This is a genomic window from Micromonospora noduli (genome assembly GCF_003264365.1).
GTDB lineage: Bacteria > Actinomycetota > Actinomycetes > Mycobacteriales > Micromonosporaceae > Micromonospora > Micromonospora noduli.
In genome coordinates this window covers 1-53,362 of the sequence record NZ_PYAK01000039.1, presented here as the reverse complement: position 1 = coordinate 53,362, position 53,362 = coordinate 1, and the positions used below count along the sequence as shown (strand labels likewise).

The following is a 53,362-nucleotide window of genomic DNA, read 5'->3' as shown; positions in this document are numbered from 1 at the left end:
GCGGGCGCGGGCGCGGGCGCGGCGTCGGCGGGTGCCGGCAACGCGGAGATCGGCGGGCCCACCGGGGGAACCCCTCCGGGGCCGGTCGGCCCGGGACCGAACGACGGGCTGACCGGCGCAGGGCTCACCGGGACCGTGGCACTGCCGCGTGGCGGGCCGCTCACCGGTTGCTCACCGCCGGCTACCGGGAAGTGACCCGCGTTCGGAGCGGGCGACGTCGGCCCGGCCGGCGGGCGCCAGGGCAGCGGCGGGGGCCGCTCGGGCACCGTCTCCGGTGCCGGGGTCGGTGCTTCGGGAGCACGTGGGAGGTGCGCCTCCGGCACCGGGACCCGCCCCTTGGCACTGCCGGAGCCGGATCGTCCGGTACCGTGCGCGGAGCCCCCGTCCGGGCGGTAGTGTGAATCTTCCCTCCCCACGACCCCCTCCTCCCCCAGCGAAAATCGGCTTGGGTGACACTACTTCGGTCCGAAGACTATGCGGTGGCCGGAGTCGGCGGGTGGGCATTCACCTGTCCGGAGGGCCGCCATTGGTTCCGTTAGCCAGCGTGGGCAGACGAGGGAGCGTGCAGATGGATTTCGACGTGACGGTTGAGATCCCCAAAGGTCACCGGAACAAGTACGAGGTGGACCACAAGACCGGCCGGATCCGGTTGGACCGCACCCTCTTCACCTCCACCCAGTACCCGGCCGACTACGGGTTCATCGAGGGCACGCTGGGTGAGGACGGCGACCCGCTGGACGCCCTCGTGCTGGTCCCCGAGCCGACCTTCCCGGGTTGTCTGATCCGCTGCCGCACCATCGGCATGTTCCGGATGACCGACGAGAAGGGTGGGGACGACAAGGTCCTCTGCGTGCCCTACGAGGACCCCCGCCAGGAGCACCTGCGCGACATCCACCACCTGGGCGAGTTCGACCGCCTGGAGATCCAGCACTTCTTCGAGGTCTACAAGGACCTGGAGCCCGGCAAGTCGGTGGAGGGCGCGACCTGGGTCGGCCGCACCGAGGCCGAGGCCGAGATCCACGCCTCCTACCAGCGGGCCCGCGACGCCGAGGCGCGCGGCGAATCCATGCACTGATCGACCCTGACGCACCGGGCCCGGGGGCCGCTCAACCGAGCAGCCCTCGGGCCCGGTCGTACAGGTCGAGCACAGCGCAGGCGATCGGCACCACGGCGACCACCAGGGCCGTGTCGGTGAGGTCCGCGATCCTTCCGAGGTACGGCGAGACCGGCCGGCGGGCGTACCCGGTGCCGCTGGCGACCGCCACCAGGGCCAGCGCCGCCCCGCCCAGGACCAGCACCAACCGCCCGGTCTCGTCGGTCCGACCGACCAGCACGGCACCCAGCGCCGCGTAGCCGGCCAGCCCGGCGAGCACCGTCGGCACCCGGTGTCGCAGCGCCACGAACAGTCGCGACCGCAGCAGCAGCACGGCCGAGGTGACCGCCACCAGCACCCGACCGGGCGTGCCACCGGCGACCACGAGTACGACCGAGGTGGCCACCACCAGCAGCGCGTGGCCGATCAGCATCCCGGTGAGCATCTCCTCGGTGCGGATCACCGCGGCGTGCACCCGGCCCCGGTCCGGCAGGTCCCGCACCCGCTCCGGCTCCTCCGCGGGGGCGGCGGCCGGCAGGGTGATCGGCGGCAGGGGCAGCTTGCCCAGCCGGATGGCCAGCAGTGGTATCACGCCGACGGCGAAGACCAGTGCGCTGAGCAGCACCGCCGCCGTACCGGCCGTTGTCATCAGCAGCCCACCGAGCGCGGCCCCCGCGCCGATCAGGCCGACAGTGACACCGGCCACGAAGACCCGCAGCCGACTGGCCACCCCGAGGAGACCGATCAACGCCGCCAGCAGCAGCGCGACCGAGCCGGCCAGCAGTTCGGGAGCGCCCACCCAGCGGGCTGGCCCGAACGGCCCGACCGGGTCGCCGGAGCCGACGGACAGGGCACCGGCAGTGAACGCGTAGGGCAGCGCGTAGCCGCCGAGCGTCGCCCCGGCGACGCCGTCGCCGTTGGCGCGGGAGGCGACAGCGCCGGCCACGGTGAGCACCAGCGCCACCGCGACGGCCACCAGCCAGCCGGCCCGGTGCGTCGGGCCACCGGCGAGCAGCGCGAGCAGCCCGACCGCGAGTGGCACTGCGGCACCGGCCAGGCCGGCTGCCCGGGTGGCGGTGGGCGACCAGGCGCCGCCCCGGCGGCGAGCACCGTCGGCGATCGCCTCGATGACGTCGTCGTACTCCAACTCGGGCCAGTGCGCGCGGGCCGGCACGAGGTGCAGCACCTCACCGTCGCGCACCCCCTGCGGCAGCAGCGCCTGTGCGGTCACCAGCAGCGCCCCGTCGGTGCGGCGGAGCACCCAACCGCCGTGCTGCTCGCCGTCGTCGGCCAGCCCGACACCGGCGTGCCGGAGCACGTCGGGCAGCAGCTCAGCCAGGGGCACCTGCTCCGGCAGGGCGACGTCCACCCGTCGTTGCGGCGCGCTGATGGTGACGCGTGCCAGCCCGGTAGTCATCGACTGGTCTCCATATCGACTGGGATCGGAGGCTGCGCGGACGACAGGACTTTACCTACCATGAGCCAGGCTCGGGTTACCCAGCGCTGTCAGGAGGCCGAGTGTCCACCGTCGTCATCAAGCGCCCACCGCGCCGACCAGCGCCGGAGATTCCCGCCGGTGAGCTGTCGGTCGACGCACCGCCGGAGATCCCCGCGGTGACCGGCGGGCGGTGGCAGCAGTTGCTCATGCTGCTGCCCATGCTCGGCGGCACCGTCGCGATGGCGATGATGTTCGGCCGGGGCGGCGGGGCCTACTCGTACGTGGTGGGCGGCATGTTCGGGCTCTCCTCGTTGGCGATGCTTGTGACGTCCTGGGGCAGCGCCTCCGGCACTCCGAAGAAGTCCGAGATGATGGCCGCCCGCAGGGAGTACCTGCGCCACCTGGCCACGCTGCGGCGGCGGGTCCGGCGGACCGCGGGCCAGCAACGGGCCGGGCTCTACTACCGGCACCCGGATCCGGGCCGGCTCTGGTCGACGGTGGACAGCCACCGGGTCTGGGAGCGGCGCCCCGCCGACCCCGATTTCGCTGTGGTGCGGGTCGCCGTCGGGCCGCAGACACTGGCCACCCCACTGGTCCCACCGGTCACCCGGCCGCTGGAGGAGCTCGAGCCGATGACCGCCGGCGCGCTACGCCGCTTCCTGGACGCGTACTCAGTGGTGCCGGACCTGCCGGTGGCCCTGTCGCTGCGCAGCTTCGCCCGGGTGCACGTACGAGCCGCCGGCCGCGGCCGGACGACCACCCCGACCACCGGCGGGCCACCCACCGGCGACCCGGCGGCACAGGCGCTGGTCCGGGCCGTGCTGACCCAACTGGCGGTCTTCCACGCCCCCGACGAGCTGCTCGTCGCGGTGTGCGCTGGGCCGGAGCGCCGCGCCTGCTGGGAGTGGGTGAAGTGGCTCCCGCACGCCCACCATCCCGGCCGCACCGACGCGCTCGGCCCGGTACGCCTGGTCACCAGCTCGGCCGCCGAGCTGGAGTCGCTGCTGGCCGACGTGCTGGCCACCCGGTCCCGGTTCAGCCCGGCCGGCCCCGCCACCGACGGCCCACACGTGGTGGTGGTCCTCGACGGCGGCGACCTGACCGGTGCCAGTGACCTGACCGGCGACGGCGGCATCGACGCGCTCACCGTGCTGGACCTGGACACCCCGCCGCCCCGACTGCTGGACCGGTACGCGCTGCTGCTGGAGTTGCACGGCCGGCGGCTGCACTCGCTGTCGACCGACGGGCACGCCGAGGTGGGCACCGCCGACCAGTTGGACCTGGCCGACGCCGAGGCGGTCGCCAGACGGTTGGCGCCGCTGCGGCTCGCCGGCGCGGCCCGCGGGCCGGACGCCCCGCTCCAGGCCGACCTGGGCCTCCCCGAGCTGCTCGGCCTCGGTGATCCGGAGAGCTTCACGGCGGAACAGGGCTGGTTGCCGCGCTCGGCACGGGACCGGTTGCGGGTGCCGATCGGGGTGGGCGCGGACGGCGGCGCCATCGAGCTGGACCTCAAGGAGTCCGCCCAGGACGGCATGGGTCCGCACGGCCTGCTCATCGGGGCGACCGGCTCCGGCAAGTCCGAGCTGCTCCGCACGCTGGTGCTGGGGCTCGCCGCCACGCACAGCTCCGAACAGCTCAACTTCGTGCTCGTCGACTTCAAGGGTGGCGCCACCTTCACCTCGTTCGACCGGCTGCCGCACACCGCGGCCGTGATCACCAACCTGGCCGACGCGTTGCCCCTGGTCGATCGCATGGTGGACGCGATCAACGGGGAGTTGGTACGCCGCCAGGAGTTGCTGCGGCGGGCCGGCAACTTCGCCAGCGTGCGCGACTACGAGCGGGCCAGGGCGGCCGGCAGCCCCCTCGCCCCGCTGCCGTCGTTGCTGCTGATCTGCGACGAATTCTCGGAGCTGCTCTCCGCCAAGCCCGACTTCATCGACCTGTTCGTGCAGATCGGCCGGCTGGGCCGGTCGCTCGGCGTGCACCTGCTGCTCGCCAGCCAGCGCCTGGAGGAGGGCCGGCTCCGCGGGTTGGACACCCACCTCTCGTACCGGATCGGGTTGCGCACCTTCTCGGCGCTGGAGTCCCGGACGGTGCTCGGCGTGGCGGACGCGCACGAGCTGCCCCGCTCACCGGGCCACGGCTACCTGCGTGCCGGCACCGACCCGCTGGCCCGCTTCAAGGCCGCGTACGTATCCGGTGCCGTCCACCGTCGGGCCCCGCCGGGCGGTGTCGCCGCCGAGGGGGGCGCGCGGCTGCTCACCTTCACCACCCATGTCGTACCGGTGCCCGAGCCGTCGGCCCCGGTCGTGCCCGTCGTGGCGGAGGAGGAGGGCAGCAGGACGCTGCTCGACCTGCTGGTGGACCGGCTCGTCGGGCAGGGCCCGCCGGCGCACCAGGTCTGGCTCCCGCCGCTCGGCCAGCCGCCGGCCCTGGACGAGCTGCTCGGTCCGGTCGAGGTGCACCCGAAACGCGGGCTGACAGTGGGCAACCCGGAGCTGCACGGGGCACTCGGCGTGCCGATGGCGGTGGTGGACAAACCACTGGAGCAGCGCCGGGACCTGCTCTGGCTGGCGCTGGACGGCGCTGCCGGGCACGTCGCGGTGGTCGGTGCGCCGCAGAGCGGCAAGTCCACCGCCCTGCGCACGCTGATCTGCGCGCTGGCGCTCACCCACACACCGGCCGAGGTGCAGGTCTACTGCCTCGACTTCGGCGGCGGCGGGTTGGCCGCGCTGCGCGACCTTCCGCACGTCGGCGGGGTGACCGGCCGCGCCGACCCGACCGCCGTACGACGCACCGTCGGCGAGATGACCACCCTGCTGGTCGACCGGGAACGCCGCTTCGCCGAGCTGGGCGTGGAGTCGATGGCCGCGTACCGGCAGCGCCGAGCGGCAGCGGGGACGGCCGGGCAGCCGGGTACCGACCCGTACGGCGACGTGTTCCTGGTGATCGACGGGTGGACCACCATCCGCGGCGAGTACGACGACCTGGAGCCACTCGTCACCGACCTGGCCACCCGGGGTCTGTCGTACGGGCTGCACGTGGTCGCCACCGGGCTGCGCTGGCTGGATTTCCGCCCGGCGATCCGGGACCTGTTCGGCTCCCGGCTGGAGCTGCGCCTCGGTGACCCGGCCGACTCGTTGGTGGCCCGGCGTGCGGCCGCCAACGTGCCGGAGCGCTCCGGCCGAGGGGTGACAGCGGAGGGCCTGCACTTCCTCACCGCGCTTCCCCAGCTCGGTACCGCCGGCGGAGACACCGCCGACCTGGTCAAGAGGGCCGCCGACGGTTGGGTGGGTGCTCCGGCGCCCCGGGTGCGGCTGCTCCCGCCGGTGCTGCCGTACGCCGATCTGGACCTCACCTCGACGACCGGGCTGCGGCTGCCGATCGGGATCGCGGAGGCGGACCTGCGCCCGGTGTTGCTCGACTTCGCCACCGAGCCGCACTTCGTGGTCTTCGGGGACTCGGAGTGCGGCAAGTCGTCGTTCCTGCGCGCGCTGGCCACGTCGATCATCACCCGGTTTACTCCTGAGCAGGCCCGGGTGATCCTCGTCGACTACCGACGCAGCCTGCTCGGTGCCATCGAGACGCCACACCTGATCGGGTACGGCACCGCGGCGGCGCACACCGCCGACCTGGTCGAGTCGGCCGCCGGTTACCTGGAGCGGCGGGCTCCCGGACCGGAGGTCACCCCGCAGCAGTTGCGGGACCGGTCCTGGTGGTCCGGGCCGGAGCTGTTCGTGCTGGTGGACGACTACGACCTGGTGGCGGCGGGGCCGGCGAACCCGTTGCGCGCACTGGAGGAGCACCTGCCGCACGCCCGGGACATCGGGCTGCACCTGGTGCTGGCCCGCCGGTCCGGTGGGGCGAGCCGGGCCCAGTACGAGCCGATCGTGCAGCGCCTGCGGGAGCTGTCCACGGCCGGCCTGGTGATGGCGGGCAGCCCCGAGGAGGGCGCACTCGTCGGGCCGGTGCGACCCGGACCGCTGCCGCCGGGGCGTGGTCGGCTGGTCACCCGGCGGGAGGGCGTACGCCTCGTTCAGTTGGCACAACTGCCTCCGCAATGACCTGACTCGCCGGTTCTTCCCGTGACGGGTGGGGAAACCGGTAATCTCCGATCGTCGTGGTTCCGTCGGGATGGATGGCTGAGGATGTGACTGGGGTGCGGTACAGCGGTCCGTCAGCGGCCCGACGAGCGACCGGCCGGGCACTGCTCGGCGTGGCCGCGGCGCTTGCCGTCGTGGCCCCGACCGCGGCAGCCGTGCCGGTCGCCGCGCCCACGAACGGTGGACAGCTCGCCGGCGCGCCGATGGCGTTCGCCCCCGGTGACGCCGTCGCCCGCACCGATCAGGTCCGCGACGAGCAGTGGCAGCTCGACGAGTTGCAGGCCGAGACGGCGTGGCGCAGCTCGACCGGCCGGGGCGTGACAGTGGCGGTGGTCGACTCCGGAGTGGACGGCAACCACCCCGACCTGGTCGGCCAGGTGCTGCCGGGCAAGGACCTGGTTGGCCCGGGTGGTGCGCCGGGCCCGGATCCGGTGGGTCACGGCACCACGGTCGCCGGCCTGATCGCCGGGCGCAACGACGACAAGCGGGGTGTGGTCGGCCTGGCACCGGACGCCCGGATCCTGCCGGTCCGTGTGCTGGACGAGGAGAACCGTTACGACGACGCGCTGATCGTCGCCCAGGGGGTCCGTTGGGCGGTCGACAACGGCGCCCGCGTGATCAACCTGTCGCTGGGCGGCAGCGGCGACAGCCCGGCCCTGGCCGCCGCCCTGGACTACGCGTTCGTGCGGGACGTGGTCGTGGTCGCCTGCACCGGCAACCTGGCCACCTCCACCAGCACAAAGGTCTGGTACCCGGCTCGTGAGCCGGGTGTGATCGCCGTGTCCGGTCTGGAACGCAGCAGCGACAACCTGTGGTCCGGCTCGATCACCGGCCGGGCGACGGTGCTCACCGCTCCCGCCAGCGGGCTGGTCGGCGCCAAGCCGCCCGGCGGGTACTGGCGGGTGCAGGGCACCAGCTTCGCCGCGCCACTGGTGGCGGCGACCGCCGCGCTGGTCCGCTCCCGCTATCCGCAGATGCCCGCAGGTGAGGTGGTCAACCGGTTGTTGGCCACCGCCCGGGACGTGGGCCCGACCGGTCGGGACGACCGCTTCGGGTACGGGGTGGTCGACCCGGTGGCTGCGTTGACCGCTCAGGTGCCGCCGGTGACCGCCAACCCGCTGGACGACCAGACGTCGCCGGGCGTGACCGGTTTCGGTCCGGCGCCCGGCTCGGCCGACGACGATCCGGTGGCCGGTGCCGGTAGCGATCCACTCGGTCTCGCCGCATCCGGTCAGCAGAGCCGCTGGACGGCTCGGGCGGCGGGCGGTCAGGACACCTCCGCGCCGGAGCAGCTGTGGACCACTGTCGTGCTCCTCGTCGCTCTGGTCGGCGGTGCGGCACTGATGGTGCGCCGACTGCGTCAGCGGACCCGTTGATCGCGACCGACCGGCAGGCCTGACCGGCTGCCCGGCCGGGTAGAACGGACCCATGAGTACGCACCGGCCGCCCACCCTCGCCCCCACCGGCCAGCCGTCCTGGCGGCACCGCCGATTCGATCCCGACCATGCGTTGGGTCTGCGGCTCACTCTCGCCGCGACGGCGGCGTTCCTGGTGCTGGTGCCGTTCGCGCTGCTCACACTGCTGGTGCTCGGCGCCTGGGCACCGCTGCACCGGCTGGACACGGCGGTCACCGACGCGCTGCACGGCTACGCCCAGGATCACCCGGCCTGGGTCGTGCTGATGCGGGTCTGGACCGAGGTGTTCGCACCGATGCCACTGCGCGCCGTCGCCCTGCTCCTGGTGGTCTGGCTGCTGCGCCGGGGAGCCCGCCGGCTGGCCCTCTGGGCGGCCACCACCATGGTCGTCGGCGGGTTGATCGGCCCGCTGCTCAAGTTGCTGGTCGGCCGGGACCGGCCGGAGTTGCTGGCCCCGGTGGCCCGGGCCGCCGGCTACTCGTTCCCCTCCGGGCACGCGCTGAACGCCACCCTGGCCGCCGGGGTGCTGCTGCTGGTGCTCCTGCCGTACGCCCGACGGGGGGTGGCGCGGGCCGCGCTCTGGGTGGCGGCGGTCCTGCTCACAGTGGTGACCGGGCTGAGCAGGGTGGCGTTGGGCGTGCACTTCACCAGCGACGTGGTGGGTGGATGGTTGCTCGGTGTGGCTGTGGTCGCGGCTACCACCGCCGCGTTCACCAGTTGGCGGGCACACACCGGTCTTCGGCCGGTCCGGCCGACCCGCGACGGCGTCGCTCCCGAGGTCGAGCGGCAGCCGGGAGCGGCCTGAGGAGTGAGGACGAGGTCGGCCGGGTACTGGCCGACCCATGTCCGAGACCGTGGTCCAGATCGTCCGGCGGGTACTGCTGCCGGTGTCCCTCCTGCTCGGGCTCATGGTGCTGCTCGGGGTGCTGGTCACCCGGGTGTTCGCCAGGACCTGGCCGTTCACCGTGGAGGACGCGGTGAACCGGGAACTGGCCGCCGACCGCACCGGCGACTGGAACAACGTCTCGCTGGTGTTCAGCACGCTGGCCAGCACCCAGATGATCGTCGTGGTCACCGTGCTGGTGGCGTTGGCGCTGCGGCTCTGGCTGAAGCGCTGGCGCGAGCCGCTGTTCCTGTGCGCGGCGGTGACCGCCCAGGCACTGGTGTTCCTGCTGACCACGCTGGCGATCGACCGTCAGCGGCCGGCGGTGGAGCACATGGACGTCTCGCCACCCACGTCGAGCTTTCCGTCCGGGCACACCTCGGCGGCGGTGGCGCTCTACGTCGGCATCGCCGTGCTGCTGGCGCTGCGGGCACGGAGCACCGGCGCGAAGGTCGCCTGGTGGACGCTGCTGCTGATGGTGCCGCTGGGCGTGGCGATGACCCGGATGTACCGGGGAATGCACCACCCGAGCGACGTGGTGGCGTCCTTCCTCAACGGCGGCACATGCGTCGCGATCATGGCGCGTGCCGTGCTGGACCGGGGGCTGCGGTGGGGCCGGGCGAAGCTACCGACCGTCGGGCGCCCCGCCCTGACGGCTCGGAGCTGAGCTCGCCCCGCGGCCACGCTCAGGTGCACTCGCCGGTGGCGACCTGCCGGTTGCGTTCGGCACCGGCCAACGCCACCGGGCGGGCCTCGGCCGCCGTGACGGCGAAGCCGGTGTTCGGGTCGTCGGACGCCGCCGCGAAGATCACGCCGAGCACCAGGCCGTTGGCGGAGAGCAGCGGACCGCCCGAGTTGCCGCTGCGCACCAGCGCCCGGATCGTGTAGATCTCCCGGGTCACCTCGCTGGACGAGTAGATGTCCGGGCCCTTGATCCGGTCGACGTCCCGGACCCGCGCCGACTGCGCGTTGTACGGGCCGTCGAGCGGGAAGCCGAGCACGATGGCGTCGGAGCCGCTGCCCGCGTTGCCGGCGGCGAACCGCAGGGACGGCCCGGGCAGCCCGGGCACGAGCAGCACCGCCAGATCCCGGTTCGGGTCGTAGACCACCACCTTGCCGTCGTACCGCTCGCCGCCCAGCTCCACGGCCACCGAGCGGGTGCCGGCCACGACGTGCGCGTTGGTCATCACCCGGTCGTCCGCGTACACGAAGCCGGAACCCTCGATCCGGCGTGAGCAGCTGGGCGCGGAACCGAGCACCTTCACGACCGACTGCTGACCGCTGACCACCACCTGCGAGCCGGCCAGTGCCGGGTCCGGCGGGTCGACCTGCCGGGCCCGGGTGGGCGCGAGGTCACCGAAGACGTCCGGGAACCCGTCGGTGTCGACGGTGTCCTCCAACGCCGTGGACAGCTGCTGGGCCTGCTCCGGCAGGACCTGGTTGACCACCGTGATCAACGCGCTGTTGCGGACTGAGGCGGCGAGCCAGGGCACCGAGGACGAGCCGAGCGGCACCGCGACCAGCCAGGCGAGCAGGAGCACCGCGAACAGCGAGACGAGCGCCCCACCGACGTCGTCGGCCCGTTTACCCACGTCGCTGGTGATCGTCTTGCGCAGGTGCGAGCCGAGCCAACCGGCGAGGGCCTGCCCGACCACCGCCAGCCCGAAGATGGCCACCAGCGAGATCAGTACACGGGTGCCGGCGTCCACGAACTGTCTGGCGAACAGCGGCCCGAGCTGGAGACCCAGCAGCAGACCCAGGAAGAAGCCGGACAACGACGTGACGCCGATGACGAAACCCTGGCGGTATCCGCTGATCGCGAACACGAGCATGAGCAGCAGCAGGACGAGATCCACGACGGACACGGGTCAAGCGTACGGGCAGTGTGCCCACCGGATGACCATCGCTTGCGGATGGTGACCGTGCGGTCAGCGCAGGGCGTTCTCGTCGGCGTCGTCGGTGCCGGCGGACGGGGCCGGTGTCGCCCCGGTCGGCGGAAGCTCCACCACCCGCCCGCGCGACCAGGGACGGGCCCAGCCGCCCATCTCGAGCAGGGTTGCGAGCACCCCGGCGGTGAAGCCCCAGACGAGCATCCCGCGCGCCGAGAACGCCGGCCCGATCCAGCCGCTCGGGTGCCGGACCCGCAGTCGGTTGGCCGGATCGACCAGCTCGCTGACTGGCAGGCGGGCGACGTGTGCCACCTCGGCCGGCTCCCGTGGGTGCACCGGGTGCGGGTCGTGCCACCAGGCCAGCACCGGCGTGACCACGAAGTCGCTGACCGGGATCCACAGTTTCGGCAGCTCGGCCAGCACTGTCACGCTGGCCGGGTCGAGGCCCACCTCCTCGTTCGCCTCGCGCAGGGCGGTGGCGCGGACGTCGGCGTCCTCCGGGTCGGCCGCACCCCCGGGAAAGGCGGGCTGGCCGGCGTGGTTGCGCAGGGTGGCGGCGCGTTGCAGGACCAGCACGTCGGGACCCGCGCCGGGCTGCTCGCCGAGCAGCACCAGCACGGCGCTCTCCCGACCGCCCTCAGCCGGCGTGGTCAGCCGGGTGAAGTCCTCGGCGCGGGCGGTGCCCAGCCGGGTCAGCAACGGCTCGATCCACTCGGGGGGCCGACGGGTCACGCCGGCACCGCCAGGCCGAGGTGCTGGCGGACCAGCTTGGCGAGCTTGGTGTCGTCGAGAGCACCGCTGGCGTCGATGTGCCGGACCTGACCGTCGGCGTCGACGAAGAGGGTCAGCGGAATGGCGTTGCGCTTCAGCTCGCGCTGTAGCGCCTCGCCCTGGTCCACCAGGATCGGGAACCGGACGCCGAAGTCCTCACCGATGGACTGGGCGCCGCCCCGGCTGTCCCGACTGTTGACCCCGACCACCTGGAGCTGACCGGCGGCCCGCTCGCTGAGGCGTTGGAAGGCGGGGAGCTCCTTGCGGCACGGCGGGCACCAGGAAGCCCACACGTTGATCACCGCCGGCCCGGCCACCTCGCGCAGCACGACGGGGGCACCGCCGGTGAAGCAGGAGAGCGTCAACTCCGGCAGCGCCGACCCGCCAGCGACGGGGGCCGTCGGGCCATTGGGGGCCGTCGTGCCGGGCGACGCGGGGGTGTCCGTTGTGGGGGTCGTCGTGCCGGAGCCGGGCGGCGTGGTCCTGGGCGCCGTGCTCAGTGTGGCGCAGTCCCGGAACGGCGAAGGTCGTTCAGCGGCGGCCGGCCGGGGGGCTGGCTCGTCGTCGGCCGTGCCGCTGGTGCAGCCGGTGACGGCCAGCAGCAGCGGCAGGACGGCAAGGGCGAGGCGGCGGCGGTTCACGGCACCTCCGCCGTGATCGCCTGCTCCGGCACCAGCTCCGGGTCGACCCCGGCAGCTACCGCGAGGTCGCGCGCCCGAGGGCCCTTGAGCAGCTTGGCGGCGGCCGCCGGCTCGGTCGGGCCGGTGCCGTACGAAGGGCAGAGCTTCGCGAGCGTGCAGGCGCCGCAGGCCGGCTTGCGCGCGTGGCAGACCCGTCGCCCGTGGAAGATGATCCGGTGCGAGAGCATGGTCCAGTCGCGCTTGTCGTACAGCGCGCCGACCGCGTGCTCGATCTTGACCGGGTCGGTCTCGGTGGTCAGCCGCCACCGGTGGACCAGCCGCTGGAAGTGCGTGTCGACGGTGATGCCCGGGACGTCGAAGGCGTTGCCCAGGATCACGTTGGCGGTCTTGCGGCCGATGCCGGGGAGCGTCACCAGGTCGACGAGCCGGCCCGGGACCGTGCCGTCGTACCGGTCGAGGAGGGCCTGACCGAGCTTGAGCAGTGAGTCGGTCTTGTTGCGGTAGAAGCCGGTGGGCCGGATCAGCTCCTCCATCTCGCCCCGGTCGGCGCCGGCGTACGCGGCAGCGCTCGGGTAGCGGGCGAAGAGCTTCGGGGTGACCTCGTTGACCTTCTTGTCCGTGCACTGCGCGGACAGGATCGTGGCGACGGCCAACTCCAGAGCGTTGGAGTGGTCCAGCTCACAATGCGCGTCGGGATGCGTCTCGGCCAGCACCCGGCCGATCTTGCGGGCACGGCGTTTGCGCCCGAGATCGGTCTCGCTGGCACCGGGAGGGCTACTGGTCACGACGGTCAGCCTACGTCGCACCCCGGACGCTCCTCGTCGGGTCAGCCGCCGGTCGGCGCCGAGATCTTCCCCTGCCCGTCGAGGCGAGCGCCGCCCTTCGGGAAGTCGGCACGGCTCAACTCGGTGACCAGGCCCAGGCCCCGGTCGTCCGGGTCCATCGTCGGCTTGCCGGCGGAGTTCATGTACGTGGAGGTGAACGAGCCGCCGGCCCAACTGCCGTCCGGCTTGAGCGACACCTTCAGTACGCCGCCCCAGCCGAGGCGGCCGTCGTTGCTCAGCGAGTTGCCGCCGCCGGCAAAGTTGCCCAGGCTGTACGCGATCAGGCGCCCCTGGTAGAACTCCATCCCGCGCAGCACGTGCGGGCCGTGCCCGACGATCAGGTCGGCGCCAGCGTCGATCATGGCGTGCGAGAACTTCACCGGGTCGCCCCGGTTCTCGCCCAGAAACATCTCCGTGCCGGGCTTCACCCGGGTCTTGTCGACGCCCTCGCCACCCATGTGCACCTGCACCACGACCAGGTCGGCCATGGTGGCGGCCTTGGCGACCACCGCCTTCGCCTTGTCGATGTCGACGAGGCTGTTGGACCAGACGTACGACGAGAAGCCGGCGACGGCGACCTTGACGCCCTTGACGTCGACCACGGTGATCTCGTTCGGCGCGCCGGTGTGCTCCAGGTCGTACTTCTTCAGCGCCTTCTGGGTGTTCTCGTAGCCCTTGGGCCCGTAGTCGTAGCCATGGTTGTTGGCCTGGTTGAGCACGTCGAAGCCGGCGTCGCGCAGGTGCGCGGCGTACTCCGGCGGGGCGCGGAACTGGAAGCAGCGGGTGGAGTTCGCCCCGCACTTGCCGGTGCCGGTGTCGACAGTCAACGGCTCCTCAAGGTTGCCCATCACCAGGTCGGCCTTGAGCGCCTCGGTGACCGAGTTGAAGAAGCCCTTACCGCCGGCGGCGGGCAGCCGACTGGGCGCGTTGCCCATGATGATGTCGCCGGTGGCGGAGAGCGAGATCGCGCCACCCTGACCGGACGATGCGGGCCCGGTGGCCTTGGGGCCGGTCGTGGAGACCGGCGCGCCGGTGCCACCACCTCCCGCGCCTGGCTGCCAGACGGGTGCCTCACCACCGGGGTCGGCACAGCCGGCCACGAGGAGGGCGGCCAGCAGCGCGGCGAGGCCGAGGGCGACGCGGCGACGCGGGCGGGACGCGAGAGGGGCGGGAGCGTACATCGCCCGCGACCCTACCGGTCGTTAAACGCGCCGACGACAGCCGATCGGTTGGACTTTGCGCCCCTGAGCTGCTCGGACCACGGCACGACCGGCCGGGAACCCCCGGCGAGCACCGCCGCGTGCACGGCTCGGGCGAGCGGGGCACCCCAGGTGGAGCGCGGCCCGCCGTACGCGGCCTCCGGCCCGTCCACCGGGCAGAGCACTGTGACCGCGTCGGTGGGCGTACCGGTCCCCGGCATCCCCAGCTCGGTGATCGCCTGGGTCTTCGCCTCGGTCGCGGTGGCCACCGCATTCACCAGTGCCGAGTCGGCGAGCCGGGCCGGCACGTACACCACGATGTTGACAGTGCCGACGTGTGGGGCCAGCGCGGCTGGCGTCGGCGCGGCCGCGGGCACCGGCGTGCCGAGCCCGACCGTCGCCCAGGCCCGCACCCCGGCGTCGGTTCGCGCGACCACCTCGGTCACATCGACGCCGGTCAGCAGACCAACACCGGGCCCGTCGAGGGCCAGCTCGGCGGCGATTGAGGCCAGGTGCGCCGCGGGGTCATCCCGGTCGTACGACATCGGTACGGTCGCGTTCAACACCCACCGCCGGACCCCGATGCCACCGCCCAGCGGAGCACTGCTGACCGCCCGTAGGGGCACGTCCGCGCGCCAGACGAGCAGCGGGACGTGGCGCCCGTCCTCGGCGCGGCTGGTCAGAGTCGGCTCGGTCAGCACGTCGGGCAGGTTACGCCCACCGATCAAGATTCCAGGGGCGACCTCTGATTCATGCTCACGTGCGCCTAGACTTGGCGGCGCGCGAGGGGATCAGCGGACGGCGGCCCCGGCCGACGGACGGCACGCGCAACCGGAGGTGCGCAATGGACGAGGTACTGGCCCGCAGCGGGATCTTCCAGGGTGTTGACCCGGAAGCTGCCGAGGCGCTTGCCAAGGAGATGGAGACGATCGAGGTCCGCAAGGGCGAGATCGTCTTCAATGAGGGCGAGCCCGGTGACAGCCTCTACATCCTGCTGTCCGGGAAGATCAAGGTTGGTCGCCGCGCAGCGGACGGCCGGCAGAACCTCATCGCGGTGATGGGGCCGTCGGACATGGTCGGTGAGCTGTCGCTCTTCGACCCGGGTCCGCGTACGGCGACCGCCACCGCGGTGACCGACACCAGGCTGGTGCGGCTGCGTAAGCAGGCGCTGCGGCCGTGGCTCAACAACCGCCCGGAGATCGCCGAGCAGCTGCTCCGGGTGCTCGCCCGGCGGCTGCGCCGGACCAACGACTCGCTCGCCGACCTGATCTTCACGGACGTGCCGGGCCGGGTCGCCAAGAACCTGCTCCAGATGGCGGGCCGCTTCGGCACCCGCGACGGCGGCGTTCTGCGGGTGACCCACGACCTCACCCAGGAGGAGATCGCCCAGCTCGTCGGCGCCTCGCGGGAGACCGTCAACAAGGCGCTCGCCGACTTCGCCTCGCGCGGCTGGCTGCGGTTGGACGGCAAGAGCATCATCATCCTGGACCCGGAGCGCCTGGCCCGTCGCGCCCGCGTCTGAGCAGCACCCGACGTCCCCGCCTGCCGTCACCGACGGTAGGCGGGGACGTTTGCCGTCTGCCTGACGCAGAATCGCTGGCCTGGAGGCGATGCCCGCGGTGAGGGTGGGGCCATGGTGAACCGAGTTGCGGTGCTCTCCGACATCCATGGTGTCCTGCCGGCGCTGGAGGCCGTACTGGCCGAGCCGGACGTCGCCGCCGCCGATCTGATCGTGCTCACCGGCGACATCGCCGCCGGCCCGCAACCGGTCGAGGTGCTGGACGTGCTCGCCGGCCTGGGCGACCGGGTGTGCTGGGTCGGCGGCAATGCCGACCGCGAGCTGGTCGAGGCCCGGGCCGGCCGCCCGGCGTCGATCGAGGTGTCGAACTGGGCCGCCGGGCAGCTGCGCGCCGACCAGGTGGCCCGGCTCGGCGCGCTGCCGGCGACGGCGACGTTGGAGATCGACGGCCTCGGGCCGACGCTGTTCTGCCACGCCACGCCCCGCGATGACGAGGAGGTCGTGCTCGTCGACTCCCGGATGGCGCGCTGGGCGGAGGTGTTCGACGGTCTGTCCGCCGAGATCACCACGGTGGTCTGCGGCCACACGCACATGCCCTTCACCCGGCTGGTCGACCGGCGTCTGGTGGTCAACCCGGGCAGCATCGGCATGCCGTACGGGGGCGCAGGCGCGTGGTGGGCGCTGCTCGGGCCGGGCATCCAGCTGCGCCGCACCGCCTTCGACGTGGACCTGGCCTGCGCCCGCGTCTCGGCGGAGTCGACCTTCCCCGACGCCGCCGCCTGGGCGGACGAGTACCTGCGCTCCCAGCACAGCGACGCCGACGCGCTGACCGCCTTCGGCCCCCGCGACGGCCGCTGAGCCAGCACTGAGCCGGCAGCCGGACGGCAGGCGTCGGGCAGGCGGGCGGGCGCACGGGCGGGCGGCGGGCGCATGGCGGGCGGGCGCACGGGCGGGCGGCGGGCGCATGGCGGGCGGGCGCACGGGCGGGCGGGCGGCGGGATACCGGTCAGGGAGCCTTTGGAGCTGAATCGTTTGCGGCATCAGCCGTAGATGATCGGCAGGCCGATCCTCGAACGAGCTCGACGGGCGCGGTGACGGGCGCGGTTACGAGCGCGGTTACGAGCGGCGTTACGGGCGCGGTCGACCGGCTTGGTCGACGGCGATTCGTTTGTGACATCAGCTCCATAGCGAGACCAACCACCCAGGCTCACCTCCCGCGCCGCCCCACCGCAGAGCCCACCCGGGTGTCGCGCGCGAGCTCAGAAAAAGTCAGTCTTGACTGTTTGTTTCGTAGGCACCAGGCTGTCTCCGTGCCCACCGCATCGACGCGTGTACCTCAGCAGGAACGCAGCCGCGCCACCCAGGCCCGGCTGCTGGAGGCGACCGTCGACTGCCTGATCGAGCACGGCTGGTCCGGCACCACGACCACAGTGGTCGCGGCGCGGGCCGGTGTGTCGCGTGGGGCGCAGCTGCACCACTACCCGACGAAGGCGGCGCTGGTGACGGCCGCCGTGGCCCATCTGGCCGAGCGCCGGGCCGACGAGCTGCGCACCGAGGCCGAGGCGCTGCCGGCTGGCCCGCAGCGGTTGGACCGGGTCGTCGACCTGCTCGCCGTGGCGTTTACCGGGCCGCTGTTCGTGGCCGCGCTTGAGCTCTGGGTCGCCGCTCGCACCGATCGGGAGCTGCGCGACGCCCTGGTGCCGCTGGAGGCGACGGTCGGGCGGGAGATGCACAGGCTCACCGTCGCCCTGCTCGGTGTCGACGAGCGTCGACCCGGTGTCCGCGAAGCGGTGCAGGCCACGCTCGACCTGCTCCGTGGGCTCGGGGTGGCCAACCTCCTCAGCGACGACTCCGCCCGCCGGGCCGCCCTGTTGACCACCTGGAAGCGCCAGCTCGCCACCCTGCTCACGCCCTGACCGCCGGCCGCACCGGCCACCACCGACCGGAGGCACCATGGTCGACCTCAGCGACCTGCTCACGGACCTGGCCGACGAGTCCGCCCAACTGGACGCCCTGGTGGCTCCCCTGCCCGTGGCCGAGTGGGCGAGGCCGACCCCCGCGCCGGGCTGGAGCATCGGGCATCAGATCGCCCACCTCGCCTGGACCGACCACGTCGCGCTGTTGGCCGCGACCGATCCCGAGGCGTTCTACGCAACGGTCACCGCCGCGCCGGACGTGACCCGACTCGTCGACGTCGGTGCCGAGGAATTCCTCGCCCCGCCGGCCGAACTGCTCGCCCGCTGGCGGGCCGGGCGCACAGCGCTCGTCGACGCACTGGCCGCCGTTCCGGCCGGCGGCAAACTGCCCTGGTACGGCACCCGGATGTCGGCCACCTCGATGGCCACCGCCCGGATGATGGAGACCTGGGCGCACGGCGCGGACGTGGCCGACGCCCTCGACGTGGTCCGACCCGACAGCGACCGACTCCGGCACGTTGCGCACCTGGGCGTGCGTACCCTCGGGCACGGCTTCGCCGCGCACGGCCGGGAGGCACCGACGGCGCCGGTCCGGGTCGAGCTGGTCGGGCCCGGCGGGGAGACCTGGAGCTGGGGTCCGGCGGACGCCGCCGACCGCGTCACCGGCCCGGCTCGGGACTTCTGCCTGCTGGTCACCCAGCGCCGACACCGCGCGGACCTCGCTCTGGTCGCCACCGGGCCGGTCGCCGACGAGTGGCTCGACGTGGCGCAGGCCTTCGCCGGGCCGCCGGGTGACGGCCGGCAGCCGGCCGGCGGGATCGGGGTACGGGCATGATCCGCATCGGCAACGCCTCCGGCTTCTACGGCGACCGGTTCACCGCCTGGCGGGAGATGCTCGACGGCGGTGAGCTGGATGTGCTGACCGGCGACTACCTCGCTGAGTTGACCATGCTGATCCTTGCCCGGGATCGCCTGCGCGACCCCGACCTGGGCTACGCGAAGACGTTCCTGCGGCAACTGGAGACCTGCCTCGGCACCGCACTCGACCGAGGGGTGCGGATCGTGACCAACGCCGGCGGGTTGAACCCGGCCGGTCTGGCCGCCGCCATCGAGAAGCTCGCCGACCGACTCGGCCTGCCGACGCAGGTCGGGTACGTCGAGGACGACACGATCCAGCGACCGGACGCGTTGAGCGCGAACGCCTACCTCGGCGCGTTCGGGATCGCCGCCTGCCTCGACGCCGGCGCGCACGTGGTGGTCACCGGCCGGGTCACCGACGCGTCGCTCGTGGTCGGCCCGGCCATCGCCAGGTACGGGTGGGGCCGCGACGACCTCGACGAGCTGGCCGGGGCCACCGTGGCGGGGCACCTCGTCGAGTGCGGCGCGCAGGTCACCGGCGGCAACTTCAGCTTCTTCACCGAGCTGCCCGACGGCGGTCACCGGCCCGGGTTCCCGATCGTCGAGGTGCACCCCGACGGCTCCTCGGTGGTCACCAAGCATCCGGGTACCGGCGGCGCGGTCACCGTGGAGACGGTCACCGCCCAACTGCTCTACGAGATCGGCGGGCCCGCGTACCTCGGGCCGGACGTGGTCACCCGACTGGACACGGTGACGCTGCACCCCGACGGGCCGGACCGGGTCCGGGTCTCCGGTGTCCGGGGCACGCCACCACCGTCCACGCTCAAGGTGGGCGTCAACAACCTCGGCGGCTTCCGCAACTCGATGACGTTCGTCCTCTGCGGGCTGGACATCGAGGCGAAGGCGGCAGTGGTCCGGGGGCAGGTGGAGGAGGCGGTGGGCAAGGACGGGCTGGAGTTCACGCTGGCCCGGACCGACCACCCGGACGCCGCCGACACCGAGGCGGCCAGCGCCCTGCTGCACGTACACCTGCGCGACGGCGACAAGGCCCGGGCCGGGCGGGCGTTCTCGGCCGCCGCGGTGGAGTTGGCCCTGGCCTCGTACCCGGGATGCACGCTGACCACAGTGCCCGGTGACGCGACACCGTACGGCGTCTTCACCGCCGACGCGGTGCCGCAGGACGCGGTGGCGCACGTCGCGGTGCTACCCGGCGGCGAGCGGGTGCCGATCGCCCCGCCGATCCGCACCGTCCCCATCTCACAGGACGAGTCGGCCCCGGGTGGCGGCGCGGCGGTCGACGGCCCGACCCGGCGCGGGGCGCTCGGCGAGGTGGTCGGCGCACGCTCCGGGGACAAGGGCGGCGACGCCAACCTCGGTGTCTGGGCGCGGTCCGACGCCGGGTACGCGTGGCTGCGGACCTGGTTGACAGTCGAACGGCTGGCCGAGCTGGTGCCGGAAACCGCGCCGCTGTCGGTGCGGCGCTACGAGTTGTCGAACCTGCGTGCTGTCAACTTCGTGATCGAGGGCCTGCTCGGCGCCGGGGTGGCCGCGTCCACCCGGTTCGACCCGCAGGCCAAGGCACTCGGCGAGCTGCTGCGCGCCCGGATCGTCGACCTGCCTGCCGACCTACCGACGGGGGCATCCCGATGAGCATCGTGGGCACCCCGGAGCGCCGGCAACTACGCGAGCTGACCCGGGCGTTCGTGACCCGGGAGGTGTTGCCGCACCTGGACGACTGGGAGCGGGCCGGCGAGGTGCCCAGAGGGCTGCACGCGACCGCCGCGAAGCTCGGCCTGCTCGGCATCGGCTTCCCGGAGTCGGTCGGTGGCAGCGGCGGTGACCTGCTGGACTCGATCATCGTGACCGAGGAGCTGATCCGCTCCGGCGGCTCGTCCGGGCTGGTGGCGGCCCTGTTCACGCACGGGATCGCGTTGCCGCACATGGTCGCGGCGGCCGGTGCCCGCACCGGTGGCTCGCTGGGCGGTCGGCTCGGTGGCGTCTCGTCCGCGGGCGACGACAGCCTGATCGAGCGGTACGTGCGGCCAACGCTGTCCGGCACGATGATCGGCGCGCTGGCCATCACCGAGCCGGACGGCGGTTCGGACGTGGCCGGCATCCGCACGACCGCCCGCCGCGACGGCGACCACTACGTGGTGAACGGGTCGAAGACGTACATCACCAGCGGGCACCGGGCCGACTTCGTGACCACGGCGGTGTGTACCGACTTCCCCGGCAGCGGTGAACTCACCCTGCTGGTCATCGACAAGGGGTCGCCCGGGTTCACAGTGGGACGCCGGTTGGAGAAGCTGGGCTGGCACTGCTCGGACACCGCCGAGCTGTCCTTCGCGGACGTGCGGGTGCCGGTCGCCAACCGGATCGGCGCGGAGAACACCGGCTTCCTGGCGATCATGCAGCACTTCGCGGCGGAACGGCTGTCGCTGGCGACCCAGGCGTACGCGACAGCGCAGCGCTGCGTCGAGTTGGCGGTGCGCTGGTGTCGGGACCGGGAGACCTTCGGGCGCCCGCTGGCCAGCCGGCAGCTGATCCGGCACCGCTTGGCCGAGATGCACACCCGGGCCGAGGCGGCCCGGTCGTACGTGCACGCAGTGGCGGGTCGGGTCGCGGCCGGCGAGCCGGTGGTGACCGAGGTGGCGATGGCGAAGAACGTGGCGGTGGCCGCCTGCGACCACGTCGTCGACCAGGCGTTGCAGCTGCACGGCGGGTTCGGCTACCTGCGCGACGCCGAGGTGGAGCGGCACTACCGCGACGCGCGGATCCTCGGCATCGGCGGCGGCACCACCGAGATCATGAACGAGATCATCGCGAAAGGCATGGGCCTGTGACCACCCTGGACAGCGCGGTCGACCCGTCCGCGCCCTCGTACCTGGCGAACCGGGCGGCCTTGCTGGAGCGGTTGACCGAGTTGGACGCCGCGCTGGACCAGGCGCGGGCAGGTGGTGGCGAGAAGTACGTGACCCGGCACCACGCCCGCGGCAAGCTGCTCCCCCGGGAGCGGATCGAGCTGCTGGTGGACGCCGACAGCCCGTTCCTGGAGTTGTCGCCGGTCGCCGCGTACGGCTCGGACTTCCCGGTCGGGGCCAGCGTGGTCACCGGCATCGGGGTGGTCGAGGGCGTGGAGTGCCTGATCGTCGCCAACGACCCGACGGTGCGCGGCGGCGCGGTGAACCCGTGGTCGCTGGCGAAGACCCGGCGGGCCGGCGAGATCGCCCTGGCCAACCGGCTGCCCATGGTCAATCTGGTGGAGTCGGCCGGGGCGGACCTGCCCACGCAGGCGGAGATCTTCATTCCCGGTGGTCGGGTGTTCCGTGACCTCACCCGGCTCTCGGCGGCCGGCATCCCCACTGTCAGCGTGGTCTTCGGCAACGCCACGGCCGGTGGCGCGTACGTGCCGGGGATGTCCGACCACGTGATCATGATTCGGGACCGGTCACAGGTCTACCTGGCCGGTCCGCCGCTGGTGAAGATGGCGACCGGCGAGGTCACCGACGACGAGTCGCTGGGTGGCGCGGCGATGCACGCTGGCACGTCCGGGCTCGCCGACTACCTGGCCGCCGACGAGCGGGACGGCATCCGGCTGGCCCGGCAGTGCGTCCGCCGGTTGAACTGGCGCAAGCAGGGCCCGTCGCCGCGTACGGCGGTGCCGCAGCCGCCGAAGTACGACCCGGAGGAGTTGCTCGGCATCACCAGCGCCGACCTGAAGGTGCCGTTCGACCCCCGGGAGGTGCTGGCCCGGATCCTGGACGGCAGCGACTTCGACGAGTTCAAGCCGGCGTACGGGGACGCGCTGGTCACCGGTTGGGGCGAGTTGCACGGATACCCGGTGGGGGTGCTGGCGAACGCCCGAGGGGTGCTGTTCAGCGCGGAGGCGCAGAAGGCGGCCCAGTTCATCCAGCTCGCGAACACCTCGGACACCCCGTTGATCTTCTTGCAGAACACCACCGGCTACATGGTGGGCACCGAGTACGAGCAGCGCGGCATCATCAAGCACGGCGCCCTGATGATCAACGCGGTGTCGAACTCGACGGTGCCGCACCTGACGGTGAACCTGGGCGCCTCCTACGGCGCCGGCAACTACGGCATGTGCGGCCGGGCGTACGAGCCGAGATTCCTGTTCACCTGGCCGAACGCCAAGTCGGCGGTGATGGGCCCGGCTCAGCTCGCGGGGGTGCTGTCGATCGTGGCCCGGCAGGCGGCTGCCGCACGGGGGCGCGACTACGACGAGGACTCCGACGCGGCGATGCGTTTGATGGTCGAGCAGCAGATCGAGTCGCAGTCCGGCGCGCTCTTCCTCTCCGGCCGGCTCTACGACGACGGGGTGATCGACCCCCGGGACACTCGGACCGTCCTCGGGCTCTGCCTCTCGGCGATCCACAACGGACCGGTGAAGGGCGCCGACGGTTTCGGCGTCTTCCGGATGTAGAGGGGCCACTGATGATCAACAGACTGCTTGTGGCCAACCGGGGCGAGATTGCCCGCCGGGTCTTCGCCACCTGCCGCGCGATGGGCGTGGAGACGGTCGCCGTGCACTCGGACGCGGACGCCGACGCGCCGTTCGTGGCCGAGGCCGACCAAGCCGTACGCCTGCCGGGGAGTTCGCCGGCCGAGACGTACCTGCGGGTCGACCTGATCCTGGACGCGGCCCGGCGCAGCGGCGCGGACGCCGTCCACCCCGGCTACGGGTTCCTCGCCGAGAACGCCGAGTTCGCGGCGGCGGTGACCGACGCCGGTCTGACCTGGGTCGGCCCGCCGGCCAAGGTGATCGCCGCGATGGGCGACAAACTGGCGGCGAAGGCGCTGCTCGCCGAGGCGGGCGTACCGATGCTGCCGAGTTGGACCGACACCGACGAGATCGCGGACTTTCCGGTGCTGGTGAAGGCGTCCGCCGGCGGTGGTGGCCGGGGCATGCGGATCGTCCGGACCGCCGACGAACTGGCCGAGGCCGTCGCCTCCGCGCGCCGCGAGGCGGCCGCCGCGTTCGGCGACGGCACTGTCTTCATCGAGCGGTACGTCGAACGCGGCCGGCACGTCGAGGTGCAGATCTTCGGTGACGCCCACGGTCGAGTGGTGGCCCTCGGTGACCGGGAGTGCTCGATCCAGCGCAGGCACCAGAAGATCGTCGAGGAGGCGCCGGCGGTCGTTCCCGAGCGGGTGCGGACGGCGTTGCACGAGGCGGCGGTGGCCGCCGGACGCGCTGTCGACTACCTGGGCGCGGGCACCGTGGAGTTCCTGCTCGCCCCGGGCGGTGAGTTCTTCTTCCTGGAGATGAACACCCGCCTTCAGGTGGAGCATCCGGTCACCGAGTTGTGCACGGGACTGGACCTGGTGGGGTTGCAACTGCTCGTCGCCGAGGGTGAGCCGCTGCCGGCGGCCCTGCCGGCGAGCACCGGGCACGCGGTCGAGGTACGCCTCTGCGCCGAGGACGCGGCGGCGGGTTGGCGACCGGCCACCGGGACCCTGCACCGTTTCGCCGTCGGCGCGGTGGCGGCCGAGTTCGGTGGGCTGGCCGGGCCGGGTCTGCGGCTCGACTCCGGTGTGGTGGCCGGTTCGGTGGTCGGGGTGCACTACGACTCGATGCTCGCGAAGCTGATCGCCTGGGGTCGTACCCGCGCGGAGGCGACCCGACTGCTGGCCAGCGCGCTGGCCCGGGCCGAGTTGCACGGGGTGACCACCAACCGGGACCTGCTGGTCCGGGTGCTGCGCAGTCCCGCGTTCGCCGCCGTGGAGATCGACACGGGTTTCCTGGACCGGCACCCGGAGGTCTTCGCCCCGCTGCTCCCCGCCGACCGGCTGCCGATCACCGCCCTCGCCGCTGCACTGGCAGCGGCCGCCCAACGGCGGGCGACCGCACCGGTGCTCCCCGGGCTCCCCTCCGGTTGGCGCAACGTGCCCGCCGTTCCCCAGACCACCCGCTTCGTCGGGCCGGACGGCGACGAGATCGAGATCCGCTACCGGTTGGACCGGACCGGCCGGCTCGCCGACTGGTCCAGCACGTCGGCGGCCGAGGAGTCCGCCGAGCGGCCGACGGCACCCACAGTGGCGCTGGTAGAGGCCACCCCGGACCGGGTGGTGCTCGACGTCGACGGGGTTCGGCGCGCGTACCGCGTACACCGGGTGGGGTCGGCTGTCTTCGTGGACGGCCCGGACGGGGCGGCGAGCCTCGCCGAGCTGCCGCGTCTCCCGCCGCCCACCGCGGCGGTGGCGGCCGGGTCGCTGCTCGCGCCGCTGCCCGGCGTGGTGACCCGGGTGCACGTCCAGGTCGGCCAGCGGGTCTCGGCCGGCGATCCGCTGCTCACGCTGGAAGCGATGAAGCTGGAACATCCCGTGCTCGCCCCGATCGACGGCGTGGTCGCCGAGCTGCCGGTGCCGACCGGCGGTCAGGTGCAGACGGGCGCCGTGTTGGCCGTTGTCGACGAAAAGGACCCCCGATGACCTTCGACCTCACCCCCGAGCAGGACCAGCTGCGCGACGCCGTGCGGGCGCTCGGCCGCCGGTACGGCCACTCCTACTTCGTCGAGAAGGCGAGGGCCGGTGAACACACCACCGAACTGTGGGCGGAGGCCGGACGGCTCGGCTACCTGGGGGTCAACATCCCCACCGAGTACGGCGGCGGGGGCGGTGGCATCACCGAGCTGGCCATCGTCTGCGAGGAGCTGGCGGCGGCGGGTTGCCCGCTGCTGCTGCTTGTGGTCTCCCCTGCCATCGCGGCGACGGTGCTCAGTCGGCACGGCACCGAGGAACAGCGCAAGCGGCACCTGCCGGGCCTCGCCGACGGCTCCCAGAAGATCGTTTTCGCGATCACCGAGCCGGAGGCCGGTTCCAACTTCCACCGACTCGGCACTGTGGCCCGCCGCGACGGTGACGGCTGGCTGCTGAACGGCCGCAAGTGCTACATCTCCGGTGTCGACGAGGCCGGTCACGTGCTGGTCGTGGCCCGTGTCGCCGTCGATGACGGCCCAGCCGGTTCAGCGGATGCGTCTCCGCAGAAGCTCAAGCCGGCGCTGTTCCTGGTGCCGACCGACGCGGCCGGGCTGACCCGGTCCAAGTTGGACATGGAGATCGTGTCCCCGGAGAACCAGTTCCTGCTCTACCTGGACGACGTGCGGGTGCCCGCCGACGCGCTGCTCGGTGAGTCGCTGGACGCCGGGCTGCCGGCGCTCTTCGCCGGGCTCAACCCGGAGCGGATCACGGTGGCCGCGATGGGCGCCGGCACCGGCCGGTACGCCATCGAGCGGGCCAGTGAGTACACCGCCACCCGCAAGGTCTGGGGTGGTCGGAGCATCGGCTCCCACCAGGGGGTGTCGCACCCGCTGGCACACGCGGCGGTGCAGGTGGAACTGGCCCGCCTCATGATCCAGAAGGCGGCCACCCTGTACGACGCCGGCCGCGACCTGGAGGCCGGGGTGTCCGGCAACATGGCCAAGTACGCGGCCGGGGAGGCCGCCGCGCTCGCCGTGGACACCGCCGTGCAGGTGCTCGGTGGGGCCGGCATGACCACCGAGTACGGGGTGGCGACCCTGCTCGGTGCCGTCCGGGCCGGCCGGATCGCCCCGGTCAGCCGCGAGATGATCCTGAACTTCGTGGCCCAGCACGTCCTCGGCCAGGACAAGTCGTACTGACGTCGCCGCGCCCTGCGCGAGCGTGCCGTGGCCGTGGCGGGCGCTGCATGATCGACTCGGTTTTCCTGAACTCGCGGTGTCCAAGCGTCGGTGATGCCCCGACTTCTGAAAGCCGAGTCGATCCCGCACGGGCCGACCCCCGGTGGGGCCGTCAGGCTGGGGTACGGCAGGCGGCGTCGATGCGGTGGACCGGGCGGACCCGACGACCCATGCCCTCCAACAGCGAATCCTCGACGTGGAAGTCGTGAATGCGCAGTTGGTGGCGGGGCAGCTCCTCCTCGCTCGGGCAGAGCACCTGGGCGCGGACCAGACCGACCGGGACGTACCGGACGCCACCCCGTTCCTGAAGGATCACCATGTTGACGTCGTCGGTGGTGACCACGTGCCCGCGTACGTCCTCGGTGGGCCCACTCTCCGGGCCCACTGTGGTGACGGTCAGCGGCAACACCGGTGTGGTGATCACCGGCACCGCGGCCCAGATCAGGGTGGCCAGCACCGCCACCTCGGTCACCGACGCCAGCGGCCGGATCACCATGCCCGGCAGCGGCCCCGCGACGAAGAGCGCCAGCAGCGGGGGCACCACGATGAGCGCCAGCACCAGCCACTCGTCGCCCTGCCGCATCGCATCTCGCATCGTCGGCAGCATCAGCCAGCCGTACCCGGCGAGCAGCGCGACGATCAGCAGCAGCCGAGGCACCACCCGCTCGTGCAGCCGCGCCGGGCGCAGTTGGAACGCCGCCACGAACGCCGGCAACAGCAACGGCAGATAGAGCAACGGCCAGGTGATCAGGGCGAGCAGGAAGCTGGCCAGCACCACCCAGGCCGGGGTGATGTCGGCCCAGCGGGCGAAGAGCGGGCGGCGGCGGGTGCCCGGCGGAAGTCGATCCGCGCTGACGGCCAGTACCGCGCCGAGCGCGAAGACGGCGACCAGCCCGGTGGAGAGCAGCCGGGCCGCCGTGGTCAGGAAACCGGCGAGCAGGTTGACCGGCCCGACGTTGGCCACCAGCAGCAGCGTGGTCTGGAGCTCCCCGCCGGCCTCCACGCCGAGGCGGAGGACGGAGAAGATCGCCGGTACGCCCACCACTGCCGTCCAGAACGACTGGCTGGCGCGGGCGCGGCGCTCCGCCGGATCCCACCGGACCCGGCCGGGCTCAACCGCGGCGACGACCGGTTCGGCCGGTTCGGCGACCGGCACTCCGGCCGGCCAGGCAACGTCAGCTCCTGCGCCAGCCGCTGGACGATCGACGGCCGGCGGCGCTGCTGCCGTACCGTCGATCGCCGGCCCGGCGTCGCCGCCGGGCACTGACGTCCGGGGCGGCGGGACCGGCCCGTCGCCGCTGGTGGCGGTCGGTGCCGCGCTCACTTCGCGGGCGCCTTGTCGTCGAAGTCGACAAGCTTCGGCACCTCCAGCGGCTGCGGCTGGCGCTTCTCGGCCTTCAGCCAGGGGCCCAGGGTCCGGTTGTACGCGGTCTGCCAGGGGCTGGCATCTCCGTCGCGGCCCTGCTCGTAGCTCTTCTGCAGGAAGAACGCGACCAGGTCGCGCAGCGCGGGATCACCGATCGGCACGCCGATGCCCAGCAACTCGCTGGTGCCGAACGGCATGTCCACGATCTCGAACTCCTTGGGGAAGCTGGCCAGGAAACCGGCAAGGATCGACTCGTCGGAGCTGACCGCGTCGTACCGGCCCTTCCGGATGCCGTCGACGCAGTCGCCGACGTCCTTCACCACGAACGTCTTGACCTGGTGCTTCTCCAACTCGGCCTCGGTGGTGGAGCCGCCGCTGGTGCAGACCTTGTACGCCGGATCGCGCAGATCCTCGATGGTGCGGACCTTGTCCTTGAGTCGAACCGGCACCATCACCTCCTGCGTGGTGACGAAGTACGGCCCGGCGAAGCTGACCAGCTGCTTACGGTCTTCCGTCATGGAGAAGCTGGACACCACCAGGTCGACGGTGCCGCCTTGCAGCGACGGGATGCGGTCCTCGGTGGCGACCGACACGAACTCCAGCCGCTGCTCCCCCTCGTAGCCGAGGGAGGCCGCGACGTACCGGGCGATCTCGACGTCAAACCCGACGTGCTGGCCGTTTCGCAGCTCACCCATCAGCGGCTCGTTGGTGGCGACACCGATCCGCAGCTTGGACTGACCGTAGATGTGCGTCTCGCGCATCTTCTCCTGCACCGACGGCAGCTCCGGTTCCTCCCGGCTGTCGCAACCGGCCGCAGCGGCGAGCACGAGAGTGAGAGCGACCGCCAGCGTCGACGCGATCGAGCGGAGCCGGGACTGCGAACTGCCTGAGTTCATGGGCGACCTCGCTACCGGAAGGGCCTGCGGAACACCGAGAGTAGCCGTTCTTGTCCAATCCGTGTGGGCGCGGTGGACCCTGTCGAGTGGACAGCTCGGATCGACGTCGATCGGCGCGGCGGTCGGCTCTGCGGTTGACAGCCGTCCTGGCCGCGACATGCTGGACGGGTGAGCCGATTGTCCAGACCTGATGCGCGCACGGTGGCGGTGCTCGCGGCGCTGGGAGCCCTTGCGCCGCTGGTCATGCTGGTGGTGTGGCGCCGACAGGACCTCCTCGGCGTGGTTCTCGCGCTACTCTGCGTGCTAATGACCATGATCGCCGGGGTTGCCGTCTCCGCCGCTCGGCAGGTCGACGATCCGGAGCCGGCGGACCGGTCGGCAGCCCTCGGGCCGCCCGAGCTGATGCCGTACGGGATCGACGCGGACACCCTCGACGCCCTGGACCCCCGGGACGCGTTGCGTGCGGTGCGTGACCGCCGCCGCGGGTCGAACGGGCTCAGCGGCCGGTGAGCGTGGGCGCGGAGAGCGCGTCCACACCGCGCCCCGCCAGACACCGGTAGGTCCGGTCGATGCTGCCGTCGACCGGAGGTAGCACCTCCAGGTGCCAACCGGTCGCCTCGGCGATCCCGGTGGTCAACCGGAACGTCCTCGCGCTGCACACCTGCCGCACCGGCTCAGCGGCGGCCACCTCGTCGTAGTCCGCGCCGACCAGCGACACCGGCAGGATGCCCTCGGCGTACGTCTCCCAGGTGTGTCGGCCGGCGCAGGACAGTCGAGCCGCCTCGGCGCGGCTGCCGCGGATCCGCATCGGGCCGAAGCACTCCAGCTCGGGCAGGCACCGGGCACCCTCGGGCAGGGCGGTGGGCGCACCGGTGCCGGTCGCACAGCCGGGCAGCGGCCCGGTCGCCGGTGCGGCGATCTGGGTGGCCGACGGGTACGGGGCGGGTGGTGGCGCCCGGTCGGCGACCCAGGCCCCGGCGGTCGCGGAGGCGGCGAGCGCGAGCACCCCGGCGCCGCCGAAGAGCCAGCGCCGCCACCGTCGACCGGCGGGGTCGGTTCGCTGAGTGTCCTCGATGGGCGGTCGGGGCACCGGCTGGCTGGCCGCGTACGGGCCGGAGAGCGTCGCGACACCGCTGACCGGAGCGCCGCTCACCGGTGTCGCCGGCGAACCGAGTGGGATATTGGTGAGCAGGTCGTGCAACTCGAGGGCGGAGGGACGCTCGCCCGGATCGTTTGCCATGCCGATGCGCAGCACGTCGATCAGTTCGTCCGGCACCCCGGGCAGGGCGGGGAGCGGCTGGTTGAACATCTCCAGCACGGTGACCAGGCTCGGGTTGCGCTCGGACTGCCAGCGCGGCGGCCGGCCGTGCATCACCGCGTAGAGGGTGGCGCAGAGCGCGTACACGTCGACGGCCGGTGACGGCGGGCTGTGGCTGAACATCTCCGGCGGTGCGTACGCCGGGGTGAGCACCTCCAGCGTGACCGAGGCGTCCCGGTGCTCGGCGAGGACGGCGAGCCCGAAGTCGGCGAGCACCGCCGAGTTGAAATGCGAGTGGAGGATGTTGGCCGGCTTCACGTCCCGGTGCAGCACCCCGGCGGCGTGCGAGTGGGCCAGCGCGTCCGCGATCTTGATGCCGAGGTCGCGGGCCTCCACCGGGCCGAGCGGCGAGGTGCGCATCCGTTCGGCGTACGAGCCGTCGCAGAGCTCCATGATCAGATAGGGGTGCTGATCGACGGTGACCCCGACGTCGAAAAGGTCCACCACGTGCGGGTGGGACGACATCCGGCCCGCCGCCCGCGCCTCGCGCAGGAAGCGGGCCTGATCGCGCTCGCTGTCCAGCGTCCGGTTCTCCACCTTGACGGCGACCTCGCGACCCACGGAGATCTGGGTGGCCTGGTAGACGGTCGCGTACCCGCCCCGGGCAAAGACCCGCAAATCGGTCAGGCCGGGCACGATCGGCACTGGCAGGCCGCCGGTCGGGGTGTCGGTCACCGCTCGAAAATACCCAACCCGACCGATGGCTCAGCGCACCGCGTCCGCCGGAGCCGCACCGGCGGGACCGGTACCCTCCTCGGCGACCGCAGTCGTCCCGGCACCCTCGGACGATCCGACCCCGCCGGCCGGGATGCCCCGCCGGGCGTCCAGACGCAGACCGATGGCGGTGGCCACGGCGCCCAGCCCTTCCCACGCCGCCACACCGAAGAACCGGTCGGGAGCGATGTCGGCCAGCACCGCGATGGTGAACACGGTGAACGTGACCAGCCGGAAGACCACTGTGAACCGGTAGAACACCCGCCACTCGGTCACCGTGGCGAGCAGGTAGTAGACGCCCATGTTGAAGGCCGCCATCGAGGACGCCAGCAGGAACGTCCCGGTGTGGTCACCGACGGACCGCGTCGCCGGCACCTCGAACCCGAGCATGCGCAGCTGCGCCTCCGGCCAGAGCAGCCCAACCGCGCCCATCACCAGCGCCAACACGCCGAAGACCGCGATGGTCCAGCCCGCGATGGATCGCGGCAGCTTCATGAACGGCCTCCCCAGGCACGGCGACGGTCCCCACTGTGGACCCGTACGCGGTGGTGACACGCTAGCCGCTCCCCGAGACCACCACATCCCCAGAACCGGCAGAACCTGCACCCCCACCCCCAGGGTCGCGTTGATCAAGAGCTTTCGGTCACCGGTAGCCCGGATCCTGACGCGAACCTCTTGATCAACAGGGGTGGGTGAGGGCATCGACAGGGGTGGGGTGGGGGGTGAGGGGCGGGGTTAGACCAGGGCGGTCAGGCGGGTGTGCAGGGCGTCGGCTGCGGCTCGTTCGCTGCGCTGCTCGGTGGCGTACGCCAGGCGGACCGCCTCCTGCGCGCAGGACACCGCCTCCGCCGGGCGACCGCAGGCGGCCAACGCCTCGGCCAGCACACTCGCCGCGATCACCTGGCTGCGCACGTCCTCGGCCGGTGCGGTGACCGCACGACGTGCCCAGTCCAACGCCTGCTCCCGCTGCCCGTGCGCGAGCAGCGCCGCAGCGTACTGAGCCATCGTCTGGCGGCGGGAGAAGAGCAGCGAGGGTGCGTTCGCGGCGGCCGTGGCCACCGGGGCGAGCAGCCCGACCGCTGTCGCCGAGTCGCCGGCGGCGAGACGGGCCGTCGCCAGCAGCACCCGGGGCGCCACCTGCGCCGGAGCCTGCGGGTTGTGCGGCTCCACGGCGGTCAGCACCGCGCGGGCCACCCGCTCGGCCGTCTCGCAGTCGCCCATGTCCAACGCGACGAAGCCGCGCAGTGTGCCGGCCATCCCGGTGAGCAGCGGATGCGAGGTGCGCTCCGCGTACGCCAGGGCGTCGGTGAGCAGGTCGGCGGCGTGCTCCGGCTCGCCCAGGCCGCGCGCCACCACCGCCCGGACCACCAGGGCGAACCCGCGCCCCCAGTCGTCGGACGCGGCGGCGAACTCCCGGTACGCCCGCCGGGCCTCCCGGTCCGCCTCGGCCAGGTCACCCAGCTCGGCCGTGGCGAACGCCGCCACCGCGCGCAACGTGCCCACCGCCCACGCCTCACCGACCCGCTCGCCGAACGGCAGGAACACCTGCGCCATCCGACACGCCTCGCGCAGTCGGCCGGCGAGCAGCCGGGCGAACGCCGTGGTGCCGCGCAGCCAGGCCCGCCCGTACGGGTCCTTCAGCTCGGCGAAGAGTCGGGCGGCCCGGCCGAGCACCGCGTCGGTCCCGGCGAAGTCACCCCGGGTGGTGGTCACCCAGGCCAGGTTCTGCAGGGACCACGCCTGCCCGCGTCGGTCCTGCGCACCGAGGCTGACCTGGTACGCGGCCGCCAACCGGCTGCTCGCCTGACTCAGCCGCCCGGCCACGAAGTCGGCCATGCCGAGCCGGCGCATCGCCGTGGCGCGCTGCGTGGGCAGCCGACCCTCGGTGGCGACCTGCAAGGCCTCCTGCCATGCGGTCACCGCCCGGCCCTGATCGCCGAGGGTCTCCTGGGCCTGCCCCGCCAACAGCAGGGCGCTGACCCGGGTGGCCTCGTCCCCCGCGTTCGCGGCGATCTTCTCGGCGTACGCCAACGCGTCGGTGACCCGGCCGATCTGGAGCAACGCCCGCGCGTGCACCACCCGATCGGCTGCCGGCACCCCGTCACGGGCCAGTTCGGTGGCGCGTTCGGCGTACTCGACCGCCATCGCCGGCTCACCGGCGGAGAGCGACCGGCGGGCGGCCCGGCCGAGCGCGGCGACGCCGAGCGGAACCACCGCCCGGGCCGGCGCGTCGGGGCGCAGCTTCACCGCGTCGGCGAGCGTGGCGGCCCGCTCGACGTGCGTCGCCACGAAGTCGTCCCGGGCCTCGTCGGTGAACCCGCCCACCGTGCTGGCCGTGGTCTCGTCCGCCGGCGCCGCCCAGCGGGCCAGCGCCGCGTGCCGCTCAGCCAACTCGGCCTTGCTCACCCCGGCGTACGCGGCCTCCCGCATGAGCGGCGTGGCGAACGAGTAGCCGGCACGCGAGCGGTGCAGCATGCGGCGTTGCAGCAACTCCTCGACCGCCCGGTCGAGCTCGACGGCGACCACTGCCGACGGCCGACCGTCGCGACCGCCGCGCTGCTCCCGCATCGCCTCCAGCGCGCCGGTCGGCACCGTGTCACCGGTGACCGCGGCGTCGCGCAGCACCGACCGGGCGTCCGGCGGCAACGCGTCGATCCGGGCTGCGAGCACGGCGGCGAGGTCCCGGGAGAGCAGCCGGCTGCCCAGCGAGCCCGGTACCAGCCGCCAGCCGGTCGACCCGCTCTGCTCCCGCTCGCCGGAGGCGGACCGATCCCCCGCGGCACCCCGCGTCGAGGCGGCGCCGCGCACTGATTCGGTGGTGAGCGCACCCCGTTCGATAAGCAGGGTGACCAGCTCAGCCAGGTAGAACGGGTTGCCCTGCGCGGTGGCGAGCAACCGGTCGGTGTCGGCCTGCGGCAGCTTGCCGCCGCCGAGGTAGGTCGTGAGCAGCCGGGCCGCGTCGGCACCGCGCAGCGGCGGCAGCGAGTGCACCTCGGCGTCCGCGACCCGGGTCAGCGCGCCAGCGGTACGCACCAGCTCGGGGCGGCCGAGCAGCAGCACCAGCACCGGGCCGGTGAGCTTGGACAGGGTCAACCCGAGGGCTTTGATCGTCTCGGCGGTGGCGTCGTGCAGGTCGTCCACCACGATCACCAGCGGCGCCTCCGAGGCGAGCCCACTGAGCAGGTCGGCGACCGCGTTCGGCACCACCTCGGCGTCCGCGGCCGGAGTGCCCGATCCGCCCCACTCGCCGCTGTCGCTGCCACCGTGCGCCGGGAGTTCGGCGTAGCCGAGCAGGGCCAGTAGCTGCTCCGTGGCGATCGGCGGCGTCTCCACACCGGAGCGGGCGAGCCGCTGCCCGAGCCGGCGCAGCCGCTCCTCGACCGCCGGGCGGGTCAACGCGGTGGACGCGTCGCTGGGTAGACCGACGGCGGCCCGCACCAGGTCGGCCAGGGGCGCGAGCCGTCGCCGCTCCCCGAACGCGGCACAGCGCACCGAGAGCACCCGGGCACCGGTGTGCGCCGCGTACCGGCCGGCACCGACGTCGTACCCGGCGGCGAGGCGCTCCACCTCGGCGGCGAACCGGGACTTGCCGATGCCCGCCTCGGCGGTCATCAGCAGCACCCGTGGGTCGCCCTGGTCGATCACCTCGGCGAGCCGGCCCGCGACCCGACCGATCTCCGTCTCCCGGCCGACGTACGGCGCCTCGTCGCCGAGCCCCGAGCGGGTGCCCGGCGCGTCCAGCAGACCCAGCAGCTCGTACGCCTCGACCGGCTCACGCTTGCCCTTGAGCCGCAGCGGGCGCAGCGCCCGCCAGGAGGAGACGTGCCTGGTGGCCGCGGCGGTGCGTCCACCGGCGTAGACGGCCCCGACGGCGGCGGCGTCGGCGAGCCGGGCCGCGGTGTTCACCGTGTCGCCGATGACCGTGTATTCAATCGCGGCCTGGATGCCCGCGATGACGTCGCCGGTGTTCAGCCCGACCCGCAGCCCGAGCGGCGCGCCGCCGCCCCGCTCGTCGTCGAGCACCCGGCGGACGGCCCGCTGCATGGACAGGGCGGCACGGACGGCGCGTTCGGCGTCGTCCTCGTGCGCCACCGGGGCGCCGAAGACCGCCATGATGCCGTCACCGGTCAGCTTGTCGACGTGCCCGCCGAACGTCTTCACCGCACCGGCGAGGGCGGCGAGCACCCGGTCGGTGACCGCACCGACGCGTTCCGGGTCGAGATCCTCCGACCAGGAGGTGAACTCGGAGAGGTCACCGAAGAGCACGGTGACCACCCGGCGCTCGGCCGCCGGCAACGTGGCGGCGGCCGGCAGCGCGGCGCCACAGTTGTGGCAGAACCGCGCGCCGGGAACGGCAACGGTTCCACACACGGGGCAGGTCACATGTGCTCCAACCCACTGACCCCGGGCGCGGATTCCCCGGTGTCGACGCCCAGGTACTCCAGCTGGGCCCGGACCGACCATTCGGCCGCCCACCAGAGTGAGCGGTCCACGTCCGCGTAGACCGTCGCCACCACGTCGGCGGGGGTGTGGGCGCCGGCGGCGACCGCCGCCCGGACCTGGTCGAGCCGGGCCCGGCGGTGGGCGAGGTAGAAGTCGGCGGCGGCGGCGCAGTCGGCCAGTGCCGGGCCGTGTCCAGGCAGCGCCGGAATCCCCCGGTACGCGGACAGCAGCTCCAGGCTGCTCAGGTAGTCACCGAGGTGCCCGTCGGGATGGGCGACCACGGTGGTGCCCCGGCCGAGGATGGTGTCACCGGTGAGCACCACCCGCTCGTCGCCGTGCTCGACCAGGAAACAGACCGAGTCGGCGGTGTGCCCTGGCGTCTGCAACAGGCTGATCTGCAGACCGAAGCCGCCCAAGTGCTCGCCCGGTTCGGTCAGCGGCTCGCCGCCGATGGTGTGCGCCGGGTCGACGGCGAGCACGTGCACGCCGCCGAGCAGCTCACTCAGCCGGGCCGCGCCCTCAGTGTGGTCGGGGTGGCCGTGCGTGATCAGAATCAGCCCGACCGGGCCGTGCTCGGTGATCCGGGTCAGGTGCCCCTCGTCCGCCGGCCCCGGGTCGACCACGATGCCCGACTCGGCCGCTGGGGCGCGCAGCACCCAGGTGTTGGTGCCGTCGAGGGTCATCGGCCCCGGGTTCGGCGCACGCAGCAGTGAAACCCAGCGGGGCAACTCGTCGGCAAGCGCCGCCACCGCCCCCGTCACGTGCCCGCTCATGGCTGCGATCGTACGACCCCGCTCGCCACACCCCACGATCCTGCACTTGCGGCCCCTGATTCATCCCGGTTCAGGGCTTTCGTCCGAGCAGAAAGTGCAAGATCGCGGGGCGATGGGACGCGTCAGGCGACCTCGACGATCAGCTCGACCTCCACCGGGGCGTCCAGGGGCAACTCGGCCACACCCACCGCGCTGCGCGCGTGCCGGCCAGCCTCCCCGAAGACGGTGCCGAAGAGATCCGAGGCACCGTTGATCACGGCGGGCTGACCGGTGAAGCCGGGCGCGGAGGCCACGAACCCGGTCACCTTGACCACCTTCACCACGTTCTCCAGGCCGACCAGCGAGTCGACGGCGGCCAGCGCGTTGAGCGCGCACCGCTGGGCCAGATCCTTCGCCTGCTCGGCGGAGATCCCGGCGCCGACCTTGCCGGTAGCCAGCAACTTGCCCTCGGCCATCGGCAACTGGCCGGAAACGTACACGTGCTGCCCGGACTGCACGGCCGGGACGTAACTGGCCACCGGCGGCACGACCTCGGGCAGTTCGAGACCCAGCTCGGCGAGCTTCGCGTGCGGACCGTTGCTCACGCCTTGGGCCGCTTCAGGTAGGCGACCAGCTGGTCCGGATTCGGGCCCGGGACCACGGCGACGAGCTCCCACCCGTCCTCGCCCCAGTTGTCGAGGATCTGCTTGGTCGCGTGGACCAGCAGCGGGACCGTGGAGTATTCCCACTTCTGCATCGCTGAAGGGCTCCCTCTCGGTGCGGAATTGTTCGAGGGACAGCCTACGGTCCGCTGGCCGGACGAGGTACGGGACGCTGCTCCGGCGCGGCCGGCAGCTCCCCGCAGCGCCCCTCGTGCTCGTACCCCTGGGGGCAGCGGGACCGGTCGGGCAGCAGCAGGTCACAGAAAACCCGGTGCCGGTTGTTCTGATCGTCGGCGTTGGAGACGGTGGTCTCGCCGGCGTCCAACTCGGGCAGGAAGCCCAGGGACACCGCGACCCGACCGGCCAGCACGGTCGCCGCCGCCAGATTCGGCACCCGGATCGGCAGGTGGATGACGAAGCCCGGCTCGTCGTCCTCGCGGGTCCGCTCGGCGGGCTGGCTCGGCATCCGGGCCGTCTCCGCCTGCTCCGGCGTCCGGCGGTACGACCGTTCGTTGATCGGCTGGTTGGTGACCTGCCCGCCGGCGTCGACCACGGACCCGAGCCGGCGGGGCCGGTCGTTCGTCGGGAACTGGGTGCGAGGGATGTTGTCCGCGTCGCGCATGCACTGCCTCCGGTCGTACCTCTCGGACCATGCTTCCGGCCCGGACCCATTCGTCCGTTCCGGCCCCCGCACCGGGACGAAGGTAGGTCTGTCGCCGCGGTCCCGCCAACAGGACGCGCACAAGAAGCCACCAACAGTCACATATGCGACACACCGCAGGTCGGGGGCCCGACACCGAAACCGACGCGGGTACCGCTCACCGGATCGCTGGGCCGCTCGACAGGCAGGGGCGACACCGATCCGGTCATCGACCGCTACCCTTCCGGTCGGACGGTCGCGCAGCGCCCGGCCGCCCGCTCGATCACGCTCGGCGCCAGGGGTGGCGGCGGGCGCCGCACCCCTGGGGGAACGACATGACCCACCCGCCCAGCGGCGACCAGGCCGGCACACCCGCTCAGCCACCGGCACACCCGGATCCCGCCGGTCAGCCCGGTGCGCCGATCATCCCCAGCCAGCCGACCCCCGCTGCACCGCCCGGGCAGCTCGCTCTCCCCGCCTCCCCCGCCCAGCCGGCACTCTCCGCCGCCCCCACCTCACCGGCTTTCCCGGGCCAGCCCGGCGGCCCCAGCCAGCCGGCCTTCCCGGGGCAGCTCGGCGGCGCCGGGCAGCCGGAAGGGCCTGGTGGCCCCACCTCGGCCACCGCACCGACGCAGCCGGGTAGCCCGAACCCCTCGTCGATCCCCGCGGCACCGCCGGCCTATCCGCCCTATCCGGGCACGGCCGAGCCGAAGAAGAAGCGTGGTCTGCTGATCGCGGCGATCGCCCTGGTCGTGATCATGGTGCTCTGCGTGGGGGGCGGCGTGGTGGCCTTCCTGACCCTGCGCGATGCCGAGACCGGCGAGGGCGCCAAGGAGCCGGCGGTCGCCGTCGACGAGTTCCTCACCGCTGTCTACAAGGATCGCGACGCGACAAAGGCGGCCGGTCGCGTCTGCGCCGCTTCCCGCGACGACGACAAGATCGCTGCGAAGGTTGCCGAGGTGGAGAAGTACGCCTCCACCTACCAGAACCCGCGCTTCCGGTGGACCACCCCGAAGGTGGACAACCAGACCGGGGAACGGGCCACCGTCTCCACCCGGCTCACCATGACCACCGCCGACGAGAAGGTGGCCGACCAGGAGTTGCGCTTCACTGTGGTGCAGAAGACGGGTTGGTGGGTCTGCGAGGTCGCCTGACCGGCCAGCCTGGATAGGCTCGACGGGTGTGTGCAGCTGAGCGTCCGATCGACCCGGCCGGTACCGGGTGGCCCGCCCGTCTCCACGTGGTGACCGGCAAGGGCGGCACCGGTAAGACCAGCGTGGCGGCGGCGCTGGCCCTCGCGCTCGCCGCCGGCGGCCGGCGCACCCTGCTGGTCGAGGTCGAGGGGCGGCAGGGCATCGCCCAACTGTTCGGCATCGAGCCGCTGCCCTACGAGGAGCGGCACCTCGCCGACGCGCCGGACGGCGGTGAGGTGCGCGCGCTCGCGGTGGACGCCGAGGAGGCGCTGCTCGAGTACCTGGACATGTTCTACAAACTGGGCGCGGCGGGCCGGGCACTGCGCAAGCTCGGCGCCATCGACTTCGCCACCACCATCGCGCCCGGCCTGCGGGACGTCCTCCTCACCGGCAAGGTGAAGGAGGCCACCACCCGCACCACCGGGCAGCGGCGCGCGTACGACGCGGTGGTGCTGGACGCCCCGCCGACCGGGCGGATCGGCCGGTTCCTCAACGTGACGGCGGAGACCGCCCGGCTGGCCAAGGTGGGCCCGATCAAGACCCAGAGCGAGGGGGTCGCCGCGTTGCTGCGGTCCCCGATGACCGCGGTGCACGTGGTCACGCTGCTGGAGGAGATGCCGATCCAGGAGACGGTCGACGCGATCGCCGACCTGACCGCCCTCGGCTTCGGCGTCGGGAAGGTGCTCGTCAACGGAGTCCGGCCGCCGCTGCCCGCCGGAGCGGCGGTCACCGCCGCGGAGTTGAAGCGCGGGCTGGTCGCCGCCGGGCTGCCGGCCGATCGGGACATTGTGGCCGGATTGCACGATGAGGCACGTGATCAGCTCATCCGGCGTGAACTGGAAGATTCGCTCCGCGCCGACCTGGTGGAGTTGGGGCTGCCGATGATCGAGCTGCCGTTGCTGCCCGACGGGGTTGATCGGGCGGGGCTCGCGACCCTGGCCCAGACCCTCGTCCGCGCCGAATGACTCACACCTGAGCGCAGCACGGGCGCGCGGACCCACCGGCCCGATACGCTCGATTGGTGCCTTCCGAAGACGCGGCGCCGCAGCTGGACGTCGACCAGATCCTCGCCGACCCAGGCGTGCGGATCGTCGTGTGCTGCGGTGCCGGCGGAGTGGGAAAGACGACCACGGCCGCGGCGCTGGCGCTGCGGGCCGCCGAGCACCACGGCCGGCGCACTGTGGTGCTCACCATCGACCCGGCCCGCCGGCTGGCCCAGTCGCTGGGCCTGACCGAGCTGGACAACACCCCCCGCCAGGTCAAGGGGATCGACGTCGAGAGCAGCGGCGGCGAGTTGCACGCCATGATGCTCGACATGAAGCGCACCTTCGACGACGTGGTGTTGCAGCACACCGACCCGACGAAGGCCGCGGAGATCTTCGCGAACCCGTTCTACCAGGCGATGAGCTCGACCTTCGCCGGCACGCAGGAATACATGGCGATGGAGAAGCTGGGCCAGTTGCACGCCCGGGGCGAATGGGACCTGATCGTGGTGGACACTCCACCGTCCCGCTCGGCACTGGACTTCCTGGACGCGCCGGCTCGGCTCTCCCGTTTCCTTGACGGCCGGATGCTGCGGCTGCTGCTGGCCCCGGCGCGCAGCGGCGGTCGGAGCATGTTCAGCCTGGTCACGGCCTCGTTCGGGATGTTCTCGAAGGTGGTGCAGAAGGTGCTCGGCGCGCAGCTGCTCACCGACCTGTCCGGCTTCGTGGCGGCACTGGATTCGATGTTCGGTGGTTTCCGGCAGCGCGCCGAGCAGACGTACCGCATCCTGCAGGCGCGGGAGACGGCCTTTCTGCTGGTCGCGACGCCGGAGCCGGACGCGGTCCGGGAGGCCGCCTATTTCGCGGGCCGGCTGCGGGACGAGCGGATGCCGCTGGCCGGCCTGGTGCTCAACCGGGTACACCGCCCGGCGGTCCCGGAGCTGGACGCCGAGCAGAGCCGGGTCGCCGCCGAGCGGCTGACCCAGCTGGGTGGGCATGAGGCCACCGCCGACGTGCTGCGGGCGCACGCGGCGTTGGCTCGCCAGGCGGTACGCGAGCAGCAGGTCGCCGCGCGCTTCACCGAGGCGTTCCCTGCCGTGCCGGCGGTTTCGGTCACGGCGCAGCCCGCCGACGTGCACGACGTCGACGGGCTACGGACGATCGGCGCGGCGATCAGCCGGCCGTGACCGGCGTCAGTTGGCCGCGCTGACGAGAATCTTGTCCTTGCCGGCCTTGTCCTTGCTGTTCTTCTTCATCGCGGCCTCGAACATCTTGCGCCAGCTCGTCACCTGCGGGTGACGACGCAGTAGCGCCCGCCGTTCGCGTTCGGTCATGCCGCCCCACACACCGAACTCGATCCGGTTGTCCAGCGCGTCGGCCAGGCACTCGTACCGAACTGGGCAGCTCCGGCAGATCCGCTTCGCCACGTTCTGTTCGGCGCCCTGTACGAACAACGCGTCCGGGTCCCCGTTCTGACATGCCGCCAGCGACGGCCAGTCAGTGATCATGCCCATGTGTACACGTCCCCCCTTGCAGTACCTACCGACCTCGTCGATGCACGCCAGCCGGCAATTCCCCCCGATCGCCCGGCCTGCCTTCCCCAAGGCGGCGCGGACGACATGTGGCGCTGTCGCCGCCTCCATCATGCTCTGTAGTCGACTGATTACGCAACGTTGTCGACGAAATCCATCATTCCGGACACTCCCGGCTTCCCGGGCGTTCGACCGCCGGTTACCCCGCCGAGGTCAGCGATAACGCTGCGCCGCCTCACTGAATCGGAGGAGACTCACGCCAGGTCACACGCAACCAAGCACCGGGGGTCGTGCGTTTAGCACAACGAGGGCAGCGCACGCAGGAAATGGGGAAAGAACGCCCCAGCGCCCCTCGTTCCCTACTCGCGTACCCTGTCGAGGTGACCTGGATGCGGAAACGTGACCACAATGTGCTGACCAACGCCGCATCGCTAGCCGTGTGTGGCCTGCTGGCCGGCGTGGTGGTCGCTGCGGCGGCCTTCCCCGCGGTAGCGATGTCCGGCTTGGCCGCAAAGGCCGGCGCCGAGACATTCGGTGCCCTGCCCACGGAGCTGACGGTGGCCCGCGCGCCACAGATCAGCTACCTGCTGGCATCGGACGGCAAGACACCGCTCGCGACGATGTACGACGAGAACCGGCGTGACGTGAAGCTCGCCGACATCTCGCCGTTCATGCAGAAGGCCATCATCGCGGCCGAGGACCATGACTTCTACAAGCACAACGGCGTCGACATCAACGGTGTCGCCCGCGCGTTCGTCAACAACCAGAGCGAAGGCTCCGGCCGGCAGGGCGCGTCGACGCTGACCATGCAGTACGTCCGACTGGCCATCGCCTACTCGGCCACCCACCCGGCGGACGTCGTCGCGGCGACCGAGGACACCAGCGCCCGCAAGCTCCGCGAGATGCGGCTGGCCCTCCAGGTCGACAAGGAGTTCTCCAAGGACGAGATCCTCACCCGCTACCTCAACCTGGCCTCGTTCGGCAACGGCGCGTACGGCATCTACGCCGCCAGCCAGGTCTACTTCGGTAAGTCGCCGAGCAAGCTGAAGATCGAGGAAGCGGCGTTGCTGGCCGGCATGGTCAAGGCGCCGACGACGAACGACCCGACCACCGAGGCGGGTTACCCGCTCGCACTGGATCGGCGCAACTACGTCATCCAGAACATGGTCGACATCAAAGCCATCACCCAGCAGGAGGCGGACGCCGCCAAGGCGACCAAGCTGGTGGTGAAGGACAAGCGCACCCCGAACGGCTGCGTCGCCGCCAACGTCAACGAGTGGGGCTTCTTCTGCGACTACTTCTACCGCTGGTGGATGGAGCAGGAGACGTTCGGCTCGACCACGTACGACCGGGAGCGGCGGCTGAAGAGCGGCGGCTACACCGTCGTCACCTCGATCGACGTCCAGGCGCAGCGCGGCGCGGACAAGGCGGTCCGTAAGGCCAAGAGCGTGAACAGCAAGGAAGCGGCAATGGTCGCGGTGGTCGAGCCGGGCACCGGCCGGGTGCGGGCGCTCGCGGTCAACCGGCAGTTCAAGCTCGACGACCCGAAGAACCCGAAGAACAAGCTCTCTAGCGACCCCGCGAAGAGTAAGAAGAAGATCCGGGGCAACTACCCGGCGACGGTCAACCCGCTGCTCACCGGCGGCAACGGCATCACCGGTTACCAGGCCGGCTCGACCTTCAAGATCTTCAGCATCGTCGCCGCCCTGGAGAAGGGCATTCCGCTCAGCTACACCTTCAACGCGCCGCAGCAGTTCAAGTCGGAATACATCATCGACAGCAGCAGCCCGGCGGCCTGCAAGGGCACCCACTTCTACTGCCCGACCAACTCCGGTCTCAAGCCCGGCGGCGTGCAGAACATGTGGAGCGCGTTCGCCCAGTCGGTCAACACCTACTTCGTCCCACTGCAGCAGCAGGTCGGTGCGGAGAACGTGGTCGACGCCGCCCGGCGGGCCGGCATCCAGTTCCGGGCGAGCAACGACGCCAAGTTCGCCGCGACCAAGAACGATGCCCACCAGTGGGGCGCCTTCACCCTTGGTGTCTCCTCCACCACCCCACTCGACCTGGCCAACGCGTACGCGACCCTGGCGGCCGACGGCAAGTACTGCGAGCCGATCCCGGTGCAGGAAATCCGGGACCCGGAGGGCAACAAGCTGGACATCGCCAACCCGCGCTGCGAGAAGCGGTTCAGCACCGAGGTGGCCCGGGCCGCCGTGGACGCCGCCCGTTGCCCGGTCGGCGACAACTCCAGAACCAGCAAGTGCGGTGGCAGCCGTACGGCCGCCGTCGTGAAGGGCATCGTCGACGCGCCGGTGGCCGGCAAGTCCGGCACCACCGACTCGGAGAAGACGGCCGCCCTGGTCGCCATGACCAAGCAGTACTCGGTGGCCGGCATCATGGCCGACCCGGACTGGCCGCAGACGAACGTCAAGATGAAGCACTCCCAGAAGGACGGCATCAACCCGCCGGTGTACGAGACCCTGCGGGATGCCATGAAGGGCAAACCGCGGATCCAGTTCGAGCCTCCGGGCCAGAAGATCTCCGAGGGTGACCAGCGCAGCATCCCCGACGTGAAGTGCGTTTCGGTGGATCAGGCGAAGTCCCGGCTCAAGGGCGCCGGCTTCGAGCCTGTTGTCTCCAGCGCCAAGGTGCCGTCGTCCTGCAAGGCGGGCGACGCGGCCGGCACCAGCCCGGACGGACGGACGATCAAGGGTGGCGTGGTCACCATCCAGGTCAGCAGCGGCGGCGGTACGCCGGGCAACACCAACGGCACTCCGGGCGGCCAGCCCGGCAACCAACCCGGCCGACCAGGCAACGGCCGTCCGAACGGCTGAGCCGACGAGTAGGACACAACGGGCGGGCGCCCTCCTCGGGTGCCCGCCCGTTTCGTCTGTCCGGACCAGCGAGCGGCGGCGCAGGTCCTGCGCGCCGCTGACCCCGCTGGGTCAGAGACCGAGCTGTCGGCGTACCTCGGCGGCCACCCGGCCACCCTCGGCCTGGCCCGCCACCGCGGCCTGGGCCGCCTTCATCGCCGGGCCCATCTGGGCCTTGCCGGTGAAGCCGCCCGCGGCGAGCGCCCCCGACACCAGCTCGGTCAGCTCGGCGTCCGAGAGCTGCTTGGGCAGGTAGCGGTCCAGCACCTCACCCTCGGCGCTCTCCTTCGCTGCCTGCTCGGCGCGCCCGGCGTCGGCGAAGGCGGTGGCCGCCTCCCGACGCTTCTTGGCTTCCTTGGTCAGCACCGCGAGCACCTCGTCATCGGTGAGCTCGCGCTTGGCCTTGCCGGCGACCTCGGCGGTGCCGACGGCGGCCAGGGCCATCCGCAGCGTGGAGGTGGTCAGCTCGTCGCGCGCCTTGAGCGCGGAACGCATGTCGGCAGTGAGGCGGTCCTTCAGCGTGCTCATGGACGGTCAAACTACCCTGAACGCCATGCGAAAGCGCACACTATTCCGGCTCGCCGCCGGAACCGCCACGATCGGCGCGGCCACCCTCGCGTACGCGTCGCTCGTCGAGCGCAACATGTTCACCCTGCGGCGGTACGACGTGCCGGTGCTCCCGGCCGACGCGGAGCCGCTGCGCGTGCTGCACCTGTCGGACCTGCACATGATGCCCGACCAGGCGCGCAAGCAGCGCTGGGTGGCATCGCTGGCCGCCCTCGACCCCGACCTGGTGGTGGTCACCGGCGACAACATGGCGCACCCTGGCGCGGTGCCCGGGGTGCTGCGGGCCCTGCAACCACTGCTGGACTACCCGGGCGCGTTCGTGTTCGGCTCCAACGACTACACCGGGCCGGTGCTGAAGAACCCCTTCACCTACTTCCTGCCCGACCGGGAGTACACCGAGGGCGTCGAGCTGCCCTACGAGGAGCTGCGTCAGGTCTTCACCGGCGCCGGCTGGGCGGACCTCAACAACGCCCGGACCATGCTGAAGGCCGGTGGCCGACAGCTCGACCTGGTCGGCGTCGACGACCCGCACATCGACCGGGACGACTACCCCTCCGTGGCCGGCGCGGTGTCGTCCTCGGCGGACCTCTCCATCGCGCTGACCCACTCACCCGAACCACGGGTGCTCGACCAGATGGCGGCGGACGGCTTCGGGCTGCTGCTGGCCGGGCACACCCACGGTGGTCAGGTCTGCGTACCCGGCTTCGGGGCGCTGGTGACCAACTGTGGCCTGCCCCGCTCGATGGCGCGCGGCCTGCACCGGTGGCCGGGCTCGGACTCCTGGCTGCACGTCTCCGCCGGCCTCGGCACCCACCCGACTGCCCCGATCCGCTTCGCCTGCCCCCCGGAGGCCAGCATCCTGACCCTCATCCCCCGCTGACCGCCGGTTGGTCGCCACCCCGCCGCCACCCCGCTTCAAGATTCGCTTCAAGATTCGCGAACCATCCGGGATGTTGCTGTCTCGACGCGTCGCGAGGCGGCAACATCCCGGAAGTTGTGCGGATCTTGGCCACCCCGGGCACGGTCGGGGCGGCGGGGGTACCGAGTTTGACCATCGGGGCGGGTGGGCTACTATTTGTCGGCACGCCTCGGGGTGTGGCGCAGCTTGGTAGCGCGCTTCGTTCGGGACGAAGAGGTCGTCGGTTCGAATCCGGCCACCCCGACCAGAGGCAAAAGGCCAGGTGAGATCTTCTCTCACCTGGCCTTTTCTCTTGCCGCCGGCGATCTTCCCATCGGCCGGGGTCGCCGGCTGGTCACGGCTGGTCCTCCGTCGGCCTCGGCGGTGTGCGTAACCCATGACCGGCCCCGCTCCCTGATCGGTCCGCCGTACCGTCCCGCGTGACGTTCCCGCATGCGCCGCCGCTGTATCAACGGCTGCCTGTGACAAGCCCCCGGGGGGATCTGGAGATGCGCATGTTGTCGCAACTGCGAAGGCTGAATCGTGGCGTGATGGTCTTGCTGATGGCTCTGCTCGTGATGGTGGCGTCCAGCACACCGGCGTTCGCGGCGGCCCTGCCACCACCGGCTTCGGTCGGCGCGAAACCGGTGTCCGAGACCCGGGTCGAGGTGAGCTGGCAGGCGGTGGCAGGCGCCAGCAGCTATGAAGTACGGCGTGCGACCGTGTCGGGTGGCCCGTACACGATGCTGGGAACCGCCACCGGGACGTCGTACATCGACGAAACCGTTGCCGCCGAGACCACCTACTACTACGTGGTGCGGTCCCGGTCCGGCAAGCGGGCGTCGGGCGACTCGTCCGAGGTGTCGGTGCAGACCTCGCTTCCGAAGCCCGTCGACGTACGGGCAAGCGCCGCGGAGACGAGCATGACCCTACGGTGGAAGGCCGTGGCCGGCACCGTGCGCTACGAGATCGTCCGCCTGAGTAACGCGGTCCCGGTGGAGACGGTGGTCGGCACCACGACGTCGACCGAGTACCTGGACACCGGCCTCACGGTCGCCACCCGCTACGTCTACTGGATCCGGGCAGTCGCCGCGGGCGGCGCCACGGCCACGTCCGACGCCGTACGGGTCTACACCGGACCCCCCACCACGACGACGATCACGGTGTCACCGGGCTCGGTGGAGCAGGGACAGCGGATCCTGCTCATCGCGAACGTGCGGTACGCCGACGGCCGGATTCCCAGCGGCGAGGTGGCGTTCATGTCCGCGGCCGGCGCTGTCGCGTTCGCCAGTGTCAACGGCACCGACGGCACGGCGATCGCCATGGTCAACGGCACTGGATGGACTCCGACCTCGGTCTATGCGCAGTTCCAGGGCTCCGACTGGCAACCGGCCGGGGCGAGCGTGTCCGGCGATGCCGTGCCCGTGGTCACCCAGCCCTACGGGTCCGTGGCCTTCAACGGGCCCTCGTGGCTGAAGCTCGGCTCCTGGGAGGAAGCGGTCGCCGCCGGAGACCTGACCGGCGATGGCCTCTCGGACGTGGTGATCACGACGACCGAGTACTCCGACGACGCGAACGACCACTCCGCTTTCCTGTTCGTGCAGGAGGCGGACAACCAGCTCGTGATGAAGCAGCAGGTAGCGATGTCGACCTCCACCGGCGGCAGCATGTACCCGGTGATCGGCGACCTGGACGGTGACGGCGCGGACGAACTGGTCGTCGCCACGGGCGACGGGGTCGACGTGTTCCGCCGTACCGGATCGGGGCTCTCGACGGCCGAGCACCTGTCGTTCGCCGACGACCTCATCGACCTCAGGCTCCGCGACCTCGATGGTGACGGCCGGACGGACATCGTCGCGGTGAGCGACAACGGCGTCCTGGTGCGGTACGGCGACGACAACGGTAGCTTCGCGCCCGCGGCTCTCGCCTCGCCGCACCGCGGCTTCGTGCTGGACGTGGTCGACATGACCGGGGACGGCCGGCCGGACCTGGTGGTGCAGCTCGGGCAGCTGATCCAGATCAGCGCCCAGGTGGAGCCTCGGTCGTTCGCCGACCCGGTGGGGTATCAGGCGCCCGCCGGACACCTGCAGACTGTCGCTTCCATGGCCGTCGGCGACGTGACGGGCGACGGCAGGAAGGACGTCGTCGTCACCGTGTCCGGCAACGCGCCGAACGCCCAGGTGCAGGTGCTCACCCACGACAGCAGCGGTGTGCTCGGACGGTGGATCCGCTACCCGGTCTACGAGATGCCGGACGCCATCGCGATCGCAGATGTCAACAACGACGGTCGGGACGACGTCGCCATCACTCACGGCGGTTGGAGCGCGGCGAGCGTCCTACTGCAGCGGCCGGACGGCTGGCTGGGCAACGAGTTCCGGGTGTCCCAGTTGCCGCCCGCCAGCTCCTTCACCCCCCGTGGGCTCGCGGTCGCCGACATCAACAACGACGGCCTGAAGGACCTGCTGATGGCCAACTACAACTACGGGCTCGTGGTGGTACCGCAACGGCCCGCAGCGGCGTCAGCGGCGACGTCGCCGAAGGTCCAGGTGGGTCGGGCCTGAGTGACGTGGGAGAGCGCCGTCCCCGCCGAGGCTGCCCAGGCAGCGGTTGTGCTCGGCGGGCCGCGCTCCCTCCGGCCCGAACTCTGCAGCGAAAACGTGGGGAAGCCGCCGTCGCGGCCGATGCCTGGGCGGCACCCCGCTGACTAGCATCGACCTCGATGGAGCTGCTGGAGCGCGCGGACGCGCTCGCCACCCTGGACGGGCTGCTGGTCTCCCCCGGCGGCGCGATCGCGCTCGTCACGGGCGAGGCGGGTGCCGGCAAGTCCGCCCTGGTCGGCGCGTTCGCCGCGACGACCAGGGCAAGGGTGCTCTGGGGCAGCTGCGATCCGCTGCTGACGCCTCGGGCGCTCGGCCCGCTGCACGACGTCGCCCGTCAGGTGGGCGGGGTGCTCGCGGACCGACTGGCCGCGCTGCACGCCGTGACGGAGGCCGAACGCCGGGGTGCCGTGTTCGACGCGCTCCTCGACGAGCTGACCGGTCCCCGGCCCGGCCGCCGGACGGTGATGGTGGTGGAGGACGCGCACTGGGCGGACGGGGCCACTCTGGACCTGATCGCGTACCTGGGGAGGCGGCTGGCCCGCCACCCGGCGCTGCTCGTGCTGACCGTGCGCGACGACGAGCTCGGGGCGGAGCATCCACTGCACGCCGTGCTCGCGGGCCTGCCCCGTCCGCTGGTCCGTCGGGTCCCGCTGCCGGCGCTGTCGACCGATGCCGTCGCGGCGCTTGCCCGCACCGCCGGCCGGAGCCTGAATGGGTTGTACCAGGCCACCGGCGGCAACCCGCTGCTGGTCACCGAGGTGCTGGCCGCGACCGGCCCGGGCGTGCCGCCGACCGTGCGCGATCTGGTGTTGGCCCGGCTGGCCGCGCTGCCGCCGCCGGCCCGGGAGGTCGCCGCCCTGGTCTCAGTGGTTCCGTCCCGGGCCGAGCCGTACCTGCTGGACGATCGCCCGCCTGCGGCAGTGCAGGAATGCCTCGACCGGGGAATGCTGGTGTCGGTCGGCAACGCGGTGGCGTTCCGGCACGAGCTGCTGGGTCGGGCGGTACGCGAGTCGCTGTCGCCGGTGCGTCGGGTGGCACTGCATGCTGCCGTGCTGGCTCGGCTCACGCCACGTGCCGACGTGGACGCCGCCCGGCTGGTGCACCACGCGCACCACGCCGATGATCCGGAGGCCGTGCTGCGTTGGGCGCCCGTGGCGGCCGAGCGGGCCAGTCGGGCTGGTGCCCACCTGCAGGCCGCCGACCACCTTGCCGTTGTACTGCCGCACGCCGCTGGCCTGCCCGCGCCGCGCCATGCGGAGCTGTTGGAGGCGTACGCGACGGCGGCGTACCTGGCCGGGCTGGCCGCGCAGGCGCTGGCCGCCCGCCGCGAGGCGCTCGCCCTACGGGAGGCCGACGGCGACCCGCTGCGGATCGGCGAGAACCTGCGCTGGGTGTCCCGGCTGTGCTGGTGGACCGGAGACAGTCCGGCGGCCCGGGCGGCGGGCACCCGAGCCGTCCAGGTGCTGGAGTCCGCGCCTCCCGGCAGGCAGCTGGCGATGGCCTACAGCAACATGTCGCAGCTGCTCATGCTCGCCGACGAGAACCGCCGTTCCATCGACTGGGGCAACCGGGCCCGGGAGCTGGCCCGGCGGCTCGGTGACGTGGAGACCGAGGCGCACGCTCTGGTCAACGTCGGTTCGGCGCGCCTTCAGGGCGGAGACGTCGCGGGCATCATCGAGCTGGAGCGCGGGCACACCCTGGCCGCCGCACACCACCTGGACGATCACGCGGCGCGGGCGTTGGTCAACCTGGCCACCCTGACCGTGGAGTGGCACCGGGTCACGCCGGCCGCCGAGGCCCTGGACCGGGCGCTACGGTTCACCACCAGCCGGGACCTCGACGGGTACACCCGGCACCTGCTGGGCTACCGGGCCCGGCTGCGGTTGGCCACCGGCGACTGGGCCGGGGCGCGCTCCGACGCCGAACAGGCGCTGGCCGGCGCCGCGCAGCCCGGTGGGAGCCTGGTCCCGGCCCTGGCCGCACTGGGCCGGCTCAGTGCCCGCCGGGACGAGCCGACCACACACCTGGACACGGCGGCACGCTGGGCGGCGCAGAGCCGAGAACTCCAGTTCGTGGTGCCGGTCGCGGCGGCGTTGGCAGAACGGCACTGGCTGGCCGGTGAGCCAGGGCCGGCGGTCGCCGAGCTGCGGCGTGCGTACCGGCTCGCGATCGAGGCATGCCAGCCCTGGTTCGCCGGCGAACTGGCGTACTGGCTGTGGCGAATCGGCGAGCCGGTCGGGGACATTGGCGTGCTGGCATCGCCGTACCGGCGACTGATCGAGGGCGACTGGGCCGGTGCGGCCGAAGAATGGCAGCAACTCGGCTGTCCGTACGCCCGGGCCGAGGCGCTGGCCTGCGGCGACGACCCGGCGGCTGGCGAGGCGCTGCGCATCCTGGACGGGCTTGGCGCGGTGGCCGTGGTCCGACGGGTCCGGGCCGACCTGCGCGGACGCGGAATGGCCCGGGTGCCGAGGGGGCCACGACCGGCGACAGCCGCGCACCCGACAGGTCTGACCGCGCGGCAACGGGAGGTGCTCGTGCTGCTCGCCGACGGGCTCAGCAACGCCGAGATCGCCGCCCGGCTGTCGCTCTCCATCCGGACCGTCGACCACCACGTGTCGGCGGTGCTGGGCAAGCTCGCGGTGCCCAGCCGGGGCCAGGCGGCCGCGTCGGCCCGCCGGCAGGGCCTGGTGCCGCCAACATAGGTGTTTCTGCCGATCCCCGGGGGCCCCGCCACGCCTAGCGTCGGTGGCACGACGAACCGTCCGAGGGGGGACCATCATGACCACCGCAATCGATCTCAGCGCCGTGAAGGCACGCCAGCAGGTGACCTGGGCCAGCGGCGACTACGGCGCGGTCGCCGCGCTCATTCACCCGATCTCCGAGCTGCTGGTGACCGCGGCCGACCTGTCGGCCGGTGCCCTCGTCCTGGACGTGGCGACCGGCACCGGCAACGCCGCCATCGCCGCCGCCCGCTGCGGCTGCGTCGTGACGGGCGTCGACTACGTACCCGAACTGTTGGAACGGGGGCACACGCGGGCGGCGGCGGAACGGCTCCCGGTCACGTTCGTGACCGGCGACGCGGAGCGCCTGGCGTACGCCGACGGGTCCTTCGACGCGGTGGTCTCCGTCGTCGGGGTGATGTTCGCGCCGGACCAGGAGCGGGCGGCGGCGGAGCTGGTCCGGGTCTGCCGGCCCGGCGGCACTGTGGCGCTGGCGTCGTGGACGCCGCAGGGCTTCATCGGCGACCTGTTCCGCACGGTGGGGCGGCATGTGCCGCCACCGGCAGGGCTGCGCCCGCCGGTCGAGTGGGGCGACGAGGGCCGGGTCCGCGAGCTGCTCGGCGCGGCCGTGGGTGAAGTGCGGGCGGTACGTCGGGAATTCGTCTTCCGTTTCGGCACACCGGAGGAGTTCGCCGACTTCTTCCGGGCCAACTACGGGCCGACGTTGAAGGCGTTCGAGGTGCTGCCCGAGGAGCGACGCCCGGACCTGCACGCCGATCTGGTGGAGCTGGCCCGCACCCACAACCGCGCCACCGACGCCACGGTCCGCATCCCGGCGGAGTACCTGGAGGTCGTGGCGCAGCGGACCCCCGACCCGGCCTGACACCCGTCCGCGCCACGCCGTTCGAGGTGGCGCGGGCCGGTCGGTCCTGCCGCTCGGTGCGCTCGATCTCAGTCCTGCCGCTCGGTGCGCTCGATCTCGGCGAACGCGGCGGCCAGGTAGTCCTCCAACGGGACGCTGGTCGCCGCCAACAGGTCGGCCACCAGTAGTGGAGCGTGTCGGGCCAGCGCCGACGCGTCCGGCGGTGACTCGTCGCCGTCGGGGTCGTACACGCCCAGCGCGCCGGCCAGCAGGACCAGCACCACGTGCGGGTCGACATCCGTTCGCCACCGCGTCGACTCCTGCACGCAACGGGTCAACACCTGGCGGATGTCGTCGCCGGTCAACCCGTCCGGGTGGCTCTCCTCCAGCAGCAACCGGACCACCGCGCCGAGCACCAGGCCGGAACGCTCGTCAGCGGCGAGACCGCCGACCGCCTCGTCGTACGCCTGACCGTCGCGTGCCTGGGCGGCGGCGACGGCCGTCGTAGCGGTCAACGCGATGGCGCGGGCGGTAGCGGGCAGATGTCGCCAGGTGCCGGTCATCGCGCCAGCATTGCAGACCCGGCGGACACCAACCGGCCTCGACCACAGCGAGTGGATCAACGTGGGATTGGTCACCCGCCGGTCCCGGTGACCGCGAGGCGTGGCCAAAACGGTTCGCGCGGCGTCAGACCCACCGAACAGAATGCCTGCATGCTGCGTCGTGCCCTGCCCCGCCGTTCGGAAGCTCGCCGGATCCTCCTCGGCACTCTGCTGTCGGCGATCGGGCGGGGTCTGACCCTGCCGTTCCTGTTCATCTACCTGACCGACGTACGCGGGCTGACCGACACCCGCGCGGGGCTCGTCATCGGCTGGTACGGCGTGGTCACCCTGGCCCTGTCGCCGCTGGGCGGGACGCTGATCGACCGGATCGGCGCCCGCCGGGTGGTGGTGCCCTGCCTGCTGATCGAGGCGATCGGCACCGGCTCGTTGGCGCTGGTCCACTCGACCGGCTCGGCCCTGCTGGTGATGACGGTCATCGCCATCGGCAGCTCGGCGATCTGGTCCGGGCAGAACACCATCCTCGCGTCGCTGACCGACGACGATGAGCGGCAACGCGTCTTCGGGTTGAACTTCGCCCTGCTCAACCTCGGCATCGGCATCGGTGGCATGACGTCCGGCGCGATCGTCGACACCGCCCGGCCCGGCACCTTCCAGGCGATCTACCTGCTGGACGCGGTGACCTACCTGATGCCGGCGCTGATCCTGCTCACCCTGCCCGGAGTGGGCCACCGGCTCGGCAAACGTCGAGGCGTCGACGAGGCGTCGCCCGGTGGCTACCTGACGGTGCTCCGCGACCGCCCGTTCCGGCGGCTGGTGATCTTCGGGCTGATCCTCACCACCTGCGGCTACGCGCAGGTGGAGGTGGGCTTCGCCGCGTACGCGGTGCGGGTGGCCGAGGTGAACCCCCGGGTCGTGGCCTGGGCACTCGCCGCCAACACCGTGATGATCGTGCTCGCGCAACTGCTGGTTATCCGCCGGATCGAGGGGCGCAGCCGCACCCGGGCGTTGGCCGTGGTGGGAGCGGTGTTCGCCGCCGCCTGGCTGGTCCTCGGCGCGGCCGGCCTGGTCAGTGCTGAGAACGCCGTGCTGGCCGCCCTGTGCGTGGTGCTCTGCTCGGCGATCTTCGGTTTCGGCGAGACGATGCTGTCCCCGGTGATGCCCGCACTGACCAACGCGTTGGCCACCGACGAGCTGCGCGGCCGCTACAACGCGATGAGTTCGATGATCTTCGGAATCAGCGGTGTGATCGGCCCAGTGACCGCCGGCCCGCTCATCGGTGCCGCCAACGGCATGCTCTGGGTGGCGACGGTGGTAGGCGGCTGCCTGGTCGCCTCGCTGGTCGCGCTCTCCCTGCGCCGGCTGCTCACCACGGAGCAGGACGGCCTCGCGACGACCGCCCCGGCGTCCCCCGCCCCCGCACCCACCCCAGCCTGACCTCGAACACCCCTCCGCGCCCCACACCCCGCACCCCGCACCCCACGCCCCGCACCCCGGCGCCCCGCACCCCACGCCCCGCACCCCGGCGCCCCGCGCCCCGCACCCCGGCGCCACG

Annotated in this window: 43 protein-coding genes, 1 tRNA gene and 1 pseudogene; 26 read left to right on the top strand and 19 right to left on the bottom strand. The window is 72.3% G+C overall.

What is annotated here, in order from left to right:
• The coding region (locus GUI43_RS34330) for a hypothetical protein (RefSeq protein WP_428842227.1) at positions 1 to 195 on the top strand (195 nt) is incomplete at its 5' end.
• A 373-nt stretch (positions 196 to 568) separates the two neighbouring features.
• Entirely contained in the window at positions 569 to 1,075 is a 507-nt protein-coding gene (locus tag GUI43_RS24115; protein ID WP_091403280.1) for an inorganic diphosphatase, read from the top strand.
• A gap of 31 nt (positions 1,076 to 1,106) precedes the next feature.
• Here the strand turns inward: GUI43_RS24115 and eccD are convergent, their stop codons facing one another.
• A complete protein-coding gene (gene eccD, locus GUI43_RS24110; protein ID WP_112699849.1) occupies positions 1,107 to 2,510 on the bottom strand; it encodes a type VII secretion integral membrane protein EccD in 1,404 nt (467 codons plus the stop codon).
• A 101-nt stretch (positions 2,511 to 2,611) separates the two neighbouring features.
• Here eccD and eccCa point away from each other — a divergent pair, with 101 nt between their 5' ends.
• From eccCa to GUI43_RS24090, 4 genes are all read left to right on the top strand, one after another.
• Entirely contained in the window at positions 2,612 to 6,595 is a 3,984-nt protein-coding gene (gene eccCa, locus GUI43_RS24105; protein WP_112699848.1) for a type VII secretion protein EccCa, read from the top strand.
• 74 nt (positions 6,596 to 6,669) lie between these two features.
• Positions 6,670 to 8,010 (top strand): type VII secretion-associated serine protease mycosin, encoded by a 1,341-nt coding sequence (gene mycP / locus GUI43_RS24100; protein ID WP_112604874.1) that lies wholly within the window; start codon positions 6,670 to 6,672, stop codon positions 8,008 to 8,010.
• A gap of 52 nt (positions 8,011 to 8,062) precedes the next feature.
• Entirely contained in the window at positions 8,063 to 8,854 is a 792-nt protein-coding gene (locus GUI43_RS24095; RefSeq protein ID WP_112699847.1) for a phosphatase PAP2 family protein, read from the top strand.
• 37 nt (positions 8,855 to 8,891) lie between these two features.
• Positions 8,892 to 9,599 carry a phosphatase PAP2 family protein gene (locus GUI43_RS24090; RefSeq protein ID WP_112699846.1) on the top strand — a complete coding sequence of 236 codons (708 nt, stop codon included), beginning with the start codon at positions 8,892 to 8,894 and terminating at the stop codon, positions 9,597 to 9,599.
• A 19-nt stretch (positions 9,600 to 9,618) separates the two neighbouring features.
• On the opposite strand, the gene GUI43_RS24085 is transcribed toward GUI43_RS24090, so the two are convergent.
• The 6 genes from GUI43_RS24085 to GUI43_RS24060 all read right to left on the bottom strand — a co-directional run bounded on the left by GUI43_RS24085 (position 9,619) and on the right by GUI43_RS24060 (position 14,957).
• The gene (locus GUI43_RS24085; RefSeq protein WP_091403296.1) at positions 9,619 to 10,797 is read right to left on the bottom strand and encodes a MarP family serine protease; all 1,179 of its coding nucleotides are present in this window, start codon (positions 10,795 to 10,797) and stop codon (positions 9,619 to 9,621) included.
• Positions 10,798 to 10,860: 63 nt separating this feature from the next.
• Positions 10,861 to 11,553 carry an NUDIX hydrolase gene (locus tag GUI43_RS24080; protein WP_091403299.1) on the bottom strand — a complete coding sequence of 231 codons (693 nt, stop codon included), beginning with the start codon at positions 11,551 to 11,553 and terminating at the stop codon, positions 10,861 to 10,863.
• Complete coding sequence (locus tag GUI43_RS24075) at positions 11,550 to 12,233, bottom strand: TlpA family protein disulfide reductase (RefSeq protein ID WP_112699845.1); 684 nt, start codon at positions 12,231 to 12,233, stop codon at positions 11,550 to 11,552. The genes GUI43_RS24080 and GUI43_RS24075 overlap by 4 nt, the downstream gene beginning before the upstream one ends.
• On the bottom strand, positions 12,230 to 13,018 hold the full coding sequence (gene nth, locus GUI43_RS24070; protein WP_112699844.1) for an endonuclease III: 789 nt from the start codon (positions 13,016 to 13,018) through the stop codon (positions 12,230 to 12,232). Before nth ends, GUI43_RS24075 begins: the two co-directional genes overlap by 4 nt.
• A gap of 41 nt (positions 13,019 to 13,059) precedes the next feature.
• Positions 13,060 to 14,238, bottom strand: a complete 1,179-nt coding sequence (locus GUI43_RS24065) for a CapA family protein (protein ID WP_112699843.1) — start codon at positions 14,236 to 14,238, stop codon at positions 13,060 to 13,062.
• Positions 14,239 to 14,249: 11 nt separating this feature from the next.
• Complete coding sequence (locus tag GUI43_RS24060; RefSeq protein WP_112699842.1) at positions 14,250 to 14,957, bottom strand: adenosylcobinamide amidohydrolase; 708 nt, start codon at positions 14,955 to 14,957, stop codon at positions 14,250 to 14,252.
• A 143-nt stretch (positions 14,958 to 15,100) separates the two neighbouring features.
• Here GUI43_RS24060 and GUI43_RS24055 point away from each other — a divergent pair, with 143 nt between their 5' ends.
• The 9 genes from GUI43_RS24055 (at position 15,101) to GUI43_RS24015 (ending at position 26,186) form a co-directional block, all read left to right on the top strand.
• Positions 15,101 to 15,778 carry a Crp/Fnr family transcriptional regulator gene (locus tag GUI43_RS24055; RefSeq protein ID WP_007466162.1) on the top strand — a complete coding sequence of 226 codons (678 nt, stop codon included), beginning with the start codon at positions 15,101 to 15,103 and terminating at the stop codon, positions 15,776 to 15,778.
• Between the two features lie 111 nt (positions 15,779 to 15,889).
• Positions 15,890 to 16,633: a metallophosphoesterase family protein gene (locus tag GUI43_RS24050; protein ID WP_112699841.1), complete on the top strand. Its 744-nt coding sequence runs from the start codon at positions 15,890 to 15,892 to the stop codon at positions 16,631 to 16,633.
• Positions 16,634 to 17,085: 452 nt separating this feature from the next.
• Positions 17,086 to 17,691 carry a TetR/AcrR family transcriptional regulator gene (locus tag GUI43_RS24045; protein WP_091403316.1) on the top strand — a complete coding sequence of 202 codons (606 nt, stop codon included), beginning with the start codon at positions 17,086 to 17,088 and terminating at the stop codon, positions 17,689 to 17,691.
• 37 nt (positions 17,692 to 17,728) lie between these two features.
• Complete coding sequence (locus GUI43_RS24040) at positions 17,729 to 18,526, top strand: TIGR03084 family metal-binding protein (protein ID WP_112699840.1); 798 nt, start codon at positions 17,729 to 17,731, stop codon at positions 18,524 to 18,526.
• A complete protein-coding gene (locus GUI43_RS24035; RefSeq protein ID WP_112699839.1) occupies positions 18,523 to 20,199 on the top strand; it encodes an acyclic terpene utilization AtuA family protein in 1,677 nt (558 codons plus the stop codon). Before GUI43_RS24040 ends, GUI43_RS24035 begins: the two co-directional genes overlap by 4 nt.
• Positions 20,196 to 21,392 carry an acyl-CoA dehydrogenase family protein gene (locus tag GUI43_RS24030; protein WP_112699838.1) on the top strand — a complete coding sequence of 399 codons (1,197 nt, stop codon included), beginning with the start codon at positions 20,196 to 20,198 and terminating at the stop codon, positions 21,390 to 21,392. Before GUI43_RS24035 ends, GUI43_RS24030 begins: the two co-directional genes overlap by 4 nt.
• Entirely contained in the window at positions 21,389 to 22,990 is a 1,602-nt protein-coding gene (locus GUI43_RS24025) for an acyl-CoA carboxylase subunit beta (RefSeq protein ID WP_112699837.1), read from the top strand. The genes GUI43_RS24030 and GUI43_RS24025 overlap by 4 nt, the downstream gene beginning before the upstream one ends.
• 11 nt (positions 22,991 to 23,001) lie before the next feature.
• On the top strand, positions 23,002 to 24,999 hold the full coding sequence (locus GUI43_RS24020; RefSeq protein ID WP_112699836.1) for an ATP-binding protein: 1,998 nt from the start codon (positions 23,002 to 23,004) through the stop codon (positions 24,997 to 24,999).
• The gene (locus tag GUI43_RS24015; protein ID WP_112588533.1) at positions 24,996 to 26,186 is read left to right on the top strand and encodes an acyl-CoA dehydrogenase family protein; all 1,191 of its coding nucleotides are present in this window, start codon (positions 24,996 to 24,998) and stop codon (positions 26,184 to 26,186) included. The genes GUI43_RS24020 and GUI43_RS24015 overlap by 4 nt, the downstream gene beginning before the upstream one ends.
• 151 nt (positions 26,187 to 26,337) lie before the next feature.
• On the opposite strand, the gene GUI43_RS24010 is transcribed toward GUI43_RS24015, so the two are convergent.
• Together GUI43_RS24010 and GUI43_RS24005 are read right to left on the bottom strand one after the other, a co-directional pair.
• Entirely contained in the window at positions 26,338 to 27,549 is a 1,212-nt protein-coding gene (locus GUI43_RS24010) for a flagellar biosynthesis protein FlhF (protein ID WP_112699835.1), read from the bottom strand.
• Complete coding sequence (locus tag GUI43_RS24005; protein WP_112588537.1) at positions 27,546 to 28,487, bottom strand: transporter substrate-binding domain-containing protein; 942 nt, start codon at positions 28,485 to 28,487, stop codon at positions 27,546 to 27,548. The genes GUI43_RS24010 and GUI43_RS24005 overlap by 4 nt, the downstream gene beginning before the upstream one ends.
• Positions 28,488 to 28,655: 168 nt before the next feature.
• Between GUI43_RS24005 and GUI43_RS24000 the strand changes: the two genes are divergently transcribed.
• A complete protein-coding gene (locus GUI43_RS24000) occupies positions 28,656 to 28,997 on the top strand; it encodes a hypothetical protein (protein WP_146758878.1) in 342 nt (113 codons plus the stop codon).
• On the opposite strand, the gene GUI43_RS23995 is transcribed toward GUI43_RS24000, so the two are convergent.
• From GUI43_RS23995 to GUI43_RS23970, 7 genes are all read right to left on the bottom strand, one after another.
• A complete protein-coding gene (locus GUI43_RS23995; RefSeq protein WP_112588541.1) occupies positions 28,984 to 30,480 on the bottom strand; it encodes a serine/threonine-protein kinase in 1,497 nt (498 codons plus the stop codon). The genes GUI43_RS24000 and GUI43_RS23995 overlap by 14 nt on opposite strands.
• 30 nt (positions 30,481 to 30,510) lie before the next feature.
• Complete coding sequence (locus GUI43_RS23990; protein WP_112588543.1) at positions 30,511 to 31,014, bottom strand: hypothetical protein; 504 nt, start codon at positions 31,012 to 31,014, stop codon at positions 30,511 to 30,513.
• A 240-nt stretch (positions 31,015 to 31,254) separates the two neighbouring features.
• Entirely contained in the window at positions 31,255 to 34,902 is a 3,648-nt protein-coding gene (locus GUI43_RS23985; protein ID WP_112699834.1) for an adenylate/guanylate cyclase domain-containing protein, read from the bottom strand.
• Positions 34,899 to 35,735: an MBL fold metallo-hydrolase gene (locus tag GUI43_RS23980; RefSeq protein ID WP_112588547.1), complete on the bottom strand. Its 837-nt coding sequence runs from the start codon at positions 35,733 to 35,735 to the stop codon at positions 34,899 to 34,901. The genes GUI43_RS23985 and GUI43_RS23980 overlap by 4 nt, the downstream gene beginning before the upstream one ends.
• Before the next feature lie 122 nt (positions 35,736 to 35,857).
• The gene (locus tag GUI43_RS23975; protein WP_112588549.1) at positions 35,858 to 36,319 is read right to left on the bottom strand and encodes a RidA family protein; all 462 of its coding nucleotides are present in this window, start codon (positions 36,317 to 36,319) and stop codon (positions 35,858 to 35,860) included.
• Positions 36,316 to 36,471 (bottom strand): Sp36 family protein, encoded by a 156-nt coding sequence (gene sp36, locus GUI43_RS33970; RefSeq protein WP_007466198.1) that lies wholly within the window; start codon positions 36,469 to 36,471, stop codon positions 36,316 to 36,318. The genes GUI43_RS23975 and sp36 overlap by 4 nt, the downstream gene beginning before the upstream one ends.
• Before the next feature lie 44 nt (positions 36,472 to 36,515).
• Positions 36,516 to 36,998, bottom strand: coding sequence for a hypothetical protein (locus GUI43_RS23970; protein ID WP_112699833.1), 483 nt, complete (start codon positions 36,996 to 36,998; stop codon positions 36,516 to 36,518).
• A 602-nt stretch (positions 36,999 to 37,600) separates the two neighbouring features.
• Between GUI43_RS23970 and GUI43_RS23965 the strand changes: the two are divergent.
• The 3 genes and pseudogenes from GUI43_RS23965 to bagB form a co-directional block, all read left to right on the top strand.
• Positions 37,601 to 38,170 (top strand): annotated as a pseudogene (locus GUI43_RS23965) (Rv0361 family membrane protein); the annotation flags it as partial.
• 26 nt (positions 38,171 to 38,196) lie between these two features.
• Positions 38,197 to 39,174, top strand: a complete 978-nt coding sequence (gene bagA, locus GUI43_RS23960; protein ID WP_112588553.1) for an ATPase BagA — start codon at positions 38,197 to 38,199, stop codon at positions 39,172 to 39,174.
• Between the two features lie 53 nt (positions 39,175 to 39,227).
• Positions 39,228 to 40,379 carry an ArsA family ATPase gene (gene bagB, locus GUI43_RS23955; RefSeq protein WP_091403361.1) on the top strand — a complete coding sequence of 384 codons (1,152 nt, stop codon included), beginning with the start codon at positions 39,228 to 39,230 and terminating at the stop codon, positions 40,377 to 40,379.
• A 6-nt stretch (positions 40,380 to 40,385) separates the two neighbouring features.
• Here the strand turns inward: bagB and GUI43_RS23950 are convergent, their stop codons facing one another.
• On the bottom strand, positions 40,386 to 40,706 hold the full coding sequence (locus tag GUI43_RS23950; protein WP_030328078.1) for a WhiB family transcriptional regulator: 321 nt from the start codon (positions 40,704 to 40,706) through the stop codon (positions 40,386 to 40,388).
• A 407-nt stretch (positions 40,707 to 41,113) separates the two neighbouring features.
• Here GUI43_RS23950 and GUI43_RS23945 point away from each other — a divergent pair, with 407 nt between their 5' ends.
• Positions 41,114 to 43,558 (top strand): penicillin-binding protein, encoded by a 2,445-nt coding sequence (locus tag GUI43_RS23945; RefSeq protein ID WP_112588592.1) that lies wholly within the window; start codon positions 41,114 to 41,116, stop codon positions 43,556 to 43,558.
• Positions 43,559 to 43,669: 111 nt separating this feature from the next.
• Here GUI43_RS23945 and GUI43_RS23940 read toward each other — a convergent pair whose 3' ends face one another.
• Positions 43,670 to 44,125 carry a GatB/YqeY domain-containing protein gene (locus GUI43_RS23940; RefSeq protein ID WP_030328082.1) on the bottom strand — a complete coding sequence of 152 codons (456 nt, stop codon included), beginning with the start codon at positions 44,123 to 44,125 and terminating at the stop codon, positions 43,670 to 43,672.
• Between the two features lie 25 nt (positions 44,126 to 44,150).
• Between GUI43_RS23940 and GUI43_RS23935 the strand changes: the two genes are divergently transcribed.
• The 5 genes from GUI43_RS23935 (at position 44,151) to GUI43_RS23915 (ending at position 51,268) form a co-directional block, all read left to right on the top strand.
• Positions 44,151 to 45,044, top strand: a complete 894-nt coding sequence (locus GUI43_RS23935; RefSeq protein WP_091403364.1) for a metallophosphoesterase — start codon at positions 44,151 to 44,153, stop codon at positions 45,042 to 45,044.
• A 209-nt stretch (positions 45,045 to 45,253) separates the two neighbouring features.
• Positions 45,254 to 45,330, top strand: a tRNA-Pro gene (locus GUI43_RS23930).
• Positions 45,331 to 45,625: 295 nt separating this feature from the next.
• Complete coding sequence (locus GUI43_RS23925) at positions 45,626 to 47,623, top strand: FG-GAP-like repeat-containing protein (protein WP_170158783.1); 1,998 nt, start codon at positions 45,626 to 45,628, stop codon at positions 47,621 to 47,623.
• A gap of 158 nt (positions 47,624 to 47,781) precedes the next feature.
• A complete protein-coding gene (locus GUI43_RS23920; protein WP_112699831.1) occupies positions 47,782 to 50,367 on the top strand; it encodes an ATP-binding protein in 2,586 nt (861 codons plus the stop codon).
• A 76-nt stretch (positions 50,368 to 50,443) separates the two neighbouring features.
• Positions 50,444 to 51,268, top strand: a complete 825-nt coding sequence (locus GUI43_RS23915) for a class I SAM-dependent methyltransferase (protein ID WP_112699830.1) — start codon at positions 50,444 to 50,446, stop codon at positions 51,266 to 51,268.
• A 68-nt stretch (positions 51,269 to 51,336) separates the two neighbouring features.
• Here the strand turns inward: GUI43_RS23915 and GUI43_RS23910 are convergent, their stop codons facing one another.
• Positions 51,337 to 51,810, bottom strand: coding sequence for a hypothetical protein (locus GUI43_RS23910; RefSeq protein WP_112588561.1), 474 nt, complete (start codon positions 51,808 to 51,810; stop codon positions 51,337 to 51,339).
• A gap of 150 nt (positions 51,811 to 51,960) precedes the next feature.
• Between GUI43_RS23910 and GUI43_RS23905 the strand changes: the two genes are divergently transcribed.
• The gene (locus GUI43_RS23905) at positions 51,961 to 53,244 is read left to right on the top strand and encodes an MFS transporter (RefSeq protein ID WP_112699829.1); all 1,284 of its coding nucleotides are present in this window, start codon (positions 51,961 to 51,963) and stop codon (positions 53,242 to 53,244) included.
• Positions 53,245 to 53,362 lie beyond the last annotated feature (118 nt).

Bases quoted from the DNA above. Each gene is read 5' to 3' on its own strand.
- GUI43_RS24115 (WP_091403280.1), top strand. From the start codon at position 569: ATGGATTTCGACGTGACGGTTGAGATCCCCAAAGGTCACCGGAACAAG.
- eccD (WP_112699849.1), bottom strand. From the start codon at position 2,510: ATGACTACCGGGCTGGCACGCGTCACCATCAGCGCGCCGCAACGACGG.
- mycP (WP_112604874.1), top strand. From the start codon at position 6,670: ATGGCTGAGGATGTGACTGGGGTGCGGTACAGCGGTCCGTCAGCGGCC.
- GUI43_RS24095 (WP_112699847.1), top strand. From the start codon at position 8,063: ATGAGTACGCACCGGCCGCCCACCCTCGCCCCCACCGGCCAGCCGTCC.
- GUI43_RS24090 (WP_112699846.1), top strand. From the start codon at position 8,892: ATGTCCGAGACCGTGGTCCAGATCGTCCGGCGGGTACTGCTGCCGGTG.
- GUI43_RS24065 (WP_112699843.1), bottom strand. From the start codon at position 14,238: ATGTACGCTCCCGCCCCTCTCGCGTCCCGCCCGCGTCGCCGCGTCGCC.
- GUI43_RS24055 (WP_007466162.1), top strand. From the start codon at position 15,101: ATGGACGAGGTACTGGCCCGCAGCGGGATCTTCCAGGGTGTTGACCCG.
- GUI43_RS24050 (WP_112699841.1), top strand. From the start codon at position 15,890: ATGGTGAACCGAGTTGCGGTGCTCTCCGACATCCATGGTGTCCTGCCG.
- GUI43_RS24040 (WP_112699840.1), top strand. From the start codon at position 17,729: ATGGTCGACCTCAGCGACCTGCTCACGGACCTGGCCGACGAGTCCGCC.
- GUI43_RS24035 (WP_112699839.1), top strand. From the start codon at position 18,523: ATGATCCGCATCGGCAACGCCTCCGGCTTCTACGGCGACCGGTTCACC.
- GUI43_RS24030 (WP_112699838.1), top strand. From the start codon at position 20,196: ATGAGCATCGTGGGCACCCCGGAGCGCCGGCAACTACGCGAGCTGACC.
- GUI43_RS24020 (WP_112699836.1), top strand. From the start codon at position 23,002: ATGATCAACAGACTGCTTGTGGCCAACCGGGGCGAGATTGCCCGCCGG.
- GUI43_RS24015 (WP_112588533.1), top strand. From the start codon at position 24,996: ATGACCTTCGACCTCACCCCCGAGCAGGACCAGCTGCGCGACGCCGTG.
- GUI43_RS24005 (WP_112588537.1), bottom strand. From the start codon at position 28,487: ATGAACTCAGGCAGTTCGCAGTCCCGGCTCCGCTCGATCGCGTCGACG.
- GUI43_RS23990 (WP_112588543.1), bottom strand. From the start codon at position 31,014: ATGAAGCTGCCGCGATCCATCGCGGGCTGGACCATCGCGGTCTTCGGC.
- GUI43_RS23980 (WP_112588547.1), bottom strand. From the start codon at position 35,735: ATGAGCGGGCACGTGACGGGGGCGGTGGCGGCGCTTGCCGACGAGTTG.
- sp36 (WP_007466198.1), bottom strand. From the start codon at position 36,471: ATGCAGAAGTGGGAATACTCCACGGTCCCGCTGCTGGTCCACGCGACC.
- GUI43_RS23970 (WP_112699833.1), bottom strand. From the start codon at position 36,998: ATGCGCGACGCGGACAACATCCCTCGCACCCAGTTCCCGACGAACGAC.
- GUI43_RS23950 (WP_030328078.1), bottom strand. From the start codon at position 40,706: ATGGGCATGATCACTGACTGGCCGTCGCTGGCGGCATGTCAGAACGGG.
- GUI43_RS23945 (WP_112588592.1), top strand. From the start codon at position 41,114: ATGCGGAAACGTGACCACAATGTGCTGACCAACGCCGCATCGCTAGCC.
- GUI43_RS23940 (WP_030328082.1), bottom strand. From the start codon at position 44,125: ATGAGCACGCTGAAGGACCGCCTCACTGCCGACATGCGTTCCGCGCTC.
- GUI43_RS23935 (WP_091403364.1), top strand. From the start codon at position 44,151: ATGCGAAAGCGCACACTATTCCGGCTCGCCGCCGGAACCGCCACGATC.
- GUI43_RS23925 (WP_170158783.1), top strand. From the start codon at position 45,626: ATGGCTCTGCTCGTGATGGTGGCGTCCAGCACACCGGCGTTCGCGGCG.
- GUI43_RS23920 (WP_112699831.1), top strand. From the start codon at position 47,782: ATGGAGCTGCTGGAGCGCGCGGACGCGCTCGCCACCCTGGACGGGCTG.
- GUI43_RS23915 (WP_112699830.1), top strand. From the start codon at position 50,444: ATGACCACCGCAATCGATCTCAGCGCCGTGAAGGCACGCCAGCAGGTG.
- GUI43_RS23910 (WP_112588561.1), bottom strand. From the start codon at position 51,810: ATGACCGGCACCTGGCGACATCTGCCCGCTACCGCCCGCGCCATCGCG.
- GUI43_RS23905 (WP_112699829.1), top strand. From the start codon at position 51,961: ATGCTGCGTCGTGCCCTGCCCCGCCGTTCGGAAGCTCGCCGGATCCTC.